The sequence below is a fragment of the Nocardia sp. NBC_01327 genome (genome assembly GCF_035958815.1).
Taxonomy (GTDB): Bacteria; Actinomycetota; Actinomycetes; order Mycobacteriales; family Mycobacteriaceae; genus Nocardia.
Genome location: NZ_CP108383.1, coordinates 8,036,139 through 8,093,809 on the forward strand (window position 1 = coordinate 8,036,139; position 57,671 = coordinate 8,093,809).

Consider the following 57,671-nt stretch of genomic DNA (forward strand, 5'->3'; position numbering starts at 1 on the left):
GACGACCACGGCGGCGGGAGCGGCGGCATCGATGACCACGGCGGCGGGAGCCGCGGCGCGCGGGCGGCGCAGGAAGACCATCCAGCAGACCGCCCCGCACAGCACATAGAAGGCCATGAACACCCAGAAGGCGGTGGTGGCGGACTGGGTGGAGGCGTAGGAGGAGCGCAGCACCAGGTTGATGCCGACACCGCCCAGCGCGCCGACGGCGCCGACGAACCCGATGAGCGCACCGGAGCTGTTCTGCGCCCAGGCCGCCCGGGTCGCCGAATCACCGGGCAGGCTACGGGATTTCGCCTCGAACACCGAAGGAATGAGCTTGGTGACCGCACCGTTGCCGAAACCGGAGATGATGAACAGCGCGGTGAAACCGATGATGAGCGCCACCAGCACGCCGCCCTTCGGGCTGCCGGCGCCGTCGCCCGCGGTGCTGGCAACGGCCACCACCGCGGCCGCCGCCGTCATGGCGGTGAAGGTGTACAGCGTGACCTTGCCGCCGCCGATGCGGTCGGCCCACTTACCGCCGTACGGACGGGCCAGCGAACCGAGCAGCGGTCCGATGAAAGCGATCTGCGCGGCATGCAGCGCGGCGGCGGCGGCACTCGCGCCGCCCGCTTTGAAGCTGATCTGCAGCACCTGGCCGAAGGCGAAGCTGTAGCCGATGAACGATCCGAAGGTGCCGATGTACAGGAACGCGATGGCCCACGACTGCGGCAGCCGCAGCGATTTGACCATGTAGGACAGGTCGGCCTTCTGGTTCCTGACATTGTCCATGTTCAGGGCCGCACCGAGCGCCGCGACCACGATCAGCGCCAGGTACACCAGGCAGACCGCCGAGGCATTGCCGTACGCGCTGCCGAGGGTCGCGATGACCACCAGGCCGACCACCTGAATAGCGGGCACGCCGATATTGCCGCCGCCCGCGTTCATCCCCAGCGCCCAGCCCTTGAGCCGCTGCGGATAGAAGACATTGATATTCGCCATCGACGAGGAGAAATTGCCGCCGCCCAGACCCGCGAAGGCCGCGATGATCAGGAACGTCGTATACGAGGTGCCCGGCTTGTTGATGAAGTACAGGGTCAGCAGCACCGGCGCCAGCAGCGCCAGCGCGCTCACAATGGTCCAGTTGCGACCGCCGAACTTCGCGGTGGCGACGGTGTACGGAATCCGCATGATGCCGCCGACCAGGGTGGGCACCGCGCCCAGAAAGAATTTGCCCGCCGTATCGATATGGAAGACGGCCGTGGGCATGAACAGCACCATGACCGACCAGATCGACCACACCGAGAATCCGACGTGCTCGGCGAAGACCGACCAGATCAGATTGCGGCGCGCGATGGTCTTACCACCGGCCTCCCAGGCATCGACATCCTCGGCGTCCCAGTGTTCGATGTCGCGATTGCGCGTCAGCAGCTGCACGGCCCCTCCTGAAATCTGAATGACCTCAAGGTAGGAAACCGGTATTGCCGTCATGCTTGCGCGCAATGACCGTCAAATCAACGGTTGCTCACGTTTACCCGAACCGTTCGGTGAGACGGTGAGACCTCACCGCCACACAATTCCGACTGTGCGAATTATGCCCAGGTGTCTTCGAGCATGCGCGGCTTGCACGCCAGCCAGGCGCCCGCGAGCAGCACCAGCACCGCGACCACCAGCAGCGCGAACGGCGCCAGCCAGCCGCCGGTCACCGAATGCAGTGCGCCGAACAGCACCGGACCCAGGCAGGCCACGGCGTAGCCGACACCCTGGGTGAAGCCCGACAGTGCGGCCGAGCCGGCGGAGGTGCGGGTGCGCAGATTGATCAGGGTCAGCGCCATGGGGAAGGTCGACGGGCCCAGGCCCAGCAGCAGCACCCACACCAGAGGCGCGGCCATCGGGGCGATCAGCAGTCCGGCGAAGCCCGCGAAGAAGAAGCCGGCACAGGCGATGACCACCGGGAACGGATTCGCCATGCGGCCCACCACAATCGGTGCGCTGAGCGCCGCGACCAGGCCGATGAGCGCGAAGATGCCGACCATGCTGCCGCCGAAGGAGGCGCTCGCACCGGCGTCGGAGAAGATCTTCGGCATCCACGTGAACATGGAGTACGTGATCAGCGAGGTCATGCCGAACATCAGGGCCATGCCCCAGGCCAGCGAGGACTTCCACACCCGGCCCGTGGATTCGACTGCGTCGGCGGGCATTTCGGTGCTGTCCGCGCGGGCGTGATCACGGCGGATGCGCAGGACGCCCAGCCACGGCAGCATGGCGATGAGCGGCAGAATCGCCCACAGCCCCAGCGAGATCCGCCAGCCGTGCGCCTGTGCGATCGGCACCGCCACCAGCGCCGGGATCACCGTGCCCAGCTGCACCATGACGATGTAGACCGAGCTCAGCAGTGCCAGGCGGTCGGAGAAGTAGCGTTTGACCAGCGGCGGGATCACCACATTGCCGATACCCATACCGGTCAGGGCCAGCGCCGAGAAGACCAGCAGTTCCCAGGTGTCGGGGACCACCGCGCGAATCGCGGATCCGGCGGCGGTCATGCCCATGGCGACCAGCGCCGTGGTCTCGAGGCCCAGCCGCCGGGAAAGAATGGGGGTGAGCAGCCCGGCAGCGGCGAACATGGCGGTCGGGATCATGCCGAAGACGCCGACAACCGCGGTGCCGTACCCGATATCCGTGCCGATCCGGTCGGCCAGCGGGGTGAATGCGGTGACCGCGATGCGCAGGGTGAGCGCGGACATGATGAGCGCGGCGAGTACCAGGAGCCGCCCCTCGACGAGGGAGCGCTTGCGGATCACCCGATCGACGGCGATCTCCTGCGGTCGGGCAGCAGAACGGCCCCCGGCGGGGGCCGTCTCGTCGTGCAGCGTCTCGGCACTCAGCGTCACAGTCACCACAAAATCATAGGATGACCCGATGATGTGATGCAACGAATGTGAGGCACGGTACGCTGACTCCCGTGCAACCAGTCCGACGCACCAGCCTCATCGCCCAGGTCACCGAGCAGCTGCGTGCCGAAATCCGTTCCGGCCGTTGGTCCGTCGGCTCGCGTATCCCCACCGAGCCGGAGCTGACCGAACTCACCGGCACCGGCCGCAATACCGTGCGCGAAGCCGTCCAGGCGCTCGTGCACGCGGGCATGCTCGAGCGCAGGCAGGGTTCCGGGACCTATGTGATCTCCACCTCAACGCTCGGCGGCACCCTCGCCGAATACTTCGCCGACGCCCAGCAGCGCGACATCCTCGAATTGCGGCAGGCCCTGGACACCACCGCCGCCGCCCTCGCCGCCCGGCGCCGCGACGCCGGCGATATCGCCGACCTGGAACGACTGCTCGAGGATCGCCGCGCGACCTGGGACGACAATTTCGACGCCGCCATCGAGGCGGATGTGCAGCTGCACCGCGCCATCGTGGTCGCCAGCCACAATGCGGTGTACCTCGAGTTCTACGACTCGCTGCTGCCCATCATCGAGGCCGTCATCCGCTCCCGCTCCGAAAAGGCGGGGGCGGCCTATCATGACGAACACGCCGAACTGGTGCGGGCCGTCATCGACGGCGACCCGGAAGGCGCTGCGCGCGCGGCCAATTGCTTCCTCAGCTCACTGATCGCCGAATTTCCGGACGCACGATAAATCCTCGGGGTAACCGGGAGGTCACCACGTGCGGCACCGGAAGGTGAGCCGGAATTACCTCTTTCGTCACCGGAAAACCCCTGTGCGTAACCAGTACTTCGTACGGTGAACGCGACCGCAGGGACCTTCTCCCGGAACACATTCCGGGAGAACCGATGAGGGCGGTCGGTAGTGCGAGAGGAACACTGCAGATGGCAACGGTAGAGGCGCCGGAGTCCACTTTCCGATATCAGCAACGAGGCCGGTGGATCGATCACTGGGAGCCGGACAATAATGAATTCTGGGAGAACGGCGGACAACAAACCGCCCGCAAGAATCTGATCTTCTCGGTATTCGCCGAAAATCTCGGGTTCAGCATCTGGGTACTGTGGGCCAGCGTCGTCACGGTGATGGGCTCGGCCGGATTCGACTTCCTCGCCGGACTCGGCAAGGGCAATCCCACCGCCGTGAGCAATGCGCTGCTGCTCACCTCCATGCCGACGCTTGTCGGTGCGGCACTGCGCATTCCGTACACCTTCGCCATTCCGCGCTTCGGCGGCCGCGCGTTCACGATCTTCAGCGCGGGCATGCTGCTGATCCCCACCCTCGGGCTGGTCTGGTTCATCAATGAGCCGCATACGCCCATGTGGGTGTTCGTGGTGCTGGCCGCGCTCGCCGGTGTCGGCGGCGGCAACTTCTCCTCGTCGATGGCGAATATCAACTTCTTCTACCCCGAGGGTAAGAAGGGCACCGCCCTGGGCATCAATGCCGCGGGCGGCAATCTCGGTGTGGCGCAGACACAGCTGTTCGTCCCACTGATCATCACCCTCGGCACGCAGATCATGGCCAAGGACGCGGGCGGTTACCGGTTCGGCATCACACTGTCGGTGCTGGTGTGGATTCCGTTCATCCTCATCGCCATGGTCGGTGCGCTGCGGTACATGGACTCGCTCTCCGGCGCGAAATCCGATGGGACGTCGTACAAACTGGCGCTCGTCAATCCGCACACCTGGGTGATGGCCGTGCTCTACGTCGGCACCTTCGGATCGTTCATCGGCTACTCCTTCGCCTTCCCGACGCTGCTCAAAGCCAATTTCCCGGATCTGGCCAAGATCGGCTGGATGGGGACGCTCGGCAATCTCGCCTTCCTGGGCGCGCTCGTCGGTTCCATGAGCCGGCCCTTCGGCGGCTGGGTCTCCGATAGGCTCAGCGGCGCGAAGATCACCCTCTACGTCTTCGCCGGAATGGCGGTCGCGACCCTGCTCATCATGGCGTCGCTGTCGGCGAAAAGCTTTCCGCTGTTCCTGATTTCGTTCCTGCTGCTGTTCGCGCTCTCCGGGGTCGGCAATGGTTCCACCTACCGGATGATCCCGATGATCTTCACCGCGGAGGCTCGTCGCCGCGCCTCGGAGACCGGGCAGGACATCAGCGCCGCGCTGACCTCCGCCAAGCGGCAGGCGGGTGCGGCCATCGGCGTCATCGGGGCGGTCGGGGCCGCGGGCGGCTGGGTGCTGCAGCAGGCCCTGCGACTCTCGGGCCTGCACTACGGCAATATGAATCCCGCCTTCTGGGGCTATGTTGTCGCGTATCTCGCCATGGGCGGGCTGACCTGGTGGTTCTACCTGCGCTCGTCGTTCGCCACCAGCCGCGCACCGTCGCTGGCGCACGCCAACGTGTAGCACTCCACCCGAAAACGACTGTCGCGCCGAGCAATTCGCTCGGCGCGACAGTCGTTTCGGCGCATTCGCCTACAGCAGCAGGCGGATTCGATCGGCGGTGCGGCCCAGACCCGGGAAGGCCTCCGGGGTCGAACGCGGGTGCAGGGCATGCACCGCGAGGCGGAACATGACCGCGCGCACCAGCATTTGCGGCCACTCGGGCAGACTCCCCCAGCGCTCCAGCAGTCCGTCGTCGGCGCCGCCCCACGACAGGGCGTCGACCACTATCACCGCCGCGGCCCAGGGCGCGGGCCGCCAGTACGGGGTGATGTCGGTGAGGCCGGGCGCGAGCCCGCCGCCGGCGAAGAGCACGGTGCCGAACAGATCGCCGTGCACCAGCTGCGGCGGTGTCGCCACCGGCTTGCGCAGAGTCGAGAGCTGAGTGATCAGGTGCAGGCTGCGGTCGCCGTCGGGTGAGGTGGCCGGCAGCATGCCGCCGACCTTGAGGCTGCGCAGCGGTACCGCCTCCCAGGCGGCGCGGTCGGCAGCGGCGAAAACATCCACATCGACCCACGGCGCCACCGGCGCCTGCGCCAGGAAGCGCGGGCGCTCCAGCTGCTGCGTCACCTTGTGCAGTCGCAGCGACAGCGACACCACCTCGTCGTGCCGGGGTTCCGGCACGCCGTCCAGATAGGTGTCACCGCGCCAGCCGGAGACGACATATCGGCCGTCGGTGGCGCGCACGGGCCGCGCCAGACGCAGCCCGTCGACCCGCAGCGTCTCGCGCACCTTCGCCGACCAGGCGGCACGCGCATGATCGGTCACCGGGCTCAGTACCACATCGCCGCACCGCCAGCCGCCGTCCCAGTTCCCCAGCGGAACCGGCGCGACTTCGCGCAACCCGAAGGTTGAGCGCACGTGCTCGGGAGGTTCCACAGCAGTCATGGTCACGCGCGTAACCTACCGCTCCTCCGCCTCTCCGCGCCTTAAGGCCAGACTCGTGTGCCGCGCCAGTTTCGTCGGCGGCCGGCGGTGAGGTGGACGACAATTTCGCCCGTACCCGGGGAGTTACCCCGAACTTACGAGATCAGTCGTCGCCTATTTCTTAAAACCTCCAGCGCAATACCGTCCGGAATCCTTTACGCGCTCGTGCGCGTCGCGCACTCTCAGTAGACCGGGAGGGAGGGGTCCACCTGGTTGGCCCAGGCGATGATGCCGCCTTGGAGGTGGGTGGCATCGGAGAAGCCCGCGTTCTTGAGCGCGGCAAGGGCTTCCGCGGAACGGATACCGGTCTTGCAGTGCAGCACGATCGGGCGGTTCTGCGGGAGTTCGGCCAGGGCCTCACCGGTGAGGATGCGGTCCTTGGGGATCAGGGTCGCGCCTTCGATGCGGACGATGTCCCATTCGACGGGCTCGCGCACGTCGATGATCGCCACATCCTTGCCCGCGTCGAGCATGTCCTTGAGCTCGCGGGCGGTGATGGTGGAACCGATGGCCGCCAGCTGACCCTCTTCCGACACCACGCCGCAGAAGGCGTCGTAGTCGATGAGTTCGGTGATCGGCTGCCGCTCGGGATCGCGGCGCAGCTTGATGGTCCGGTAGGTCATATCGAGTGCGTCGTAGACCATGAGCCGGCCCAGCAGCGGGTCACCGATACCGGTGAGCAGCTTGATCGCCTCGGTCACCATGATCGAGCCGATCGATGCGCACAGCACGCCCAGGACGCCGCCCTCGGCGCAGGACGGGACCATGCCCGGCGGCGGCGCTTCCGGGTACAGATCGCGGTAGTTGAGGCCGCGACCGTCCGGGGCGTCCTCCCAGAACACCGAGACCTGGCCCTCGAACCGGTAGATCGAACCCCACACATAGGGCTTGTGCGCGAGCACCGCGGCATCGTTGACCAGATAGCGGGTGGCGAAATTGTCGGTGCCGTCCACGATCAGGTCGTACTGCTCGAACAGCTCGATGGCGTTCTCGGGCTCGAGGCGAATCTTGTGCAACCGCACGGTGATTCCGGAATTGATCTCCAGAATCGAATCACGCGCGCTGTCGGCCTTGGAGCGGCCGATATCGGATTCGCCGTGAATGATCTGCCGCTGCAGATTGGAGGCGTCCACCTCGTCGAACTCGACGATGCCGAGCGTGCCCACACCGGCGGCCGCCAGATACAGCAGTGCCGGGGAACCGAGACCACCGGCGCCGATGACCAGCACCCGGGCATTCTTCAAACGTTTCTGACCGTCCACCCCGAGATCCGGAATGATCAGATGACGGCTGTAGCGGGCGACCTCGTCCTTGGTCAGCTCCGCGGCCGGCTCCACCAGGGGCGGCAGGGACTGATGCGATGCTGTCACGCTTGCGGACTCCTCCGTAGAATTCGCCGACTACTCGCGGCCACACGTGCAACACCGAGGACCGGACCGTTCTTCCCACCCTAGGTCGCACCCCCCGAGCCGATCCGCCCGGCCCGGCCGCGCCCATCCGGAAGCCGTGACCTGGAGGCCCGATCAGCCGGCCCAGTAGTTGCGGCGGCGATACCGCGGCGCGAACAGCAGCCGATCGAGAATCCACGGGACGTACACGGCCGCACCGGAGGGACCTTGCCGAATCTCTTCAGTTCTGGAACGCGGCAGCGTTTTCGGTGGCCCACTCCGCGAAGGTGCGGGCGGGGCGGCCCAGCAGGTGTGGCACGGTTTCGGTGGTCGGTCCCGGAGTGCGGGCGTAGTCGGCGAGGGAGCCGAGTAGGCGGGCCGGAACGTCCTCGGGCAGGCCCTGGGCGAGCATTGCGGCGCGCACCCGGTCGGGAGCGACCTCCGCGAAAGATACGTCCGCACTGAGGGTTTCGGACAGAATGCGGACCTTGTCGAGCTGGGACAGCGACTCGGGGCCGGTGAGCACGTAGGCACGGCCCGCATGGCCGGGTTCGGTCAGTGCCCGTACCGCGACGGCGGCGATATCGCGGTGGTGAATCGGGGAGGTGGTGGCGCCGGGGTATGCGCCGCGAACAATGCCTCCGGCCCGCACCTGCGGCGCCCAGGCCAGCGCATTGGCGTCGAAATCCGCGCAGCGCAACACGGTCCGGGCCAAGCCGGATTCCTCGGCGGCCCGTTCGGCTGCCCGGAATCCTTCGATGAAGCGTGGTTCTCCTACCGGGTACTGCACTGTCGCCGCGGAAATCACGACCACTCGGCGCGCGCCCGCCGCGGCGGCGGCCTTCAGCAGTTCGGCGGCGGCGTTTCCGGCGGCGCGTGGACTGAGCAGTACTGCTTCCACGTTTTTCCACACCGAATCCAGTGACCGCGGGTTCGACGGGTCTCCGGCCACGACCCGCGCCCTGGCGGACAGTCCGGCCGCTTCCGGGTTCCGGCTGACGGCCGTCACCTCGTGCCCTGCGTCGAGTAGGAGCTGTACCGCCGAGCGGCCGACGCTCCCTGTGGCTCCGATGATGACGATCATGATGAACTCCATATTCTATGTAATTCGTACTATATGGATAGTATGTCATATGAGTTTCAAAGTATCTAGTGACCTGGGTCACCGCCCCGAGCTGGTGAGCAATGGCGTGATCCAGCAGCAGAAACTACGTATGACGTAAGGTACGGAGGTCGTATTACTCGAGCAGGAGGGTTGGGCATGACCGCCACGCACGAGGAGGACGATCCCCGGCTGCGACGGCGCACCGTCACCGAGGTGAAGGGGCGCATGCGAGACCTGCGCAATAACCTCGCGCTGCTCAACCGTCAGGTGGCCGGCCGGCTGGAACTGCGGGACGTCGATATGGATTGCCTCGACACCGTCAGTGCCGCCGGGCCGATCAGCCCCACCGCGCTGGCGCGCGCGACCGGATTACATCCGGCAACCCTGACCGGGATTCTCGACCGGCTCGAACGCGGCGGCTGGATCGTGCGCGAGCGCGCGCAGCACGATCGGCGGGCCGTGGTGGTGCGGGCGCTGCCCGATCGTAATGGCGAGCTCTACCAACAGTTTTCGACCATGAACACCGCTGTCGACGAGATCTGCGCCGACTACACGACCGAACAGCTGCAGGTGGTGGCCGAGTTCCTGCGCCGTTCGGCCGTCGCGGGACGAGAGGCCCTGGAGCCCGGGGCCTAACCGCGCGGGTAGGGCCAGGGGTTGAAGCGGCATTTCTTGCCGTCCATGGGTACGACGCCCGCCGGGTCCAGGGTGGCGATGTCGTTATTGCGAGTGCCGAAGGTCTGCTGCATCATCACCGGGGCCAGGCCGCCGTCGGTCTCGCACGGCTGATGTTCGTGGTAGCCGATGGCGTGGCCGACCTCGTGGTTGATCTGGTACTGCCGGTAGGAGCCGACATCACCTTCGAAGGCCAGTGCGCCGCGCACCCAGCGCACCTCCGAGAGCACCACGCGGCCGAGATCGGTGTTGTAGCAGGAGGAGTCGATGGGGATTTCGAATCCGCAGGCCTTGCGCGTGGTGTCGCGCGAGGTGAGCGAGATGCGGAAATCCGGAGTGCCATTGTCGATGCGGCGGAAGCCGAAGCGCGAATCATGGGTCCAGCTCTTGGGATTCGAGAGCGTGGCATCGACCATATGGCCGATCGCGTCGTCGCCGCCGAGGCTCGAGGTGTCCACGCCGTCCTCGATCTCCACCGTGTAGGAGAAGACGTGCTCGGAGCCGGTGCCCACCTGAGCGGTGCTGCCGGGCACCACATGCCAAGCGCCCGTACCGGTATCGGTGTACGGGCCGCCGCCGGGCACCGCGCCGGTGGGCAGATCGGCGGCGAACTTGCCGTCGCCCTTGGGCGCACCGCCGATGATCCCGGCGGGCTTGTCGGTGTGATCGCTGAGCCGGCCGAAGCCGGGCAGATCGGCGACGCTGTCGGGGCCGCTGCGGAAGGCGTCCACTGCCACCAGCACCGTGATCGCCAGCAGCACCGGCAGCGCGTAGGCGCGCCAGCCGTAGGTGGAGACGAAGCGGCCGAGGCCGCTCTGCTTCTTGCCCTCGCGGTCCGGGCGCTCACGGGCGCGGGTGTCGTCGGGCGTCGAGGTCGGATCCCAGCTGGCCCGCAGCGGTTCGTGCGGGAGCGGCAGGCGGTCGCCGATGGTCGCCGGAAGTCCGGACGGCGCGGGCTGTCCGGACTGCGGTGCGTCGCTCTCGCCGTACAGGCCGAGCGGATCGTAAATCGGGCCGGTCGGTCTGCCTTTTCGTTTCGATGCACTCTTCGAGCCACCGGAAACCGCTGGGCGTGGCGCACCGGCTGCTACGGGTCGGCGTGAATCGCGCCCGCCGGAGTATCTGCCCCCATCGTCGGTCACGCTCATCAGACTCTCACAGAGCGCGCGGACACGGTCGGCTGCCGTCGCACGGACAGCGACAGATCTCACAAATCGGGACAAGTGCTTCACATTTGTGACCGGGCTCGCATAATCAACCCAGCACGCGCATCGGCCGGAGCAACGGTCATCACCGCGCGTATCGACAAATATCCGGTGCGGATCGCCAACATCCAGCACACCAATATTCGGAACCTGGATCAGCACGGACCCCTCGAGCGAGTATCGTTCGGGGGATACCCGGTGACATCCTTTCCGCCGGTAATCGACTGGGAGATCGGAAAATGACTGACCTCGTGGACCGGATGACCGCTCACCGCACGTCATCCGAGGCTACGGCGCCGACAAAGCGCGGCACCCGACTGCCCCGCGAGGCCCGTCGCGCACAGTTGCTGGCCGCTGCGGGTGAGGTTTTCGTCCTCCGCGGCTACCACGCCGCCGGCATGGACGAGATCTCGCAGTGTGCAGGCGTCAGCAAACCTGTGCTGTACCAGCACTTCTCGAGCAAACTCGAGCTGTATCTGGCCGTGCTGCAGAACTATGTCGACGCCCTGGTCTCGAGCGTGCGCCAGGCGCTGCGCTCCACCACCGAAAACCGGTTCCGCGTCCGCGCGGCCGTGCAGGCGTACTTCGACTTCGTCGATCACGAAACCCAGGGCTTCCGACTGGTATTCGAATCGGACCTCACCAATGAGCCGCAGGTGCAGCGGCGCGTGGAGCAGGCCACCGAGGCGTGTGTGGACGCGGTCTTCGACCTCGTCGCCCACGACTCCGGCCTGGACCCGTATCGCGCCCGCGTACTCGCGGTCGGCCTGGTGGGCGCCAGCCAGTTCAGTGCCCGCTACTGGCTGGAGGCCGATCGGCCGATCCCCAAGGACGAGGCCGTGGACACCACGGTCGCGCTCTGCTGGGGTGGCCTCTCGCACATCCCGCTGCACCCGATCGACTGAGCAGGCCCTCGAGGACATCGCCGGGCATACGGGGTCGTTCACCGGGCACACGTTCGCTCAGAGCGCAGGGCGGTCTCTGCCGCGCCCCCGTGCGGCTGCACTAGCCTTGGCGTGGACAGCACAGGACTCTAGGTTCGGAGGTTGGCCGTGGAGGTCAAGATCGGTATTTCGGATAGCCCACGTGAGCTGATCATCAATAGCTCGCAGACGCCCGCCGAGGTGGAGGCACTGGTTTCCGGTGCGCTGCAGGGCGAGAGTGGCGTCGTGGCGCTGACCGACGAGAAGGGCCGCAAGTTCCTGATCCAGGCCAACAAGGTCGCGTATGTCGAGATCGGTGCCGCGGCCGCCGGCCGGGTCGGCTTCGCCGCCGTCTGACGAGCACAAAGCAATTGCCCCGCTGATTTTCTCAGCGGGGCATTTCTTTTTCGCGGGGAGCGGGGCTAGCCCAGACCCAGGACGCGCATGCGCTCGGCGTGGCTGTCCTGCATGTGCTCGAAGAGCACGGCGATACCGTTCAGATCACCGGTCGCGGTGAGCACCAGTTCGGTCAGTTCGTCACGCTGCGCCATGACGTACTGCGCCTGGGTGATCGCCTCGCCGAGCAGGCGGCGACCCCACAGCGTGAGCCGGTCGCGCTCGGAGCGATTCTGCTCGACCGCGGTGCGCACCTCTTCGATGACGAATTCCGAATGGCTGGTCTCGGCCAGCACATCGCGCACCACGTCGGCGACCTCGGGAGCCAGAGCGCCGGCGATCTCGGTATAGAAGTCGGCGGCGATACCGTCACCGACATAGAACTTGACCATCGACTCCAACCAGGTGGAGGGGTCGGTGGAGGCGTGATAGGCGTCCAGGGCGCGGACGAACGGGGCCATGGCGTCGAATACCTCGGCGCCACGGGCGGCCAGCGCCAGTTCCAGCGTTTCGAAATGGCCCATTTCATTGGCGGCCATCTTGGCGACGGCGACCTTGCCGCGCAGTGAGGGCGAGAGTTTCGCCTCTTCGGCCAGACGATAGAAGGCGGAGATCTCACCGTAGGCGAGAACCGCGAAAAGGTCGGTGACTCCGGGGTGACTGGCGGCGACCCGGTCGTCGGCCGATTCCGACGCGGCGCCCAGCGCAGTAGACGAGTTTGCTCCCATGGCCCCCACCCTAGTCCGCGATCCTGAACGCCAATCACCCATCGGCGAGACATTGTGCGGCGTACCCTCGAAATATTCGGAAGGCCTTGCGCCACTTGCAATTTCATGATCATACCGGCCCCTTGTCGGCTCGGCGCCCGGGGTTACCGGTACGAAACCCTCCGGTGGGGAGAACTCCATGCCAACCGCAATTCAAAATCTGATCGTTCTGGGCGACAGCCTCTCGGATATCGGCATCAAACGCGAAGCGCCCAGCGGAATGTTCGCCCGCGCGGCCGGCATGATGCGCACCAATGAGGTCGGCCGCTACAGCGACGGCAAGAACTGGGCCGATTTCCTGGTCGAATGGATAGGCGGCGAATCGCTCATTCGCGAGGACCGGAAGACGACCGAGGAGGCGACCGCCCCGCATCGGACGCTGAGCGACAGCTCAGTGGTACTGGGCACGCACACCGGAAATCTCGCGCCGGTGCGCTATGCCAACTACGCGCAGGGCGGCGCCATCGCGGCCTCGGACTGGAAGCCGAAGGCCGGAGCGCTCGGATATCTGAAAGATCAAGTCGCCGAATACATCAAGGCGCGCCGGGCGCTGATGGCCCCCACCAAGGCGGTCATGGCCGGCACCGCGCAGGACCAATTCACCGGGCCGACGCTGCACATCATGTGGATCGGACTCAATGACCTCATTACCGCGGAGCGCCCCGTTCCGGACAATCTGTCCGGGCGGGTGGACAAACCCGGCACCGGTGTCGGGCCGCTGATCGAGGAGATCTACCAGCTGGTCAATTCCATCCCGAACTCGTTCCCGACGAATCCCGGCAACGAGCACTTCATTCTCATCGACCTGCCCAGCCCCCTGGTGTCGGTGCGCTTCCAGGACAAGGCCGCCGACAAAGGTGATGCCGCGGTGGAGAAGGCGGTGAAGAACGTCGCCAAGTTCAACGACGCGCTCGGCTATCTCGCGACGCACTGGCCACCGCCCGGCCCCGGCCTCCACGACGGACCCGGCGCGACACCCGGCAATATCTCGCTGGTGCGCATGTCCGATTGGATGCAGGTCGTCGCGGACGGTGCGACCACCTTCCAACTCACCCCGCTGGCACAGGAGCACGGGCCGGTGCCCTATCTGGGCATGCGCGATGACACTCCCCCGGCTCTGCGCCGCGCCCTCACCACCAGCGATCTCGCCCACCCCACGCAGGCGGTGTACGAACTCATCGCCCGGCAGATCACCGATGTGCTGGTCGCCAACTACACGCTCGGGAAATTGAACCGCCAGTCCTGGCCCGAAAAGCGGCCGTTTCCAACGGTTCCCGGTATCTGAAACCCGCACCTCACTAAGCGAGGTCGCGCAAGAACTTGTCCAGATAAGTCCAGGTGGTGTCGCGGGCCGAAAGCAGACCGAGGTGGGAACCGGGCGCGGTCTCGTAGCGCACCTGCGGTGATCCGGTCAGTGTGGTCAGGCCGTGCTCCACCGCCGCGGCCGGGGTGATCACATCGGTCGGGCCGCCGACGAGCAGCACCGGCACGGTGACATCGGCGAGGGCGATGGTGCGATCACCGAAATGCACTACGCCCTTGCCGATGTCGTTGTTCAACATGAACCGGCCCCACAGCTGGTTGTAGAACCGGCCCGGATATCCGGGCAGCGAATTCTGGAACCGGTCGATGGTCTCCATCCGCGCCAGCGTCGCGGTGTCGGTCAGATTGCTCGCAATGAAGAAGGGGCGCTTGAGTTCTCGGTCCCAGGCGGTGGCGCGGTAGGCGATGCGGGTCAGCTGCGCGGAGACGCCGCCGGTGGCGCGAATGGCGGCGGTGGCGGTGCGGCCGCCGTCCAGCCGGGCCAGCGCGCGCAGTTCCCGCACGCCGACCATGTGGTCGTAGCTCAGCGGGGCGCCGACGGCGGTGATGGAACGGATGGGCAGCGTCGGATCCGCGGCGGCGGTCAGCAGCGCCAGGACGCCGCCGATGGACCAGCCCACCAGATCGACCGCGCGCCCGCCGCGATCGGCCGATACCTGGCGGATGGACTCGGGCAGGATGTCGTCGATCCAGTCCTCGAAGCCCATGCGGCGGTCCTCGAAGGTGATCTCGCCGTAATCGACCAGGTAGGTGGCCCGGCCGGTATCGCGCAGGAAGCGCGCCATGCTCTGGTCGGGGCGCAGATCGAAGCAGAAGGCGGGTGCGGCCAGCGGCGGCACGAGCAGTACGGCCGGATCGTCGGCGCCCGCGCCGTCTGCGGCGGTACCGTCGTAGCGGCGCAGCTCCCGATGCGGTGCGACCGATACCACCGTCGACGGGGTGGGTTCGGGTGCACCGATGCCGGTGCCGAAGGTCAGGGCCCACGCGTTGCGCGCGGCGGTGCTCACGGTGTCTGCCAGGCTCACTCGCACAACTTCGCACATGGTGCTACAGCTTGTAACACCTATGTGAGCAATCCAACTGTCGACCAGGCGGGGTATGCTCGGTGCGCGGGCCAATTGCGGTGCGGCGCAATCCTTAACGCGGGTGCGAAGTTCTGCTGCGGGCGGCGGCGATATGCCGCAATCGCGCCTACCAGCGTTATACCGCTGCGCAATTGCGGTGGCGGAAAAAGGGGCGAAGACCGTATCACGCTACAATCTCCGCAGACAACGGAAATTTTCGCTCGAACGAGTTTGCCGGATACACCGTGAACCGGTGCTCGGGCGGCCGTAGTCCACGGAAAATGTGCGCGCACTCCGATCCGCAACATTGTCCGCCGCGCCAGGTCGATGCCAGTCCGAATCACACCGGATGGGTATCCCGCAGCGGCGACAGAAACCCGGATCAAGTGGTCGTCGCGGACCGACCGGTCCGCCCCACCTCGTGCGCGCGAGACGCGATAAAACGAGGAAGGCACGAACCCTGAGCAAGATCACCGTAGAGCAGGAGCCGGGCGTGGCAGACACGCTACTGACGGCGGAGCTCGACGAAACCCACACTGCCCCCACCTTCGCCGAACTGGGTGTCAACCCGCAGATCGTGCGCGCGCTGAGTGAAATGGGCATCGACCGCACCTTCGCCATCCAGGAACTCACCCTGCCGCTCGCGCTGGCCGGTGAGGACCTGATCGGTCAGGCCCGCACCGGTATGGGCAAGACCTTCGGCTTCGGCGTGCCGCTGCTGCACCGCATCGGCTCCGGAACCTCGGGCACCATTCCGCTCGACGGCACCCCGCGCGCGCTGATCATCGTGCCGACGCGTGAGCTGTGCATGCAGGTCACCTCCGATCTGGAGAACGCCAGCAAGTACGCCACCGCACCGGACGGCACCCCGCTGCGGGTGACCTCCATCTACGGCGGCCGCCCGTACGACACCCAGATTGCCGCGCTGCGCGCCGGCGTCGATGTGGTCGTCGGCACCCCGGGACGACTGCTGGACCTGGCCGAACAGCAGCATCTGATTCTGGGCAAGGTCCAGGTCCTGGTGCTGGACGAGGCCGACGAAATGCTCGACCTGGGCTTCCTGCCCGATATCGAGCGCATTCTCAATATGGTTCCGGACCAGCGGCAGACCATGCTGTTCTCGGCCACCATGCCGGGGCCGATCATCACCCTGGCGCGCACATTCCTCAACCGGCCCACCCACATTCGGGCCGAGGAGCCGCACGACTCGACGATCACCGACCGCATCACGCAGTTCGCCTACCGGGCGCACGCGCTCGACAAGAGTGAGCTCGTCGCCCGCATCCTGCAGGCCGAAACCCGCGGCGCCACCATGATTTTCGCCCGCACCAAGCGCACCGCGCAGAAGGTGGCCGACGATCTGGCCGAGCGCGGCTTCTCGGTCGGCGCGGTGCACGGCGACCTCGGGCAGATCGCCCGCGAGAAGGCGCTCAAGAAGTTCCGCGAGGGCAAGATCGACGTGCTCGTCGCCACCGATGTCGCCGCGCGCGGTATCGATATCGACGATGTCACGCACGTGATCAACTACCAGTGCCCCGAGGACGAGAAGACCTACGTGCACCGCATCGGCCGTACCGGCCGCGCGGGACGCAGCGGTGTGGCCGTCACCTTCGTCGACTGGGACGAGCTCAAGCGCTGGGCCTCCATCGACCAGGCGCTCAAGCTCGGCATGCCCGAGCCGGTGGAGACGTACTCCAGCTCCAAGCATCTGTTCGAGGAACTCGGCATTCCCGCCGGCACCACCGGAATCGTGCGCAAGCGCCCGGTCGTGCGGGAGGAGGACGCCGTGGTCGTGGAGCGCGAGAGCCGCGCACCGCGCAACCGCAATCGCAAGCGCACCCGTGGGGCGCGTGCCGGTGAGCCCGGCTTCGAGGTCAATAGCAGCGAGGCCGAATCGACTGCGTCCGAAGGCAATTCGGGCAATGCCGAGGGTTCCTCGGAGCGGCCGGGCCGTCGTCGCCGCCGTCGTGGACGCGGTGGCGCGGACAATGCCGCCGTGGCCGGTAATGGCGTCGTGACCGTCGCCGGAAACGGTGCGGCCCCGGCCGATGCCACCCAGGCAGTCGCCGGTTCCGGTCGTGCGGTCGCCGATTCCGGTCGTGCAGTCGCCGATTCCGCCCAGGCAGTCGCCAATGGCGCTGAGGCAGTGGCTGATTCCGGCGAGTCGGTCGCCCATGCCGCTCCGGCGTCGGACACCGACGCACCGAGGACCGAAGGTCGCCGCAGGCGCAATCGGCGCGGACGCGGACGCGGCCAGGCCGACAGCAATGGCGCGAGCAGCAACGGCTCGGGCAGCCATGCCGAGGTTTCGGACCATGCCGTCGCGGATTCCGGCAGCGCGGTTTCGGACCGCACCGCCGAGGTCCCAGCAGCCGCTGTCACCGAATCCAACAGCACGGCAATCGCTTTCAGCGATGCCGAGCAGAGCCCGGCAGCAGTCGCCGACTCCGCCGAGCCCGCAGCCCGCTCCGCTCGCAGCCGCACCCGCCGCCGGGGCTCGGACGAGACCGCGAACACCACGGGCAGCACCAACGGTTCGGTCCACGCGACCGCCGACTCGGTGACCACCGCCGTTCCGGCCGTCGCCAACGCTGTGGCCGAGGCCGCACCGGAGGCACCCGCCACCAACGGTTCGCCCGTCGCAGCCGAGGGCACTTCGGAACCCACGAAGCGCACTCGCACCCGGCGCACCAAGGCGACGACCGAAACCGGCAACGGCTCGGCCGACACCACCGGCGATGCGTCGACCACCGAGACCACAGTGAATTCAACTGCGGCCCCAGTGGATTCGGCCGAGACAATCGCACCGGCGAAGCGCACCCGTGGCACCGGCAAGACTGCGACTCCGGCAGGAAGCGATGAGGCTGTCGCCTCACACACCGCGACCACCGAACCGGCAGTCACCACCGATGTCGCAGGCGAAGCAGTCCAGAGCAGCGGACGTACTCGCGGACGTACCACCAAGGCTGCCGCCAGCGCGGCAGATGTTTCCGCGACGTCGGCCACGCCCGCTGTCAGCTCCCCTGCTGCGGCTGACGTGACCGCCGAAGTGGCTGCACCCGCCAGCTCCCCCGCTGCGGCTCGCCTGACCGCTAAAGTGGCTGCGCCTGCTGTCAGCTCCCCTGCTGCGGCTGACGTGACCGCTGAAGTGGCTGCGCCCGCCAGCTCCCCCGCTGCGGCTGAGGTGGCTGCTCCGGTGCAGCGTGCGGGCCGACGCCGGGCCAGTCGCCCGGCACTCGCCCCCGGCGATGTGGTTACCGATACCGCCGCTGCCGCACAGGGTTCCGCCGATGCTGTTGTCACGGCGGAAGCTGTGAGCGAGCCGGTCAAGAGCACGGGCAGGCGGCGCGCCAGCCGCCCGGCTCAGGCTCCCAGTGATGCCGCGAGCGGATCCACCACTGCCGCAAGCAGTTCCGTGGTCCCCGCCGCCACAGTCACTGACGGCGAACCCGCCCCGGCCAAGGGTCGCCGCCGGGCGACGGCGGCTCCGGCCGCTGCGGTCGACGGATCGGCCGCTGCCACAAACGGTTCCGTGGAACCCGCCACAGTCGTCGCCACCGGCGAGCCTGTCCCCGCCAAGGGTCGCCGGCGGGCGACGGCGGCTCCTGTCGCTGAATCTGCTGCTGCGGCACATGGTTCCGGTGAGCTCGGGGCTGCTGCGGTTGTGGAGAGTGTGGCTCCCAAGCGCGCTCGCCAGAGTGCGAAGGCAACTGCCGCGGATGTCGTGGACTCGAATTCGGTTGCGGCCGAACCTGCGAAGCGGGCGGGACGGGCCAAGACCGCGGTTGCGGCCGAGGTTTCCGAAGCTGCTGCGGTCGAGCCTGCCAAGGCCGCGACTCGTAAGAAGGCCGGAAAGGCCGCCGCCGAGGTTGTTGCGGCGGAGCCGGTGAAGGCCGCCGGAGGCAAGAAGGCAGGCAAGGCTGCGGCAGAGGTCGTGAGCGAAGCCGTGGCCGCCGAGCCGGTGAAGGCTGCCGGGCGCAAGCGGGCCACCAAGGCGGATGCTGTCGCTCAGGCGGATACCGTCGGCGAAGCTGCTGTCGCGCCTGCCAAGGCCGCCGGAGGCAAGAAGGCCGGGAAGGCTGCGGGGAATGCCGTGGCCGTGGCCGAGGCCGTTGCCGCCGAGCCGACGAAGGCTGCCGGGCGTAAGAAGGCCGCGAAGACTGCCGCGGCGGATGCGGGCACTCAGGTGGCTGCCGCCGCCGAAGCCGTTGTGGCCGAGCCGAAGGCGACCGCTCGGAAGCGTGCGGGCAAGGCTGCCACCGCCGAGGTCACGGCCGAGCCTGCCGCCGCGCCCGCCAAGGCGGCCGCAGGCAAGAAGGCCGGGAAGCCCGCGGTCGAGACCGCGGCCGTGACGGCGGAGCCGGTGAAGGCGAGCGCTCGCAAGAAGACCGGCAAGGCGGCGGCTGCGGTCGCCGACGCGGCGGTCGAGGCCGAACCGGTCAAGGTGAGCGCACGCAAGAAGGCCGGTAAGGCCGCTGCGGCCGACGTTGCCGCCGAGGCGGAGGCCGTCAAGGCTCCGGCGCGGAAGCGGGCGGCTCGCAAGGTCGCCACGGCGGATGTCGAGGCGGTGCATGCGGTGGCCGATTCGAGTGCTGCCGGCAACGGTTCGGGCGACGGTGAGACCGCTGCCAAGCGGCCGCGGCGGCGCAAGGCCGAGGTGAACGGCGAATCCTCCGGGGCCGCAACCGACACCGCTGTCGCCGCCTCGGCGTAGCGGCACGAATCGGCTAGTCTCGCTGTCGTGCTCGCACCAGAGCGGCGAACGCGCGCCGATATTCTGACCGCTGTCGCGATCGTCGCCCTGGTGGCGATCGCGACAGCGGTGGTCGGCTGGCGCAGCGATGTGCGCCACACCACATCGGTGACCACGAGCCAGACCCGCTCCGCACCACCCACTCCCGAGCAGCTCCCCAAGGGCGTGCGCGAACTGTGGCATGCACCGGATGCGGCGACCGCCCGCGCGATCGCCGTGGGCGGGGTCGCGGTCACCGCCGACGGCGGTGATGTGATCGGCCGCGATCCGCAGACCGGGCAGCAGGTGTGGAAGTACCACCGCGATATGCCGCTGTGCGCCATGGAATCCCAGTTCGGCACGGTCATCGCCACCTATCGGGACGACCGCGGCTGCAGCCAGACCACCATGCTCAATGCGGAGACCGGCGCACGGCTGGCCGCGCGGTCCAGCTATATGGACGAGGCGATCAAGCTGTCCGTGGACGGCACCTACGCCCTGGCGCAGGGCAGCGACCGGCTCGAGATGTGGCGTTCGGATCTGGTGCGCACGCTCGAATACGGCAAGGTCGACGCCCCGGTCAATCCGCGCACGCAACCGCGCACCGGCTGCGCCCTGCTCTCGGCGTCCTCGGCGCCGAGCCGCCTCGCGGTGCTGGAGCGCTGCCCGGGCGACGGTGCGGACCGGCTCACCATTCTCAATCCGGCGCCCAAGGACTCGACCACCCCCGAGGAATACGGCACACACGTGCTGACCGAGCCCGGCGGCGCGGTCGACGGTGCGCGCGTACTCGCGGTGTCCGACAGCCGAATCGCTGTCTACCTTCCCGGAACCGGCACCACCGCACCGCAATTGGCGATCTACGATGTATCGGGTAATTCCATTGCCACGCACCAGCTTTCCGCGCCGCTGTCGGACAAGGCTTCGGTCAGCCACCTGAGTTCCGCGTTCTTCATCTATACCGGCGAGAATCTGATCGCCCTGAATGCCACCACATTCGATCCGCTGTGGGGTGTGCAGCACGTACTCGGCACTCCCACACTGCTTTCCGGCCAGCTCCTGGTTCCGATTCCGGACGGCCTGGCCGCACTCGATCCCACCACCGGTGCGCAGACGAACCGGATCTCGGTGCAGCGCAGCGATTATCACAATGAACCCATTTCGCTGGCCGCCGTCGGCCCGACCATTCTCGAACAGCGCGGTACCGAGCTCTACGCGCTCGGCGTCGGATAGCCGCCCGCCACCACCGCCCGGCGCCGACTGCGCCGCGATCCTTTCTGTGCGCCGGTGCCGGAGTCTTTCCGTGCGCCGGTGCCGGAGTCGCGAGGATTGTCAGGCATGATCGAGTCGTGTCAGCACACGATTTTCGGCTCATATTGCTACGACATGGCGAAACGGAGTGGTCGGCGTCGCGCCAGCACACGGGGCGCACCGATATTCCGCTGACGCCCGCCGGGGAGGAACAGGCCCTCGCTGCCGGGAAATTGCTGGCCGGTCTGGACCTGCACGATCCACTGGTATTCAGCAGCCCGCGCCAACGTGCCACCCGCACCGCCGAATTGGCGGGTTTGACCGGGGTGCACATCGACAATGATCTGGCCGAGTGGGACTACGGCGAATACGAGGGCCTGACCACGCTGGAGATCCAGAAAATGGCGCCCGGCTGGACCATCTGGACCGGCGTCACCCCCGAGGGCGAGGACGCCGGACAGGTGCGCACGCGCGCGGATCGGGTCCTGGCCTCGGTGCTGCCGGAACTCGCGAATCGCGATGTGGTGCTGGTCGGGCACGGGCATTTCTCCCGCGTGCTGATCGCCCGCTGGGCGGAATTCGATGTGATCGAGGGCCGCAGGTTCTTCCTCTCGACCGCCGCGATCACCGTGCTCGGCTACGACTACGACGCGCGAACTGTGCTCGCGCACAACCTGACCGCACAGGTGGAAGGACCCCAGCGATGATCCGCCGCGCCACCCCTGCCGATATCCCCGCGCTGGTGGAGCTCGTCTACGACCTCGCCGACTACGAGAAGCTGCGCGAGGAGTGCACCCTCACCCCCGAGCAGCTCGAGACCGCCCTGTTCGGCCCGAACCCGGCCGTCTTCGCGCACGTCGCCGAGGGCCCGGGCGAGATGGGCGTGGCCGGCTGCGCCATCTGGTTCCTGAACTACAGCACCTGGACCGGCGTGCACGGCATCTACCTGGAGGATCTGTTCGTCAAGCCGGAGACGCGCGGGCTCGGACTCGGCCGCGATCTGCTCGCGGCGCTGGCGCGCGAGGCCGTCGAGCAGGGCTACAGCCGGGTCGACTGGTCGGTGCTGGACTGGAATACGCCGTCCATCGACTTCTACAGGGCCCTGGGCGCGGTCGCCCAGGACGAGTGGACCGGGTTCCGCCTGGCGGGCAGCGCACTGAGCCGCCTGGCCGCACACGCCGACGACTGACCCGATCCGGAACTCGGCCAGGCTCGAGCGTCCGCAAGCCGCTACGGAGCGTTCAGCACGCTTTACGCACCGTTCCCGGACGCTCGACCTACTCGGGGGGAAGGTCGTATCCGGCGGCCATCCACCGATTGGACGCGGGCGCGAACAGCAGCACCAGCCCGGCAATGGCGACCGCGGCGAACGGGACCGCGAGATCGAAGCGATCCGAGGTGACCATGAACCAGGAGACGCCGAGCAGCAGCAGCTGCGTGATCACCGCGATGGCCCGGCCCCAGCGACGACCGCGCCACAGCCCAAGACCCGCCGCCAGCACCGCGCCGCCGACGATCACCGCGTACCCCGCGGTGAGATAGCTGTTCTTGGCATTGTGCGCCGACCCGGTCACCCCCATGACGGCGAAGACGATCCCCGAGATCACAGCCGCCGCGCCCTGCACGGCCACCAGCACACCCGCCGCTCGGACCGTTGTCGGCGCCACCTCGGTTGTCGGCGCCACGTTCTGCTCGCCGGAGTTCTGCTCAGCCACGCGCCCAGCCTACGACGGCCTGTCGTTCTGCAGACCATCTGCACTCCCCCACGATTCGACAAGTCGCACTTCAAGTTCGCGGCCCGGCTCGGTGCAGGGCCGCGAACCCGCCGGAGCGAAGCGGAGGCAAGATAGACACCGTGCGAACGCTGCTGATCGTGAATCCGAATGCCACCTCGACCACTCCGGCGACTCGCGATTTGCTCGCTCACGCACTGGAAAGCCGCACGCAGCTGACTGTTGTGCACACCGAACGGCGGGGGCACGCCGCCGAGCTCGCGAGCTGGGCCGCGGACAATCGCATGGACCTGATCGTGGTGCACGGCGGCGACGGCACGGTGAACGAGACCATCAACGGCTTCCTGCCGCTGCCCGATGCGCCGCAGCGTGAATGGCTGCCGCGACTGGGCATCATTCCGGGTGGTTCGGCGAATGTGTTCGCGCGCTCGCTGGGCATCGAACAGGATCCGGTGACCGCCACCAATCAGCTCATCGATCTGCTGGCGGCAGAGACGGATCGGCGCATCGGGCTCGGCCTGGCCGACGACCGCTGGTTCACCTTCAGCGCCGGCGTGGGCCTGGACGCCGATGTGTGCGAGGCCATCGATGCCAAGCGCGCCAACGGGAAAGCCGCGACGCCCGCACGTTATCTGCGCACCACAGTCAGACAGTTCTTCAAGGCCGCGCGCAGTCTTCCCCAGGTGCGCTTGGAGATTCCGGGTCACGAACCGGTCACGGACGTGCACTACGCATTCGTGACCAACACCAGCCCGTGGACGTATCTGGACAACACGCCGGTCAGGACCAACCCGGCGACTACCTTCGAATCCGGTCTCGGGGTGTTTGCCATGCGCACCATGGGGATCGTGCCCACCCTGCTGATTGCCCGCCAGTTGCTGGCAACCGATGGAAACCCCAAGGGACACAAATTGTTTCGGGAAGACGACGTGCCCGCGGTACGTGTCGTGGCCACCGAACCCCTCGGGCTGCAAATCGATGGCGACTTCATTGGTCGGCGCAACATGGTGAATTTCACAGCCGCAACGGATATCCTCGATGTGGTCGCGCCGAAGCCCTAGACGGCTCGACACACCTGAGAAACCTTGCGGTTGCGCTGCGAAAACCCGCACGACCGAGTACAAATGGTTCGGCAGGCCCGCCTTGCAGGGGCCTTACAGCGTGAGCTTCCCCACGGTGCACTAGGTATCTATTGACATCTACGGTGTTCGTGAAAGCATTCACAAGCAACCGTGCGGAAACATTCGAGACGCACAAGTGAACGGACCACAAACCCGAGGGGCAGAGCCATGCGGCACGCCCTAGCAAAGGAGCAGAGGAATGGACTGGCGCCACAATGCCATCTGTCGCGACGAGGACCCTGAGCTGTTTTTCCCGGTGGGTAACAGTGGTCCTGCGCTCGCGCAGATTGCTGATGCCAAGCTGGTCTGCGCTCGCTGCCCCGTCACCGCCGATTGCCTGTCCTGGGCCCTGAAGTCCGGACAGGACGCTGGCGTGTGGGGTGGGATGAGCGAAGACGAACGTCGTGCACTGAAGCGTCGCAACGCTCGAACGCGTACCCGCACCGTCGTCTAATCAGCTAGACGACTGGCGCTACGGCCGATCAGCCTTACGGCCATAGCGCAATTCAGCCCTGCACCGCATGGTGCCGGGCTTCTGTGTGTATAAACCGACTCTGTGTTCGCTATTACAATTCCCACTCAACGAGATTCGCTATACCAGGAATGGCGTGAGGGCCCCACCGAAATGGCGAGACCCTCACAGTAATGGCAGGTCGCTGTATTCAGCGGGCCGAACGCCGGCCCAGGGGGACGCGCAGGACCGCGTCGGTGCCGATGTCCGCGCCGGGGTGCAGGCCGATCGAACCGCCGAGTTCGGCGGTGACCAAGGTGCGGACAATTTGCAGGCCCAGGCGGTCCGAGGCTTCCAGGCTGAAACCGTCGGGCAGGCCGCGGCCGTCATCGCTGATGATCACGTCCAGCCAGCGCGCGGAGCGCTCGGAACGGATGGTGACAGTACCGTTCTCGCCCGCGTCGAACGCATGCTCGATGGCGTTCTGCACCAATTCGGTGAGCACCATGACCAGGGGGGTTGCACGTTCGGCGGAGAAGACCCCCAGCGAGCCGGCGCGCCGGACCTTGATGCGCGCGGTGTGCACGGTGGCCACATCGGCCATTATCGGCAGCAGGCGGTCGACCACCTCGTCGAGATCGACCTCCTCGTCGACCGACATGGACAGCATTTCGTGAACCGACGCAATGGAAGTCACGCGGCGGACCGATTCGGTGAGCGCCAGTCTGGCCTCCTCGTTCTCGGTGCGGCGGGCCTGCAACCGCAGCAGCGCGGCGACCGTCTGCAGGTTGTTCTTCACCCGGTGGTGGATCTCACGGATGGTCGCGTCCTTGGACAGCAGTGCGCGGTCGCGGCGCTTCACCTCGGTGACATCGCGGACCAGCACCGCCGCCCCGCCGAGGTTGCCGTTCGGGCGCAGTACCAGGGTGCGCAGCAGGACGGTCGCCCCGCGCGCCTCGACTTCCATTCGGCGCCCGGCCTTTCCGGCCAGGGCGGCCTGGATATCGCCGACCACCTCCTGCGCGTCGAACGGATCGGTGATCAGCGATCGGGTGGTGAGCGCCAGATCCTGACCGACCAGATCGTTCTGTAAACCCATGCGGTGATAGGCCGAGAGCGCGTTCGGGCTGGCGTAGACCACGATGCCGTCGGTGTCCAGACGGATGAAACCGTCACCGGCCCTTGGGCTGGAGTGCGAACCGGTGCGATCCTCCAGCGTCGGCCAGGTGCCGTCATTGACCATCTGGCACAGGTCGTCGGAGGCCGCCATGTACGCGATCTCCAAGCTGGAGCGCATCTTTCGGCGCTGCACATCGGTATCGCGACCGAGAATGGCGATCACATCGTCGCCGACCCGCACCGGAATCGCCTCGCGAATCGCGTGCACCGGCTGCGGGTGATAGACGCCGGAGACCTCCGAATCGGTGTCCACCCGCACGATGTCATTCGAGACCAGGGCCTCGAAGATCTGCGGGTGCATCTCCTTGGTCGCCAGCGAACCGACCAGGTCCTCCGGGTGCACGGTGGGGGCGGTGGTGGGGCGGGCCTGTGCGACGCACACCACTTCGGCGCCGTCGGCTATCGGGCCGGTCCCCACCCAGAGCAGCAAATCCGCGAAGGACAGGTCGGCAAGCAATTGCCAATCCCCCACCACGCGTTGAAGATGATCGACGGCGGCACCCGGTAGGTCGGTGTGCTCAGCCAGTAGATCGCTCAGTGTCGACATTCAGCCACGCTCCTCTGATCCCAACTCGGGAGTATGTTCCCACGCCGAGGTAAGGATTCGTGCCGCGCGGTGAACCGCGGGAGGAGGAGTCGGCGCTGCCGACGCGAATCAGCCGATGCTGCCGGTCAGCTGATGACGGCGATCAGGTCGTCCTTCTGGATGACATCGCCGGGCTTGACGTTGATGGAGGCGACGGTGCCCTCGGCCTCGGCCAAGACCGGGATCTCCATCTTCATCGACTCGAGGATCACCAGGGTGTCACCCTCCTTCACCTGATCGCCCACATTCGCGACGATCTGGTAGACGGTGGACACCATCTCCGCGAGCACTTCCTCGGCCATGAGGCTCCTTGTTTCCGTTGACCCGTATCCGATGAAGGTACAGACAACCACACATGAAAGAATGCCATGAACAGAAGGGAGACTACCCATGGGTAAGCGTGGCCGTAAGAAGCGCAGCCGGAAGAAGAACGCAGCCAACCACGGCAAGCGTCCGAACGCCTGAGCTGAAGAACCTAGCTCCAAAAGCACTGAGCGGCATCACTTCTGAAGAAGTGTGCCGCTCATGCTTTTTCCGGGGAGCTGTTACTTGGGCTCGATCCGGGTTTCCACCTGAGTGAAGGTTGTCCGGATTTCCATGGTCAGCCGGGCGCGCAGGGAGTCGGGGGCGCGCTCGCCGCCGCATTTGCGGTTGAGCAGGGATTTCAGCTTCTCTTCGAGACCGTAGGCCTCGATACAGGGCGAGCAGCGGTTGATGTGCTCTTGCAGACGGGCCTTGATGGTCTCGTCGCATTCGTTGTCCAGGAGCAGCCACACGTCGGCGAGCACCGCCGTGCAGTCCATGTCCATCTCGTCGCTCACTGGGTGACCTCCTGACGCGTATCGCTGCCCCGGTTGAATCCGCGTTCCCGGGCCACGTCGGCGAGCAGGCCTTTGAGCTGCTTACGGCCGCGGTGCAGACGGGACATGACGGTTCCGATGGGGGTTCCCATGATCTCGGCGATTTCCTTGTAGGGGAAGCCCTCTACGTCGGCGTAATACACCGCCATCCGGAATTCCTCCGGTAGCTCCTGTAGCGCCCGCTTGATGTCGTCGTCGGGCAGAGCCTCGAGCGCCTCCATCTCGGCCGAGCGCAGACCCTGCGAGGTGTGCTCGGCGGTGGCGGCCAGCTGCCAGTCGCTGATCTCGTCGGTCGGATACTGCGCGGGCTGGCGCTGCTTCTTCCGATACGAGTTGATGTAGGTATTGGTGAGGATGCGGTACAGCCAGGCCCGCAGATTGGTGCCCTCGCGGAAGGACCGGAAGCCCTGGTACGCCTTGGCGAAGGTCTCCTGGACCAGATCCTCGGCATCGGCCGGGTTGCGGGTCATGCGCAGTGCCGCGCCGTAGAGCTGATCGAGCAGCGGCAGTGCGTCGCGCTCGAATCGGCGCGTCAATTCCTGGGGGGTCTCCGTGCTGCGCGCACGTTCCGTGCCGTCGTCGGTGCCGTTGTCGCCGGCCTGGATGGTCTCGGCAGTATCCGAGTCGTCATCGGGCAGGCGAACGACCATGTCGTCGTCGCTCGTCACGTTGTTCCCTTCGATCGCCGTAGCAGTTGAATCTACCGCGAGCGGGGTGAGCGCCGGGAAACCGGCAGGGTGCAGCGTCAAGCGCACCGGTCGTTCCTCGACCAGAACGGTCACCGACTCCTCCTTCGTGATGGGATACAACGCGCAACCGCAGGCTGTTCGGCTTTCGCGTAACGCGTATGGCGTGCAACAGGGCGAGTGGTCGTCGTGTTCCCAGCGGGGGTGAAAACCGGTGTCTCGACGGGTGTGGCGCTGTTTAGGGTGGGCGCATGGCAGCTTCGACCCCGGCGATCAAGGCACTCGTGCAGGCGAAAGTGGAGCACCTGGTGCACGCCTACCCGCACGATCCGCGCAGTGACTCCTACGGGGCGGAGGCCGTCGAGGCGCTCGCGGCGGAGCTCGGGGTGAGCGCGGAACAGATTTTCAAGACGCTGGTGATCGAGCTCGGTTCGGGCGGGCTCGCGGTGGCGGTGCTGCCGGTTCCGGCCAAGCTGTCGCTCAAGGCGGCGGCCGCGGCGCTGGGTGCGGGCAAGGCCGTGATGGCCGACAGGGCGAAGGCGGAACGCACGACCGGCTATGTGCTGGGCGGGATTTCACCGCTCGGGCAGAAGAAGCGGCTGCCGACCGTGATCGACGAATCCGCCCTCGGGTTCGATCGGATCCTGTGCAGCGCCGGGAAGCGCGGGCTGGAGATCGAGCTCGCTCCGGCCGAGTTGGTGCGGCTGACCAGCGCCGTCACTGCCGCGGTCGCAGTGAGCTGAGACACCCCGTCGAAAAATAACTTGCCAAGGAACAACTATCTCCACATACTTGCTGAGTACAACTAGTTGATTGCTACAAGCAGTTGATAGGCACAAGCAGTTGTTTGATGCAAGGAGGTGGACCCCGTGACCGATGACCAGGCGCAACCCAGTTGCCCCGTCACCGACGACGTGGCCGACACCGTCGCCACCCAGATCATTCGTTTGAACAGATTGCGGGACCGCGCCAATGCGCAGATCGCCGCCGCCACCAACGGCGAGGTCGAACCCGCCGCGTTCGCCATCCTCTTCAAGCTGATCCACAACGGGCCGATGCGTTCCGGAGCCCTCGCCGAGGCGCTCTACTCGGATGCCTCGACGATCAGCCGGCAGGCCGCGAACCTGGTGAAACGCGGTTATATCGAGCGCCGCGCCGATCCCGCCGACGGCCGGGTCAGCGTACTGGCCGTGACCGCCGAGGGGCGCGAGGTGGCCGCCGAGATCCGTTTACGGCGCAACGAGACACTGCGCGACATCATGGCCGACTGGACCCCCGGCGAGCAGGAATCGTTCGTCACCCTGCTGAGCAGGTTCGTCGACGGCTACGAGCACGCCCGCAGTCTCAAGATGGCTGCCCTGTACCCCAAGGGCACATCCAAAATTCTTCCGAAAATCGAGTCCCCAGAGAGTAATTCGTGACCACTACAGCAGAAGTGGAACCGCAGTCCACCGCCGGTTTCACCCACAAACAAATCATGGTCGTGCTCAGCGGCCTGCTGCTCGGCATGCTGCTCGGCGCGCTCGACCAGACCATCGTGTCGACGTCGATCCGCACCATTGCCGATGACCTGCAGGGCTATTCGATGCAGGCGTGGGTCACCACGGCGTATCTGATCACCGCGACCCTCTCCACTCCCCTGTACGGCAAGCTCTCGGATATGTACGGCCGCAAGCCGTTCTATCTGGCGGCCATCTCGATCTTCGTGGCCGGTTCGCTGCTGTGCGCCTTCGCCTCGTCCATGTACGAGCTGGCGGCCTTCCGGGCCTTCCAGGGTCTGGGCGCGGGCGGTCTGATGTCGCTGGCGCTGACCATCCTCGGCGATATGGTCGGGCCGCGGGAGCGGGCGCGCTACCAGGGGTACTTCCTGGCCGTGTTCGGTACCTCCAGCGTGGCCGGGCCGGTGCTGGGCGGCATCATCTCCGGTCAGAACGAGATCCTGGGGATCACCGGCTGGCGCTGGGTGTTCCTGGTGAACGTGCCGCTGGGCATCATCGCGCTGGCCGTCGTGTCCCGCGTACTGAAGCTGCCGAAGGTGCAGCGCTCCAAGGCGACCGTCGACTGGTTCGGCGTGCTCACCATGGCCATCGGACTGGTGCCACTGCTGGTGGTCGCCGAACAGGGCCGCATCTGGGGCTGGAGCAGCACGAACTCCATCATCTGCTACGTGATCGGCGCACTGGGCCTGATCGGATTCATCGCGGTGCAGGCCAAACTCGGTGATGCCGCACTGATTCCGCTGCGCATGTTCAAGAACTCGACCTTCGCACTCGGCGTGGCCATCTCGATCGTGGTGGGCTCGGCCATGTTCGGCGGTATGACCATGCTGCCGCAGTACCTGCAGGTGGTGCGCGGTTCCAGTCCGACGCTGGCCGGTATGCAGATGCTGCCGCTGGTGGTCGGCATGATGGCGGCCTCGATCTTCGCCGGTCAGACCATCTCTCGCACCGGGCGGTACAAGATCTTCCCGCCGCTGGGCGCGGGTCTGCTGGTGCTGGGTCTGTTCATGCTGCACTTCATCGGCGCGGACACCCCGCTGTACGTGGCCATGCTGTTCATGCTGATCGTCGGCCTCGGCCTGGGCAATCTGATGCAGCCGCTGACGCTGGCGATTCAGAACGCACTGCCGCCGCAGGATATGGGCGTGTCCACCGCGGCCGCGACCTTCTTCCGGCAGATCGGCGGCACGCTGGGTGTCGCGGTGTTCCTGTCGATCATGTTCTCGCAGATCGGGCCGAACATCAGCACCGAATTGCAGTCCGCCGCAACCACATCGTCGTATCAGCAGGCGATCGCGGAGGGCATGCAGAGCAGCAATCCGGCCGATCAGGCGCTGGCCAACGGTCTGGCGCACCACGACTCGGCCGCGGCGGCGAAGGTGCTCGACGACAGCTCGATCATCCAGAAGGTGAACCCGACGCTGGCGCATCCGCTCAAGGTCGGCTTCGCCAATGCCATGGACACCGTGTTCCTGGTGGCGGCCGCGGTCGCGCTCATCGCACTGATCCTGGTGATGTTCTGGAAGGAAGTGCCGCTGCGCACCTCCGGCGGTATCCAGGCCCGGCAGGAGAAGATCGAAGAGGCTGCGGCAGCAGCGATCGGCTAGCAATATGGGCACCTGACCAGTGCTCTTGACACGCACAGGGTGGGCCGCGATCCCCGGATCGCGGCCCATTCTGTGCGTTACTTGTCTCAGTAGGTTTTGTCTTGTTTGTACGTTTCCCCCTCTCGCCAGGTTCGCCCGACCCGAGGATGTGATGCGTTTTATGTCTCCCCATCAGCGAATTCGAACCAGCGTCGTAGCCGTTTCCGGCGTACTGCTCGTAGCGCTGGCGTCCGGCCCGCTGACCGCGGCCACCGCGACGGCCGCCCCCATCGTCGTCGCGCCCCAGAATCCGAACTACCCGCTCGGGCCGGACCCGGCGGCGCCCGGGGCGCCCGGAGCGCAGGCGCCGCAGAAGGACGAGAAGCCCGAGAAGGCCGGCAAACTCGGCGGCACCATGACGACGAAGATCATCGATCTGGCCACCGGCGCATTCAAGTGCGGGCTGAATATCGCCCTGCCGTCGGTGAAATGCGATCTCTGACAGATTGATTCACGCAGGCCGGTCAGATCAGGCTGATCTGACCGGCTTGTTCGTCCACCCTGTCCAGCAGTTCCGGGCCGTTGTTGCGGACGCTGTTGACCAGCAGGGGCACCGGGCGGATCAGGATGTCCGAGACATCCTCGGGGCGCGGGGTTTCCAGCAGTTCTTCGGGGGCCGGGTGGTCCGGGTCGAGCCAGGCGTCCCAGTGCGCGCGGGGCATGGGCAGTGGCATGCGGTCGTGCACCTTCGTCAGATCACCGACCGCATCGGTGGTCAGGATGGTGCAGGACAGCAGCGGTTTCGCCTCGTCGCCCAGACTGCGGTCGCGCCAGACCGACCAGAGGCCGGCCATGTACAGGCGCTCACCGTCGGCCCTGGACATGAAGAACGGCTGTTTGACGGCCTTGCCGGATCCGCCCGGTTCTGTCACCCACTCGTACCAGCCGTCCATCGGTACCAGGCAGCGGCGCTTCTTCACCGCATCGCGGAAGGACGCGGTGGTGGCGGCCTTGTCGGCGCGGGCATTGAACAGCGGTTTGCCCTTGGCCGGGATGCCGGGTTCGGCGGCCTTGCTCCAGGGCGGGATCAGACCCCAGCGCATGGCCCGGATACGCAGGGTCGCCGGGTCCTGCGGGTGGTCGCGGTCGTGCCGCTCCACCACCGTGAGCACCTGATTCGTGGGCGCCACGTTGTAGTTGGGGTCGAAGCCCTTGCCGGTGTCGGCACCCGTCTCGTCGAGAGCGTCGAGTTCGACGGCCAGCGTGGCGGGATTCGTCGTTGTCGCGTACCTACCGCACATGTGGACCATGCTGCCACCGGACACCGACGGATTCGAGTCTTCCCACACCTTTGAAACAGTCGCGAGTAAAGTGAGGGCAATTGACTTCACTTGGAACGTATGAGACGTTCGTCGCATCACACTCTCGTAAAGGGATCGCTGCCAATCATGTCTGTTACCGACACCGCCCCGATCGATCAGGACGCCGTGCTGACCTCCGTCAACCCCGCCACCGGCGAGGTCCTCGCCACTTACAAGATCGATGACGAGGCCGCGGTGCACGCCGCCGTCGCCAAGGCCCGCACCGCCGCCGCCACCTGGGGTGCGCTGAGCTACGCCGAGCGCAAGCGGCATCTGCTGCGCTGGAACAGCAGGCTGGTCGCCACCTCCGACGAACTCTGCGCGCTCATCCACGCCGAGAACGGCAAACCGCTCGACGACGCCTACCTCGAGCTGATGCTGGTGCTCGAGCACATCAAGTGGGCGGCCTCCAATGCGGAGAAGGTACTCAAGCCCAAGAAGGTCTCCCCGGGCGCGCTCATGTCGAACTTCTCCGCGCATGTGGAGCAGCGCCCGCTCGGCGTGGTCGGCATCATCGGGCCGTGGAACTACCCGATCTACACCCCCAACGGTTCCATCGCCTACGCGCTGGCCGCCGGCAATACGGTCGTGTTCAAGCCGAGCGAATTCTCCACGGGCATCGGCAATTTCGTCGCCGCCGCCTTCGCCGAGGCGAATCCGGACCTGCCGGACGGGGTTTTCACCGCCATCAACGGCTTCGGCGCCACCGGCGCCGCGCTGGTGCGCGCGGGCGTGAACAAGCTGGCCTTCACCGGGTCCACCGCGACCGGTAAGAAGATCATGGCCTCTGCGGCCGATTCGCTCACCCCGGTACTGCTGGAGTGCGGCGGCAAGGATGCGGTGATCGTGGCCGCCGATGCCGATATCAAGGCCGCGGCCGACGCGGTCGCATGGGGCGCCACCTCCAATTCCGGGCAGACCTGCGCCGGCGTGGAGCGGGTGTACGTCGACAAGTCGATCGCCGAACCGTTCATCGCCGAGGTCAAGCGCATCCTGACCGATATCAAGCCGGGCTCGGACGACAAGGCCTCCTACGGGCCGATGACCATGCCCAGCCAGATCGATATCGTGCGGCGGCATATCGACGACGCGCTGAAGAACGGCGGCAAGGCCGTGCTCGGCGGGCCCGAATCCATCAAGGGTCCGTTCATCGAGCCGGTCATCCTGGTCGACACCGACGAATCCTCGGATGCGGTGTGCGAGGAGACCTTCGGGCCGACCGTCACCATTCGCACCGTCAACGGCATCGACGAAGCGGTGGAGCTGACCAATAGGAGCAAGTACGGGCTGGGGTCGGCGGTGTACTCGGCCAAGCACGGGCTGGAGATCGCGCGCCGCCTGAATGTCGGCTGCACATCGGTGAATTCGGTGCTCAGCTACGCCGCCATCTCCGGACTGCCGTTCGGCGGCGTCGGCGATTCCGGTATCGGGCGCATCCACGGCGCGCCGGGGCTGCTGGAATTCTCGCGGCCGCATTCGATCGCGGTGCAGCGCTTCACGATTCCGGGTATGGCATTGCTGTCGTACTCGCGGACTGACAGCACCATGAAGCTGCTGCGCAAGATCGTGCCGTTCCTGCACGGGCGTAATAAGTAGAGAGTTCCCCACTCCGGGGGGTGAAAGGTGTTTCAGGGGCTCTGCCCCTGAAACCTTGAATCGCAGTGCGGCTTCGCGCTCGAAACGGCTTTCGATGCCGGTTTCCCTTGGGGGAACCGGCATTCGGCGTTTCAGGGAGTCGGCGGCAGGGCCGGGGGGACGAAGAATTCTTCGAGGGGCGTGGGGCCGGTGTAGCGGCGGCAGTTGCAGCTCGCCCACTCCTTGAGGCCGTGGCCGTTCTTGCGGAAGGTTTCGCCGTGGCAGCGGCTGCTCTCGCGCTCGTGCACGGCGAGGTCGTGGCCGCAGCCGCAGAGGGCGGTGGCCGGTGCGAGTTGCCCGGGCTGCTTACCGGAGCGGGAACCGAAGCGGCCGAGCACCCAGCCACCGCCGACCAGTGCGGCGCCGAGCGTGAGGCTGAAGGGATCGATCACCCCGCCAGTATACGTACCCATATACGTATATGGCTAGTCTGACGGGCAATCCAGGGCCCGGAACCACCGGTACGGCGGGAAAATCGCGGAATTCCCGTGCCCGCACCGGACGAAAGGGGCGGGGAGCCCCGCAGGACGTCGATCGTTTGGGAAGATGGACCTGTGACTTTCTGGCCCGCGCCCCATGTCCGAACTCCCGTGCACGCGACCGTGACCCTGCCCGGGTCCAAATCCATTACCAACCGGGCGCTGATCCTCGCCGCACTGGCGGATCGGCCGTCCACCCTCACCGGTGCGCTGCGCAGCCGCGACACCAACCTCATGATCGACGCGCTGCGGGCCATGGGCGTGGGCATCGAGGGTGATGCCGACACCCTCACCGTCACCCCGCCCGACGAGTTCACCAGCGCCATGGTGGATTGCGGGCTCGCGGGCACCATCATGCGATTCCTGCCGTCCGTCGCCGCCCTGGCCACCGGCGATGTCGCCTTCGACGGCGACGAGCAGGCGCGGGTGCGGCCGCTGAACACCATTCTGGACGCACTGCGCAGCCTCGGCGTCGATATCGACGGCGACGCACTGCCTTTCGTGGTGCACGGGACGGGCGCACTGCGCGGCGGGCCGGTCACCATCGACGCCTCCGGATCGTCACAGTTCGTGTCCGGGCTGCTGCTGTCGGCGGCGCGGTTCGAACAGGGCGTCACCGTGAATCACGATGGGGCGCGGCTGCCTTCGATGCCGCATATCGAGATGACCGTGCAGATGCTGCGCCAGGCCGATGTGCAGGTGGAGGCCCCCTCCGATCCCCGCAAGGCGCAGACCTGGACGGTATCGCCCGGGCCGATCCGCGCCGTGGACTGGGAGGTGGAGCCGGATCTGTCCAATGCCACCCCGTTCCTGGCGGCGGCGGCCGTCACCGGCGGCACGGTGACCATTCCGCACTGGCCGCGCTACACCACGCAGCCGGGCGATGTGATCCGCGAGATCCTGGTGCGCATGGGCGCGGAATGCCGCAGCTTCGAGAATGTGCTCACCGTGCACGGGCCGCAGCGCCTGGCCGGCATCGATATCGACCTGCACGATGTGGGCGAACTGACCCCGACCGTCGCAGCCCTTGCGGCCCTTGCGGATTCGCCGTCCCGCCTGCGCGGGATCGCGCACCTGCGCGGGCACGAGACCGATCGGCTCGCGGCGCTGGCCGCCGAGATCAACCGGCTCGGCGGCAATGTCACCGAGACCGAGGACGGGCTGATCATCACGCCGGCGCCGCTGTCGGGCGGGCAGTGGCACTCCTACGCCGATCACCGCATGGCCACCGCCGGAGCGATTATCGGTCTCGTGGTGCCGGGCGTGGAGATCGAGGACATCGGCACCACCGCCAAGACGCTCCCGAATTTCGTTGGGCTGTGGGAGAACATGCTCAGCGAATCGGAGGCAGGGAACTGAAGCGCCGCGAGTACGACGAGTCCGACGTCCGGATCCGTCCGGGCAAGACCTCGCGTCCCCGCACCAAAACCCGTCCGCAGCATCTGGATGCGGAAGCCGCCATGGTCGTCTCGGTCGACCGGGGCCGGTGGGGTTGTGTTCTCGACGACGATCCGGAACACCGGATCGTCGCCATGCGCGCCCGCGAATTGGGCCGCACCCCGATCGTGGTCGGCGATCAGGTGGATCTGGTCGGCGATCTGTCCGGGAAGCCGGACAGCCTGGCGCGCATCGTCCGGGTCGCGGAACGGCGAACTGTCCTGCGCCGCACCGCCGATGACACCGATCCGTTCGAACGCATTGTCGTCGCCAATGCCGGGCAGCTGTTCATCGTGGTCGCCCTGGCGGATCCGCCGCCGCGCACCGGTTTCGTGGAGCGCGCCATGGTGGCCGCGTATGTCGGTGGGCTGCAACCGATTCTGTGCCTGACCAAACATGATCTCGCCGCGGAATCCGAATTCGCCGCCACCTTCGAGGATTTGGACCTCACCATTGTGTACGGCGGGGTCGACGATCCGCTCGAACCGGTGCTGGAGCTGTTGAACGGCCGCCTCACCGCGCTCATCGGGCACTCCGGTGTCGGCAAGTCGACTTTGGTGAATCGCCTTGTCCCCGATGCCGATCGGGCCGTCGGCGTGGTCTCCGGGGTGGGCAAGGGGCGGCACACCTCCACCCAGTCCGTGGCCCTGCCCCTGGTGGAGGGCGGCTGGGTCGTGGACACCCCCGGTGTCCGCTCCTTCGGGCTGGCGCACATCACGCCCGACGATGTCATCGGCGCCTTCTCCGATCTCGCCGACGCCATCGAGGACTGCCCGCGCGGCTGCACGCATCTCGGCCCGCCCGCCGATCCCGAATGCGCCCTCGACAATCTGCCGGGTAAGCAGGCGCGGGTGGCGGCCATCCGACTACTGCTCAATGCGCTCAATACCAACGACCCCTGGTTCAAAGGCGGCCAGACCACCACCATCTGAGTTCGGCCGCAGCCAGCATCTCTCGTAGCCCACTGAAATCTCTCGCAGCCCACTGAAATTCCCCACCCCCTAGGGAGTTCCATGATCTCGAGCAATGCCGATACCGCACTGACAGAACTGATGCTGCACGCCGCCCACATCGGGCAGCAGGTGACCCGCATCAGAGGGCAGGGCGCAGCCGCACAGGGGCAGGTGCGCGCCGAGGTCGATGTCGACGGCACACTCACCGGGCTGTCCATCGACGATTCGCTGCAGGGCACGGCGATGCGGGATCTCGCGCGCCTGGTGGTGCAGGCGCAGCAGGCCGCGTGCGCCCAGGCCGGCCAGAGCGCCGCCGCGCTGCGGCGCACATTCACCGACAATCCGTATGCCGCTGCGCTGCTGCACCAGAGCGCGGCTGCGGGAATGCGCGCCGAGCAGTCGAAAACTCCACGCGCACAACGTCCTTACGCGGCCGAGCCCTACGACGAACCGCTGCCACCGGGCACGGTCGGTCCCAGCGACTGGCTGGACGACTGGGATCTCCCGCAGCGGGCCTGGTGATCATGCGACTACGTCGAAAGTCACGGCCCGTCCGGCGGGGCGGGGAGCATGCGCGCTGGAATCCGCTGCCCGCGCTCGGGCGGGCCATTGCCGCACGCCCGATCGTCATGCGCATGTCACCGGCGATCCTCGCGCTCGACCGGACCGTCCGGCGAATCACCCGCGGGCGCAAGGGCGTTCTCGATCTGGCCGGGCTGCCCTCCCTGGAGCTGACCGTCCTCGGCCGCCGCACCGGACTGCCGCGCACCGTATCCCTGCTCTACGTCCCCGATCCGGACAACCGGAAAGTGTTCCTGCTCATCGGTTCCAATTGGGGACGCCCGGAACACCCCGCCTGGTCGGCCAATCTGAAGGCCGCCGACCAGGCCGAATTACACGTCGACGGTGAGCGATTCACCGTCGGGGTCCGCTGGCTCACCGGCGCCGACCGCGATCACGCCTGGCAGCACGCGATCACGTTCTGGCGCGGCTACGCCATGGAGCAGCGCCTGGCCGGGGATCGGACGTTCCGGCTGTTCGAACTGACCAGAGTCTGAGCGGCGTCCCGGCCGCACGGGGTGCGGGGGTTCCCGGGCGTGGTTTAGCCTGCCGAGGTGGAAGACCATGAGCGGGGCGAGTACTCGCCGCTCCTCGATGAGGATTTGGGGCCGGGTGCGCCGGTGACACCCGAGGTGCGAATCGGGCGCAATGACGACAGCCGCGAGTTGCCCGGATGCGTGCGCTGCGGGAGGCCCGCCGCCCTGTATCTGCGCGCGGTGTGGCTTTCGGCGCGCGCCGTGCTCGGTGGCGATATCGATGTCGACAAGCTCATTCGAGTGGACGCGTGCGGAAGTTGCGCCGGCAGTGTGGCGGGGATGATTCTCGTCAACTCGGATCCGCGCTACTGGGGCGAATCGATGCGGCTGGACTGACGGCTCAGTGCTGCCGGCTGATCCGCAGGCCGTTGTCGAAGTCGATATCGGCGAGTTCGGCTCTGCCGCCGAGGCCGAGCTTGCCGAAGGTCCGCGACAGATGATGACCGACGGTGCGCGGGCTGACGAACAGTTCGACACCGATCTCACGATTGGTCAGACCCTGCGCGGCCAGGCGGGCGACGCGCAACTCCTGCGCGGTCAGCACCGAACCGGGACCCGTCCCGAGCGCGGGTGTGGGCGCGCGGCCGGTGAGATCCAGCTCCTGCTGCGCGCTCACGATCCACGGCACCGCGCCCATGCGCTCGAAAGACTCCAGGGCGGTGCGCAATTGCTCGGCGGCATCACCGCGGCGGCGGGCCCGGCGCAACCACTTGCCGTAGAGCAGCCGGGTGCGGGCGTGGTTCAGATCGTGCCGGGTGCGGCGCACCGCCAGCGCGCGGCGGAAGTAGTGGTCGGCCCGCTCGTCCTCGCTCAGCAGCGCCCGGCAGGTGTAGGCCGCGGCCATCGCCCAGTCCGCCCGGGAACGCATCGCCCAGGCGCGGATCGTCTCGTAGTACTCCGCCGCTTCGCCGACCCGGCCGATCCGGCAGGCGGCCTCGACCATATCGGGGGCCGCGAGCCGGGCGTAGGTCGGATGCCGGGCATCGTGCCCGGGCTGCGCCAGCGCCCGCAGCCGCAGATACGCCGTCTCCGGATCACCATTGCTCAAGGCATCGAAGCCGAGATGCCAGTAGGACGAGGCGATGAGCGCATGCGCCCGATGCGGGCGCGCCAGCGCCAGCGCGCGCTCGATGCTGTCACCGACAATGTCGGAATCACCGCGCAGCGCAGCGATTTTCGCATTGAGGTTCCAGCAGTGCGCGAGCACATTGTCGGTCCCGACCGATCGGGCCAATTCGAACGCGTCCGCCAGCGTCGCCTCCGCGGCCGGTAGGCGGCCGTTCGCGAACTGCACGATCGCCAGCTGCGGCAGCATGAAGACCGCGGCCGCGCGGGCGCCGGCATCCCGCAATTGTGTTGTCGCCCGGGTGAAGGGCTCGAGCGCCCGATCCGCCAGCCCCCAGAGCAGAACCAGTGGGGCGGGCGGCAACTGGCAGATGCTCAGCGCCGGACCGGGCCCGAAATCGGCCGTATCGAAATGCATCGGCATCGATACGGCGTCCTCGTGACCGGCGGCCCAGCGCGCCTGCGCGGCCAGCGCCCGCAGTTCACCGGCGGTCCGGACATCGACCACATCGGCATCGTGCAGCAGCATGGCATTGGCTCGTTCCGGTTCACCCGCAACAAATTCCAGGAGTCCGGCCAATCCGCCGCCGGCGACGGCGGCCCGCTCGGTGCCGATCCGCTCCACGGCCCGATCCAGGAGCCGGCGCGCGGACTCGATATCCCCGCCCGCCCACGCCAGCCGGGCGGCGGCCGCCATGCGCGCACCCGCGTCGACGGGATCGGGGGTGATCGCGGCGGCCCGGCGCAGCATGGCGGCGGCCGCCAGCGATCCGTCGCGGGTGCGCTCGGCGCGGGCGGTCAGGGTCGCCGCCAGCTGTTCGTCGGCCGGATCCGTCGCGGCCGCCTGATGCCAGGCGCGCTGATCGAGATCCTCGGGTCCGGTCAGCACCGCCGCGAGCGCCAGATGCACCGACCGGCGCTGCGCCGGGGTCGCGGCGTCGTACACGGCCATGCACAGCAGGCGATTACGCATATCGACCCGGCCGTCGCCGACCACCAGCACCCCGGCCGATTCCACCTGCTCCCAGGCGCTCACCAGGTGCGCACCGCCGAGGTGGGCACCGCCCGTATGCCAGAGGGTGGCCGCCGCGGCCAGCACCACGCGCAGCACACCGCGGTCCTCGGCCGCCACCAGCCGCAGCAGCGTCCGCACCGCATCGGGCAGTGCGGCGATCCGATCCTGATAGGCGGCGGCCAATCGCGGGCCCAGCGTCACGGGCCCGGCCGCGATACCGGCGAATTCCTCTGCCTGGACCGGCAATTCACGCAGGGCCAGCGGATTGCCGCCCGCCACCCGCAGCACCCGCGCCGTCCGCAACGCCCCGAGCACACCCCAGCGCTGTTCGAGCAGCCGGCGGGCGGCGGCATCGGACAATCCGCCGATCGGCAGGGCGGGCAGCCGGTCCCAGCCGGTCCGCGCGGGATCACCGGACAGGGCGCACAGCAGCACCACCGGCGAGGTGATCAGCCGGCGCATCGCGAACTGCAGGGCCCGGGTGGTCGCGGCATCCACCAGATGCGCGTCACCGACAACGAGCAGGACCGGCTGTTCCCCGGCGAGAGCCGAGAAGAGCGTGACCAGTGCGGCGCCGATGAGGAATCCGTCGACGGGATCGCTACGGCTTTCGAACGCCTGCGCCAGCGCCTCGGCCTGCGGTGCGGGCAGTGCGGTCAGGCGATCGGCCAGCGGCAGCAGCAGCTCGTGCAGTGCCGCGAAATTCAGCTCCGATTCGGCGGGGTCGCCCTCACATCCGTGTACACGGAAATCCGTTGCCTTGGCGATGGTGTCGCGCAGTAGCGCCGATTTACCCGCACCCGGTTCCCCGTGCAACACAATGGCCGAACCGCGACCGGAGCGAGCCATAGCGAGCATTCGGCCCAATTGGACCTGTTCTTGTTCTCGCCCGTAGAGCCCCTCGATCTCGCGCACAATGCACATTACATCAGCTAACAGGCCGCAACCAAATCAAGAATCCGGCCGTGCCGAATATCACCGGGCAATCACACATCAATAACAGACCGAGCGGGAAAGCCTGACCGATACGGTGACCGATTCAACGGCCGATGCCACCTACGCCCGTGCTGACTAGCATCCCCACCAGCAGTAAGAGCGGCCGAGTCGGGGCGGCTCCTACAGGAGGGCCAGTAGTCACGCGCGGGAGCAGGGGAACCCCCATCACTCGCCGATAGTCCATCGGCATCATCACGAATATGCCCGCAAGCGGAGTCACGCGCATCTATTGCGCGGGGCGAATTTATGCTGCGCACAATTCGAATTATAAAAACTCAGCAAATCACTGGAACGCGAATTGATTTGCCGTCTCAGAACGTCACGTGATAAGTATTCCGAGTCAGCGAATTTCACCGCTGACTTGTTTCATCACAAGGAGAATCAATGCGCAAGATGCGTGTGCTGGGTGTCGCCGTTGCCGCCACCGGTCTGCTGTTCGCCGGTACCGGTATCGCGATGGCCGATACCACCACCCCGCCGGCCACCACCGACCCGGCGACCCCGACCTCGCCGACCGGTTCGGCCTCCGGCTCCGCCAACCTGGTCACCGGCCTGGTGAAGCTGCTGACCAGCGGCAGCGGCACCACCACCCCGCCGGCCGCCCAGTAGGCAACGCTCGCTTCGGTCCTGCGGGGCGGACAGCTCGGGAAGATGCCAGGAAGGGGTTGGCATCTTTTCAGCCATGGGAACCGAAGCGCCCCCGGTGATTTCGCCGGGCGGTGAATGACAGCGGTCCAACTCGGACTGTGCAGGGCTTCCAGCTGGCGCTGGGGAAAACGAAGACGCCCCGGGTGATATCACCCGGGGCGTCTTCTGCTGTCTCAGGCCGGATCAGCGGCGGCGCTTGGACTTCGGCGCCTTGTCCTGCTTGGACTGGCCGCGAGCGGCCTCACGACGCTCGCGGCGGGTGCCGGAATCGCCGTTGCCGTACTCGTCCTCATCGCTGTGGGCGACCGCGCGGCCGTCCTCATCCGGACCCGAGTAGCTCAGCGCGCGGGGCGCCGAATCGCCGATGCCCTTGGCGCGCAACGCCGCCGGTGCGCCATTGGCGGCCGGGGCGGCCTCCTCGGTGGGCAGCGGGCGATTGCCGACGGGCGACTGCAGACCGGCTCCGACCGACACGCCGGCGGGCTGCGGCTGCTGCACCTCGACCTGCAGGTTGAACAGGAAGCCGACCGACTCCTCCTTCAGGCCCTCCAGCATGGCGGCGAACATGTCGAAGCCCTCACGCTGGTACTCGACCAGCGGGTCGCGCTGGGCCATGGCACGCAGGCCGATGCCCTCCTTGAGGTAATCCATCTCGTAGAGGTGCTCACGCCACTTGCGGTCCAGCACCGACAGCAGGATCTGGCGTTCCAGATTGCGCATGCTGCCTTCGCCCGCGAGCGAATCGATCTCGTTCTCGCGGTTCTCGTAGGAGCTGTGCGCATCCTCCAGGACGGCCTCGAGCAGATCCTCGCGGGAGAGCTCGCCGACGTCGCCGCCCGCGGTCTCGCCGGTCAGTTCCTTGTAATCGATGCCGATGGGGTACAGCGTCTTCAACGCGGACCACAGCTTGGCGAGATCCCAGTCCTCCACATAGCCCTCGGCGGTGGCGCCGTTGACGTAGGCGGTGATCACATCGGTGATCATCTCCTGGACCTGACCCTCCATATCCTCACCGTTGAGGATGCGGGCACGCTCGGCATAGATCACCGTGCGCTGCTGGTTCATGACCTCGTCGTACTTGAGGACGTTCTTGCGGATCTCGAAGTTCTGCTGCTCGACCTGGGTCTGCGCGGACTTGATCGCACGCGAGACCATCTTGGCCTCGATCGGCACATCGTCGGGCAGGTTCAGGCGGGTCATGATCGACTCGAGGGCCGCGCCGTTGAAGCGCCGCATGAGCTCATCGCCCAGCGACAGGTAGAAGCGGGACTCGCCCGGGTCGCCCTGACGGCCGGAACGACCGCGCAGCTGATTGTCGATACGCCGCGACTCGTGCCGCTCGGTGCCCAGCACGTACAGGCCGCCGGCCTCGATCACCGTCTCGGCGTCTTCCGCGGTCTGCTCCTTGACACGCTCGAGCGCGGGCAGCCAGGCCGCCTCGTACTCCTCGGGAGTCTCGACCGGGTCCAGGCCCTGACGGCGCAGCAGGATGTCGGCGATGATGTCGGCATTGCCGCCGAGCACGATATCGGTACCACGACCGGCCATATTGGTAGCGACGGTGACCGCGCCGGGCCGACCGGCCTCGGCGATGATCTGCGCTTCCTGCTCGTGGAACTTGGCGTTCAGCACCGAATGCGGGATACCGCGCTTGGTGAGCTGCTTGGACAGATACTCCGAGCGCTCGACCGAGGTGGTGCCGATCAGTACCGGCTGGCCCTTCTCGTGCCGCTCGGAGATATCGTCGGCGACCGCGGAGTACTTGGCCTCTTCGGTCTTGTAGATGAGGTCGGACTGGTCGACGCGGACCATTTCCCGGTTGGTCGGGATCGGCACCACGCCCAGGCCGTAGGTCTGGTGCAGCTCGGCCGCCTCGGTCTCGGCGGTACCGGTCATACCGGACAGCTTGTCGTAGAGGCGGAAGTAGTTCTGCAGCGTGATGGTCGCCAGCGTCTGGTTCTCCGGCTGGATCTCCACGCCCTCTTTGGCCTCGATGGCCTGGTGCATGCCCTCGTTGTAGCGGCGCCCCACCAGGATTCGGCCGGTGAACTCGTCGACGATGATGACCTCACCGTCGCGGACGATGTAGTCCTTGTCCTTGTTGTACAACTCCTTGGCCTTGATGGAGTTGTTCAGGTAACTGACCAGGGGCGAGTTCGCGGCCTCGTACAGGTTGTCGATGCCGAGCTGATCCTCGACGAATTCGACGCCCGCCTCGTGCACGCCGATGGTGCGCTTCTTGATATCGACCTCGTAGTGCAGGTCCTTCTTCAGCAGCGGGGAGATGCGCGCGAACTCCGCGTACCACTTCGAGGAGGCGTCCGCCGGGCCCGAGATGATGAGCGGCGTCCGCGCCTCGTCGATGAGGATCGAGTCGACCTCGTCGACGATGGCGAAGCTGTGCCCGCGCTGCACCAGATCGTCCAGCGAATGGGTCATATTGTCGCGCAGGTAGTCGAAGCCGAACTCGTTGTTCGTGCCGTAGGTGATATCCGCGTGGTAGGCCACCTTGCGCTGGGCCGGGGTCATACCGCCGAGGATCACGTCGACCTCGAGGCCGAGGAAGCGGTGCACCCGGCCCATCCACTCGGAGTCGCGCTTGGCGAGGTAGTCGTTGACGGTGACCACGTGCACGCCGTCGCCGCCGATGGCATTGAGGTAGGCGGGCAGCACACAGGTCAGGGTCTTGCCCTCACCGGTCTTCATCTCGGACACATTGCCGATGTGCAGGGCGGCGCCACCCATGATCTGCACCTTGTAGTGCTTCTGGTTGAGCACTCGCCAGGACGCTTCCCGGGCGGTCGCGAAGGCCTCGAGGAGCAGCTCGTCGAGGGATTCCCCGTCGGCGTAGCGCTCCCGCAATTCAGCGGTCTTGGCTTGCAACTCGGAGTCGGACAGCGCCGTGAACTCCTCGTCCAGGGCGATGACTTCATCCGCCAGGTTCGCAAGGCGCTTGACCGTGCGACCTTCACCAATCCGTAGCAACCTCGAAAGCGACAGCGCAGGCACGGGTCTTTTCAGTCCTCTGGTCGGTGGTCTTCGGTACGCCCCCCTAGGCGGGAAAGCAGTGCGCGTAGGACGCGCGCACTGCCATGGTAATGCGCGTATCTGAGGAGGGGCCGTGTGGACGTGTCCCAAACTGCCGGGGCCACCGGGCCGCCAGAGCGATGTGAAGGCAGATAAACACCGATTGCTTTGTCGCGGAACTTGTTTCGGGGGGCTGGCGTACGATGTACGAAGGTCTGGGGTGCGGAGGCTTGCGCCCACATCCCAGCCGGGGGCCGTCGACGACGACGCGAGCACACGGGCAGTGGCGCCCGGATCGTTCCCCCAGGTCATCGGATTGCGATAGCTTGCCACTCAACCGGCGCGCGCCGCCGATGTCTCGGCGGGGGGACACCATTGCGGACGCAGGCAGGGATTCTCAGGGAGTAGCGGGCAGCGTGATCACGAGACTGACGCCGCAGGACACAGCGTTCTACCGGCTCGAATCGAGCAGCAACCCGATGCATATCGGTTCCCTCGCCATTCTGCGCAATTCGGTTCCATCCGGAAATTCCGGCCATCCGCCGCTCGATTACGACGGTCTGGTGTCACTGGTGGAATCGCGATTGCCGATGGTGCCGCTCTATCGGCGCAAAGTACGCGAAATCCCGTTCACGCTGGGCCGCCCGGTGTGGGTGGACGATGCGCATTTCGACATCACCTATCACGTCCGCCGGTCCGCGCTGCCGGAACCGGGCACCGACGAACAGCTGCTCGACCTGGTCGCGCGGCTGGCCTCGCGCCCGCTCGACCCCACCCGGCCGCTCTGGGAGATGTACCTCGTCGAGGGTCTCTCGCAGGGCCGTTCGGCGCTGTTCACCAAAACGCATTCGGCGCTGGTGGACGGTGATTCCGCCCTGGAAATCGGACATGTGATCCTGGACACCTCCGCCGCGCCCCGCGAGGTCGCCGACGACGCCTGGATCGCGCATCGCGAACCCGCCGATCTGGAACTGTTCATCGGCGCGGTGCTGCATCTGGCCACCCAGCCGCGCGAGGCCCTCGAGGTCATGCGCCATCACGGCGCCGAGGCGTTCGCGGTGGTCGACGCCACCGGCAAGGCCGTGCAGAAGATGGTGTCCATGCTGCGGACGGCGGCGCTGGGCGCACCGGACAGCCCGTTGAACACCCGCACCTCCCGCAATCGCCGGGTGGAGGTGGTGCGCACCGATCTGGAGGACTACCGCAAGATCCGCAAGCGGTTCGACTGCTCCACCAATGACGTCATCCTCGCCGTGGTCACCGGCGCGCTGCGCAATTGGCTGCTCTCGCGCGGCCAGGTGCTCACCGAGGCCGATGCGCTGCGGGCGGTCGTGCCCATGTCGGTGTACGCCGACGGGGCGGCGGCGAAACCGGCGGGCGAGGTGACCTCACTACTGGTGGATCTGCCGGTGGGCGAACCGAATCCGGTGATCAGGCTCTCGCACATCAAGCACGCCACCGAGGCGCACTCCCGGCATCAGCTGGGCGTGCAGGCCCGGACGCTCGTGCATATGGCCGGTTTCGCTCCGGCGAGCCTGCATGCCATGAGCGTGCGGTCGGCGAGTACTTTTGCAGAGCACACGTTCAATCTGGTGATCACCAACGCGCCGGGTCCGCAGCAGCCCATGTACATCGGCGGCGCGCGGATGCTGGAGATGTACCCGGTGTCGCCACTGCTGCGCTTTCAGGCTTTGAGTATCGGGCTCACCTCCTATGACGGGCGGGTCTTCTACGGACTCACCGCCGACCGCGACGCAATGGCCGATATCGCGGTGCTGACCGCTTCGGTGCACGAGTCGATGGAGGAGATGCTCGGTGCCTGCGTCCAGTGAGTCGTCCGGCGTGTCGAAGAAACTGCGGGTGTATGTCCCGGCCACCGTGCCGATGCTGCGCGACCTGGTCGCGGACCGGGAGATCCGGGTCATCAACGACACCGCCTTCGCGGTGACTCCGGCGCTGCGCGAGGCGTACGCCTCCGGCGACGACGACGAACTGGCCGAGGTCGCCATGGGCGAAGCCGCCCGCGCCTCGCTGCGACTACTGGCCGAGGATCAGGCCGCGGCCGACAATGACGGCGATTCGGCCGACGATTCCGATGCGGCGCCCGCGCGCGGTCCCATCTTCCGGCGCGCGGTCATCGCCGCCGATGTGGACGATGCCACGCTGCGGCCCGATCTGGACGATGCCGTGGTGCGGCTGTCGAGTGCCATCCCCTACGACCGCATCGCCTCGGTGCACGTGGATCTGGCCGAGGCCGAACCCGAGGTCGCCAAGGCCGTGGATGTCATCGACGCCGCCGATATGGGCGATCCGGATGCCGAATTCGTGCTCGGCGATGCCGAGGACCACCAGTTGGCGTGGTACGCGGCCCAGGAACTGCCGTTCCTGCTCGACCTGCTGTAACCCGCCGGAGCTCCCCGCCGAAAACATGCTCTGATGACGGATTGTTGTCGCCGACGGCACCGTAACCTACGATGCCGTAACCTTGCTGTGACACCGTGCGGCGAGCAACTACGGCAAGCCGCACGACGCGAGCACCCGGGCAGCGACGACGCTGTGCCACGGAGCCTGTGACCCACTGACGGGTCGCGCATGAAGACACTGCGCCACGAGCGCACGACGAACAGGAACGTCCGGAAAATGGCATCGAAGACTGGGGGATTCTCCGTGCGGGGACTCCGGGAATGGCTGGAGGCGCCCGTCGCCGAAGGCGCGACCGCGGGACGCACCAAGCTGAACGCCCTGCGCGGCGCGGCGGCGCGGATCACCACTCCCCTGCTGCCGGACGATTATCTGCACCTGGTGAATCCGCTGTGGTCGGCGCGCGAACTGCGCGGCCGGATCGTGGCGGTGCGCAAGGAGACCTCGGATTCGGTCACGCTGGTGATCAAGCCGGGCTGGGGTTTCGACTTCAAATTCTCCCCGGGGCAGTACATCGGCATCGGCGTACTGGTCGAGGGTCGCTGGCACTGGCGGTCGTATTCGCTGACCTGCCCGCCGGATTGGACCGATCCCGAACACAAGGCCAAGCGGCTCATCTCCATTGCGGTGAAGGCCATGCCGGAGGGTTTCCTCTCCAGCCATCTGGTCAACGGCGTCGCGGTGGGCAGTGTGGTGCGCCTGGCCGCACCGCAGGGCGGCTTCGTGCTCCCCGAGCCGCCGCCGGCGAAGGTGCTGTTCCTGACCGCGGGCTCGGGCATCACTCCGGTGATGGCCATGCTGCGCACGATGGACCGGCGCGGTGTGGTGCCGGATGTGGTGCATGTGCACTCCTCGCGCACCGCCGACGATGTCATGTTCGGCAATGAACTGCGCGAATTGCACGACAAGCACCCGAGTTTCACCGCGGACCTGCACTTCACCGGCGAGCACGGCAAGTTCGCACTGGCCGAGCTGGACGAGCGGGTGCCGGACTGGCGCGAGCGCGATACCTGGGCCTGCGGCCCGATCGGCATGCTCGACGAGATCGAAAAGCATTGGGCGGCGGCCGGAATCCCGGATCAGCTGCATGTGGAGCGCTTCGAGATCGAGCGTTCGGCCACCGGCGAGGGCGGCACCGTCACCTTCGCGCGCGCGGGCCGCAGCCTCGAGGTCGACGGCGCCACCACGCTGTTGCAGGCCGGTGAAAGTGCGGGCGTGCAGATGCCTTTCGGCTGCCGAATGGGCATTTGCCAGACCTGTGTGGTCACCGTCACAGAGGGCCATGTACGCGATCTTCGCAACGGCAATGAGCGCCGTGCGGGCGACAAAGTGCAGACCTGTATCTCGGCGGCGGCGGGCGATTGCACGCTCGATGTATGAAGCGCGTATGAACAACGAATCGTGCGGCCCCCTGTTTCCGAAGAGCCGCTACCCTCGATAGCAGTCGAGCCTGACCGCGGCCCCGATCGGGGCCGCGAATCCGCCACTGTGGCGTGTGGGCGTTCAACCACGGAAGGATCGCCGGTGGCTATCACCGACATCAAGGCGTTCGCCCATCTCACCGAGGCGGATATCGAGACCCTGGGTCAGGAGCTCGACACCATTCGACGCGACGTGGAGCTTTCCCTCGGGGAACGCGACGCGAAGTACATCCGCCGCGTCATCCGCGCCCAGCGCGTGCTGGAGGCGGCGGGCCGCGCCACGCTGTTCGGCAGCCGCAATCGCTGGGCCTGGCTCGCGGGCACCGGCCTGCTCTCGGTCGCCAAGATCATCGAGAACATGGAGCTCGGGCACAACATCAGCCACGGGCAATGGGATTGGATGAACGATCCGGAGATCCACTCCACCAGTTGGGAGTGGGATATGACGGGTGCGTCGTCCCAGTGGAAGCGGGCGCACAACTACTCGCACCACACCTATACCAACATCCTCGATATGGACGAGGATCTGGGCTTCGGCATTCTGCGCATGACGCGCGACGAGGAATGGAAGCCCATCAATCTGGCGCAGCCGTTCGCGAATCTGGTGCTGGCGGCCCTGTTCGAGTGGGGCATCGCGCTGCACGATCTCGATGCCGCCAAGAGCCAGCTGGGAATTCCGAAGGACCAGTGGTTCTCCGCGCCGACCAAGGATTTCCTGCGCAAGGCGGGCAAGCAGGTCGTCAAGGATTTCGTGATCTATCCGGCGCTCACCGGTCCGGCGTGGAAGTCGACGCTGAAGGCGAATGCGTCGGCCAACCTGATTCGCAATCTGTGGGCGTACGCGGTGATCTTCTGCGGTCACTTCCCGGACGGCGCACAGAAATTCACCGAAGAGCAGTTCGAGAACGAGACGCAGGGCGAGTGGTACCTGCGGCAGATGCTGGGCAGCGCCAATTTCGAGGCGGGCCCGGCCATGGCGTTGATGAGCGGCAATCTCAGCTTCCAGATCGAGCATCATCTGTTCCCGGACATTCCGAGCAATCGGTACGCCCAGGTGTCGGTGAAGGTGAAGGAGCTGTGCGATAAGTACGATCTGCCGTACACCACCGGATCGATCGGTAAGCAATACCTGTTGGCGTTCCGCACGATTCACAAGCTGGCACTGCCGGATCAATTCCTGAAGCGCACCTCCGACGATGCGCCGGAGACCTCTTCCGAACGCAAGTTCGCGGGCGTCACCCTGCCCGCAATGCCGTCATTGCCCGCCGGCAGTGAATGGCTGGCCGAGCACAATTGGGCGGGTGTGGACCCGGTGACGGGTGAGCGGCGCGGGCTGCGTTCGGCGCTGCAGGAGGCAAAGGTGGCGCTCAAGGAGAAGGCGCTGCACGAGAAGGCCGTACTGCGCGAGGCCAAGGCGTCGCTCCAGGAAAAGGCAAGGCAGGAAAAGGATTTGCTGCAGACGAAGGCGGGCCGCGAGCGTCGGTTGTCGCGCATTCTGCGGCGTAATCGCTAGCAGATGCACATGTCGAACGCAATGCGGCGTTCGACACGTTACGGATTCAACTGTTGGAAACCTACGGAGCCGTAACCTTCGGTACAGTAACCTGCATGGCGATCTCGGATGTCAAGGAATACGCACACCTCACCCCGGAGGATGTCGAGGCTATCGGCGCGGAGCTGGATGCCATCCGCCGCGAAATCGAATCTTCCCGGGGTGACAGCGATGCCCGCTACATCCGAAATGTGATTCGTTTACAGCGCGGCCTCGAAATCACCGGCCGCGGAGCGCTTTTCTTCAGTCTGTTCCCGCCCGCCTGGTTCGCGGGCGCGGCACTGCTCGGCACGGCCAAGATCATCGAGAATATGGAGATCGGCCACAACGTCATGCACGGGCAGTGGGACTGGATGAACGATCCGGAAATCCACTCCACCCAGTGGGAATGGGATAACGCGGGCCCGTCCGAGCACTGGAAGATCACGCACAACTTCCTGCACCACAAGTACACCAATGTGCTCGGTATGGATGACGATATCGGCTACGGCCTGCTGCGCGTCACCCGCGATCAGCGCTGGAGCCCGTTCTACCTCGGCCAGCCGCTGTACAACCTGCTGCTGCAGAGCTTCTTCGAATACGGCGTCGCCATCCAGCATTTGGAGCTCGGCAAGATCGCCAAGAAGAAGTGGGCCAAGGACAGCCCCGAATGGAAGCAGTTCGAGGCGGACCGCACGCTGGTGCTCAAGAAGATCGGCAAGCAGGCGGGCAAGGATTACCTGCTGTTCCCGCTGCTCACCGGTCCGGCCTTCTTCGGCACGCTGACCGCGAACCTGACCGCCAATGTGATCCGCAATGTGTGGACCAATGCGATCATCTTCTGCGGCCATTTCCCCGACGGCGCCGAGAAGTTCACCAAGGGCGATGTGCTCAATGAAACCCAGGGTGAGTGGTACCTGCGGCAGATGCTGGGCAGCGCCAATATCTCCGGCGGCAAGCTGCTGCACTTCATGAGCGGCAATCTCAGCCACCAGATCGAGCACCACCTGTTCCCGGATCTGCCGTCCAACCGGCTGAAGGACATCGCGGTGCGGGTGCGGGCCATGTGCGACAAGTACGACCTGCCGTACACCACCGGTTCGCTGCCGGTGCAGTACTTCAAGTCGTGGCGCACCATCATGAAGCTGTCGCTGCCCAATAAGTACCTGAGCCGCAGCACCGACGACGCTCCGGAAACCAAGTCCGAGAAGGCCTTCGGCGGCCAGGCCAGCATCGATCCGGCCACCGGCGCCCGCCGCGGTCTGCGCACCGCCCTCAAGGAGGGCCGTCGCCGCATCACCCGCCAGCCCGCCCTCGTCGGCTGAGCCACTGAACCACCCGAAGCGCCCCCGCTGAATTCAGCGGGGGCGCTTCGGCGTACCGGGCCGCATCGAATTTCGAATTCGGAGTCGCCCCGTCACCCCGGCATACTTCTGGCCGGGATCCACCGGAAACTGCTGGAGCGCACCCGGCATGGATCCCGGCCAGATGCGCGCCGGTATGACAGAGAGTGGCCGCGCTGGGATGACGGGGAGTGCGCTCGCCGGATGCCGGGAGTCAACACCGCCTCGATAGGGCGGGCTGCCAGGTAGGGCTGCGGCGGGGCCTGGTTCACTGGACGCCGTGTGTGCTGAAGGTCCGATCGCCCCTGATGAATGTCTGAGCGTCTACGACGCCATCCGCCTGCGCCGCGATGTGCGCGCGGAGTTCACCGGAGAGGTCGTGGACGACACCACGCTGTTGCGGATTCTCGACGCCGCGCATCGGGCGCCCAGCGTCGGCAATTCGATGCCGTGGGATTTCATCGTCATTCGTGATCCGGCCATGCTGTCGAAGTTCGCCGATCATGTCGCCGGCAAGCGCCGCGAATTCCAGGAGGCGCTGCCTTCGGACCGCTCCGAGACCTTCACTCCGATCAAGATCGAGGGCATTACCGAATCCGGCACCGGGATTGTGGTCACCCACAATCAGGCGCGCGGCGGCACCCATGTGCTGGGCCGTGCGACGGTTCCCGAAACCGGCATCTACTCCACCATTCTGGCGATACAGAACCTCTGGCTGGCCGCCACCGCCGAGGGCGTGGGCGTCGGCTGGGTGAGTTTCTACGACACCCCGGTTCTCGCCGATCTGCTCGATCTGCCCGACCACATCAAACCGGTCGCCTGGCTCTGTGTCGGCCCCGTCGACGAATTCCAGCAGATCCCCGATCTGGAACGCTTCGGCTGGCGCACCCGCCGCCCCCTCGAAGCCGCTGTCCACTGGGAGCGCTTCACCCCGGCCGAATCCGCCGAATAGCCTAAACCCCCGCGCCCGCACGGGCATTCGGGGGTTTCGAGTGCGAGGCCGCATGCTCGCCACACGCGGTGACCGAGAATCAGTGCGCGCCTGCGGCATAGGCCGAGCCCGCGCCCACCGCGGCGCCGATGCCCGCACCGATCGCCGCGCCACCCGCTGCGCCGATCGCGACCGGGATGGCTTCACCGGCGGCGAAACCGAGCGCGCCACCGGCGACCGTGCCGACGGGAACGCCCGCGGCTTCACCGAGGGCCGCACCGACTCCGGCGCCGACACCGACTCCTGCCGCGCCACCGACAATGGCTCCGGCGACGACGCCCGCGGGGCCCGTGGGGATGCCCGCGATGCCACCGGCGACCACGCCGGGGAGCGCTCCGGCAACACCACCGACGACGGTGCCCGCGGCCGGGCCGACAACGGCTCCGGCTGCGGCGCCCACGGGAGCGCCGATCGCGGCGCCGACCACACCGGCCGGGAGTCCGACGACGCCACCGGCGACGCCGCCCGCGACCGCACCGGCACCCGCGCCGATGAGCGCGCCGGTACCGGCGGCCGCGCCCATGCTGTTCAGGGTCTGGACCGGAATACCGGTGGTGGGATCACGCGGAATGTCGCTGATCGCGGCGGCGGGCTGCGGCTGGTCGGCGGTCGCGGCATTCGCGGTGCCGGCGCCCGCGAGGATCACGCCGGCGGCGACGGGAAGAGCGATGACACTGGTGTAGAGAGCCTTGCTGATACGCACGTCCATCAATCCTTCTGCATCCGAGGGTGGTCGTCGTCTTTGGAGGGTGACCACCTGGTCAATTGATCAGTTTCAACTCAGAAACTATTGAAATACCGCTTGACCAGCCATGATGTGGACCACAAAGCCTTCCGACTCACCGATTCGGATAATTGCGTCACGCAACACAATCCGCCCGGAAGTGATCCGGGGCATAACCGCCCGATCAGCGTGCGAGGACCGGTGCGGCAGACCGAGTAGCGGTCGGTTGGGCAACGAGTTCGGCGGCCGGGGTTTCGCGGAGGCGGCTGGTCAAAGCCAGGGCGAGCGCTGCCAGGACCGCAGCGGCGATGAAGACGATGTCGATGCCCGAGGTGAAGGCGTTCAGCGCCTGCTGGTGAGCCGCCGAGGTCAGGGTGCCGAGGGCCGACATGCTCACGCCGGGGTCATCGGCGGCGAAGCAGGTATTGAGCAGCGATCCGGCGGCGGCCGCACCGACCGCACCGCCGAGCGACTGGAAGAAGCGGATGCCGGTGGTGGCCACGCCGAGCTGGTGACGCGGGACGGCACTCTGCACGACGGTGATGAGCTTGCCCAGCAGCTGGCCGAATCCGAGCCCCAGTACCACCAGTTCGCCGCGAATAAGCCAGAGCGAGGTGTGGTCGCCGGTGGTCGCCAGCCCCGCCAAAGCGATTGTCAGGAAAGCGGTTCCGATGATCATCGAGGTGCGGGTGGCGAAACCGAGCTTGTCGCCGAGCAGACCGGACACCATCAGTCCAGCGGCCATGAAGGCCAGGTATACACCGGCATCGGTGGCGCTGATGCCCCGGGCGATCTGCAGATAGACCATCAGATTGATCATGGCGCCGGTCATGACGATGCCGATCAGGCCCTGAATGACGTAGCCGAGCCGCACGGCCCGCAGGCGGAACAGCGCCAGCGGCAGGATCGGGTGCGCCGCGGTGGCCTGCCGCCAGAGGAACAGGGCCAGGCACAGGACCGATGCCGCAAGCAGTTCGATGATCACCGGCGAGGTCCAGCTGTACTGCGTGCCACCCCATTCGCAGGCCATCAGCAGGGCGCCGGCGAATCCGGCGACCAGTGCTGCGCCGAGCAGATCGAGCGAGGTCTTGGCGGTGTGAACAGGAAGGCGCACAGCCCAGAGCAGACCGGCGACGATCGCCAGGCCGAGCGGCAGATTGATATAGAAGATCCAGCGCCAGTTGCCACTGTCGGCGAACAGCCCGCCCACCAGCGGCCCGATGGCCATACCGAATCCGGCCATCAGCCCGGCCATCGCGCCGGGGCCCTTGCCCTTGCCGCCGCCCATGACATGGAACATCAGCACCATGGTGACGCTCATCAGTCCGCCCGCGCCGACGCCCTGCAGCATCCGGAAGGCGATCAGTTCGGTCATGGTGGTGGCCGCGCCGCAGAGCGCGGAACCGGCCATGAAGACGGTGAGCGCGGCGATGAGCACCCGCTTCGGCCCGAACAGATCGCAGAGACGGCCGTAGAGCGGCAGCATCACCGTCGCGGCCAGGGTGAATCCGGCGACCAGCCAGGTCACCTGGTTGATGCCGTTGATCGGATCGAGGTCTCGGACGATCGGGACGATGGCCGCGGAGACGATATTTCCGTCCAGGATCGCCAGGATCATCGTCAGCAGGCAGAGGATCTTGGCGATGCCGGTCTGCAAGGGAGACATGGGCTTTGCCGTATCGGCAGGTGCGGTGTTCGTGCTCATGGCCAGAACGATAAGCCCGATTTGTTGACCGGGTCAATACTTTATCCAGGATCAATTTTCATCCTGGTATAGTTCCGCCCATGACCGAGGAACTCAGCCTGCGGGAGCGCAAGAAGATCGATACCGCGCGGGCACTCTGGCGGGCCGCCATGGCCTTGTTCGTGGAGCGCGGCTTCGACAATGTCTCCGTCGCGGAGATCGCCGCCGCGGTGAACGTGTCGAAGATGACGGTGTTCAACTACTTCGGCACCAAGGAGGACCTGGTCCTCACTCCGATGGAGGAGCATGTCGGCGAGCCCGCCGCCGTCGTGCGGGAGCGGGCCGTCGGCGAATCGGCCGTGGCCGCGGTGCGCCGCCAATTCCGTTCAGGGCTGACGGCTTTCGATCCGGCGACCGGCCTCAGCAATATGGCCGGCATCGTCGACGTACAGCGCCTGGTCCGCGCGACGCCGGCACTGGCCCAGCGCGTGGCCACCTTCCGGGAGCGGTCGGAGGATCTGCTCGCCACCGAACTCATCACGCAGACCGGCGATCCGGGTCTCACCCCCCGACTCGCGGCGGCGCAAATCATCGCCGTCCGGCACACGCTGATCGCCGAGAACAACCGGCGCATGCTGGCAGGAGCCGACCCGAAGTCCGTACTGCCCGACGCGCTCGCCCACGCCGAGCACGCCTTCGACCTACTCGAACGCGGACTGGGCGATTACTGCACGCGCACAGCCCCACCCGCATAAGACACACCCGTAGCGCACCCGGGCACGGTCACACCCTGCCGGGCACCCGGGCATGACCACACCCTGCCGGGCACCCGGGCGTGGCCACACCCGTATCGGGCATCCGGGGGGTGGCCGCACCCACGCAGGCGCGGGTGCGGCGAGCTCGAGCGGCGCGATTTTCACCGCTGCGGGGCGGAGGGAAAAACGGCCCGCAGCATGCTGATTCGCATGCTGCGGGCCGAAAAAACCTGGTAGGGGGCTAGACGCGTTCGAGGACTGCGGAGGCGCCGATGCCGCCCGCGGCGCAGATGCCGAGGAGGGCGGTGGACTTGCCGGTGCGTGCGAGTTCGTTCGCCATGGTGGTGACCATGCGGGCGCCGGTCGCGCCGAAGGGGTGGCCGAGGGAGACCGAGCCGCCGTGCACATTCAAGGTGGCGGGGTCGATTTCGCCGACGGCCGTGTCGCGGTCGAGGCGGGTCTTGGCCCATTCGTCGCTGGCCAGGGCCGAGACGACGGACAGGGTCTGGGCGGCGAAGGCCTCGTGGATATCGACGAAATCGATATCCGCCAGGGACAATCCGGCCTTGTCCAGGGCGCGCGGCATGGAGATGGCGGGGCCGATGAGGACCTGATCGCGCGGGTCCACGCTGACGAAACTCCAGGAGCGGAAGGCCGCCAGGGGCTCGAAGCCGAGGGCGCGGGCCTTCTCCTCGCTCATGAGCAGGACCGCGGAGCCGCCGTCGGTGAGCGGGCTGGCATTGCCCGCGGTGACGGTGCCGCCCTTGGCGAAAACCGGTGCGAGCGTGGACAGTTTCCCGACGCTGGTGCCGGGGCGAACCAGACCGTCGCGATCGACGACCTTGCCCTCGGGGGTGGTCACCGACAGCACTTCGCTGTCGAATCGCCCGGATTCGATGGCCGCGGCGGCGCGGTGATGCGAGCGGGCGGCGAACTCGTCCTGTGCGGCGCGCGAAATGCCGTGGATGCGCGCCATTTTCTCGGCGGATTCACCCATGACCTCGCCGGTGGTCCGCTCCTCGATCTTCGGGCGGCGCGGCACCAGATCGATGAACGGCGCCAATTGCGCTGCGGCCGAAAGGTAGTCCTTCGCCTTCGGCTTCCCCAGCGCCAGCGGCGCGGCGGCGTGCACGATCTTCTGCGGCAGCTTCACCTCGGCATTGCTGGTGGAGTCGCTGCCCCCGGCGATCATGATGTCGTATTCGCCGCGCTCGATGGCCGCGACGGCGGAGGTGATGGCCTGCAAACCGGACGCGCAGGCGCGAGTGACGGTGTAACCCTCACAGCCCGGGTCCAATTGGAGATCCAGCGCGATCTCACGCGCGATATTCGGTGCGCCACTGGGCAGAATCACCCCGCCCCACACGATGGCCTGCACCTCCCCCTTCGGCAGCCCGGTCCGCTCGAGCAGTCCGCGCACGGCGGTATCGGCGAGGTCGATGGAATCCATCCGCGTGTAATCACCGAACGCCCGCACGAACGGGGTCCGCACACCGGACACGATGACAGCACGGCGAGCACCACTGGTAGCCACGCTAGACCGCCTCCCCGAAACTTTGGCGGGCCACTGAGAGCCCCGAAACCTGCGTTGCCGACCGGCGGTCGCCGACCTGGCCGAGTTCTGGGGGTACCCCAGGAGTTACCCGAATACTCACGAAATCAGTTGTATCTGATACGAGATGTAACAGCAAGCGACCTACGGCCACCGCCGCCATGACACAGGGCGACCGGGGCTCTGGTAAAGCCCCGGTCGAGAGGATGTTCTAGCGAATAGCCACTTTATGCGAGACGGATGATGCCGTAGTCGAAGGCGTGGCGACGGTAGACGACCGACGGTCGGTCGGTCTCCTTGTCCTGGAACAGGAAGAAATCGTGACCGACGAGCTCCATCTGGTAGAGGGCGTCGTCGATCGTCATGGGGATGGCGGGATGGGTCTTGGTACGGACGACATGACCAGGTCCGGCGGTTTCGCCGTCCTGTTCCTCGCCCGCGTGATCATGTGCGCCGGACGACCCGTTCGGTGACATGAACAGCGAATCGTCGATCAGCCCGGCCGTCGCTTCGGACACCGAGATCGGTGTCTTGTCCCCATGATGTACGCGACGACGGTCCTTGAGCCGGCGCAACCGGCTCTCCAGCCTCTCGACCGCCAGCTCCAGGGCGGCGTAGAAGCTGTCCGCGCAGGCTTCGGCCCGGACGACCGGACCCTTGCCGCGAGCGGTGATCTCGATCCGCTGGCAGTTCTTGCGTTGACGACGGTTGCGTTCGTGTGTGAGTTCCACATCGAACAGATAGATGGTGGGATCGAAGCGCTCCAGGC

General features: G+C 66.7%; 51 protein-coding genes and 1 pseudogene (2 of these 52 cut by a window edge). 31 read left to right on the forward strand and 21 right to left on the reverse strand.

The window, feature by feature from the left end; translation table 11 throughout:
• Both OG326_RS37155 and OG326_RS37160 read right to left on the reverse strand, forming a co-directional pair.
• Positions 1–1,419 carry the 5' portion of an MFS transporter gene (locus tag OG326_RS37155; protein WP_327141791.1) on the reverse strand. Its footprint begins 75 nt before the window's first position, so 1,419 of the gene's 1,494 nt are visible here — the first part of the coding sequence; the start codon lies at positions 1,417–1,419; its stop codon lies off the left edge, out of view.
• A 155-nt stretch (positions 1,420–1,574) separates the two neighbouring features.
• Positions 1,575–2,726, reverse strand: coding sequence for an MFS transporter (locus OG326_RS37160; protein WP_327146695.1), 1,152 nt, complete (start codon positions 2,724–2,726; stop codon positions 1,575–1,577).
• A 218-nt stretch (positions 2,727–2,944) separates the two neighbouring features.
• Here OG326_RS37160 and OG326_RS37165 point away from each other — a divergent pair, with 218 nt between their 5' ends.
• On the forward strand, positions 2,945–3,616 hold the full coding sequence (locus tag OG326_RS37165; RefSeq protein WP_327141792.1) for a FadR/GntR family transcriptional regulator: 672 nt from the start codon (positions 2,945–2,947) through the stop codon (positions 3,614–3,616).
• A 191-nt stretch (positions 3,617–3,807) separates the two neighbouring features.
• Positions 3,808–5,274 (forward strand): MFS transporter, encoded by a 1,467-nt coding sequence (locus OG326_RS37170; RefSeq protein ID WP_327141793.1) that lies wholly within the window; start codon positions 3,808–3,810, stop codon positions 5,272–5,274.
• Positions 5,275–5,343: 69 nt separating this feature from the next.
• On the opposite strand, the gene OG326_RS37175 is transcribed toward OG326_RS37170, so the two are convergent.
• The 3 genes from OG326_RS37175 to OG326_RS37185 form a co-directional block, all read right to left on the reverse strand.
• Positions 5,344–6,198: a TIGR02569 family protein gene (locus OG326_RS37175; RefSeq protein ID WP_327146696.1), complete on the reverse strand. Its 855-nt coding sequence runs from the start codon at positions 6,196–6,198 to the stop codon at positions 5,344–5,346.
• A 221-nt stretch (positions 6,199–6,419) separates the two neighbouring features.
• Entirely contained in the window at positions 6,420–7,607 is a 1,188-nt protein-coding gene (gene moeZ / locus OG326_RS37180; RefSeq protein WP_327141794.1) for an adenylyltransferase/sulfurtransferase MoeZ, read from the reverse strand.
• Between the two features lie 259 nt (positions 7,608–7,866).
• Positions 7,867–8,709 carry an NAD(P)H-binding protein gene (locus tag OG326_RS37185; RefSeq protein ID WP_327141795.1) on the reverse strand — a complete coding sequence of 281 codons (843 nt, stop codon included), beginning with the start codon at positions 8,707–8,709 and terminating at the stop codon, positions 7,867–7,869.
• A gap of 177 nt (positions 8,710–8,886) precedes the next feature.
• Between OG326_RS37185 and OG326_RS37190 the strand changes: the two genes are divergently transcribed.
• Positions 8,887–9,366, forward strand: coding sequence for a MarR family winged helix-turn-helix transcriptional regulator (locus tag OG326_RS37190; protein ID WP_327141796.1), 480 nt, complete (start codon positions 8,887–8,889; stop codon positions 9,364–9,366).
• Here OG326_RS37190 and OG326_RS37195 read toward each other — a convergent pair.
• Positions 9,363–10,553 (reverse strand): DUF3152 domain-containing protein, encoded by a 1,191-nt coding sequence (locus OG326_RS37195; RefSeq protein ID WP_327141797.1) that lies wholly within the window; start codon positions 10,551–10,553, stop codon positions 9,363–9,365. The two genes, OG326_RS37190 and OG326_RS37195, sit on opposite strands and share 4 nt — an antisense overlap.
• 296 nt (positions 10,554–10,849) lie before the next feature.
• Here OG326_RS37195 and OG326_RS37200 point away from each other — a divergent pair, with 296 nt between their 5' ends.
• Positions 10,850–11,515 carry a TetR/AcrR family transcriptional regulator gene (locus tag OG326_RS37200; RefSeq protein WP_297612854.1) on the forward strand — a complete coding sequence of 222 codons (666 nt, stop codon included), beginning with the start codon at positions 10,850–10,852 and terminating at the stop codon, positions 11,513–11,515.
• A gap of 147 nt (positions 11,516–11,662) precedes the next feature.
• Positions 11,663–11,890, forward strand: coding sequence for a DUF3107 domain-containing protein (locus OG326_RS37205; RefSeq protein WP_327141798.1), 228 nt, complete (start codon positions 11,663–11,665; stop codon positions 11,888–11,890).
• Positions 11,891–11,955: 65 nt separating this feature from the next.
• Here the strand turns inward: OG326_RS37205 and OG326_RS37210 are convergent, their stop codons facing one another.
• A complete protein-coding gene (locus OG326_RS37210; protein ID WP_297612848.1) occupies positions 11,956–12,657 on the reverse strand; it encodes a ferritin-like fold-containing protein in 702 nt (233 codons plus the stop codon).
• Positions 12,658–12,835: 178 nt separating this feature from the next.
• Between OG326_RS37210 and OG326_RS37215 the strand changes: the two genes are divergently transcribed.
• Positions 12,836–13,981, forward strand: coding sequence for an SGNH/GDSL hydrolase family protein (locus tag OG326_RS37215; protein ID WP_327141799.1), 1,146 nt, complete (start codon positions 12,836–12,838; stop codon positions 13,979–13,981).
• Between the two features lie 13 nt (positions 13,982–13,994).
• Here OG326_RS37215 and OG326_RS37220 read toward each other — a convergent pair whose 3' ends face one another.
• Positions 13,995–15,044 (reverse strand): alpha/beta fold hydrolase, encoded by a 1,050-nt coding sequence (locus OG326_RS37220; RefSeq protein ID WP_327141800.1) that lies wholly within the window; start codon positions 15,042–15,044, stop codon positions 13,995–13,997.
• A gap of 532 nt (positions 15,045–15,576) precedes the next feature.
• Here OG326_RS37220 and OG326_RS37225 point away from each other — a divergent pair.
• From OG326_RS37225 to OG326_RS37240, 4 genes and pseudogenes are all read left to right on the forward strand, one after another.
• A pseudogene (locus OG326_RS37225) lies at positions 15,577–16,936 on the forward strand (DEAD/DEAH box helicase); the annotation flags it as partial.
• Positions 16,937–19,824: 2,888 nt separating this feature from the next.
• Positions 19,825–21,048: an Rv3212 family protein gene (locus OG326_RS37230; protein ID WP_327141801.1), complete on the forward strand. Its 1,224-nt coding sequence runs from the start codon at positions 19,825–19,827 to the stop codon at positions 21,046–21,048.
• 116 nt (positions 21,049–21,164) lie between these two features.
• Positions 21,165–21,773 carry an acid phosphatase gene (locus OG326_RS37235; protein WP_327141802.1) on the forward strand — a complete coding sequence of 203 codons (609 nt, stop codon included), beginning with the start codon at positions 21,165–21,167 and terminating at the stop codon, positions 21,771–21,773.
• Positions 21,770–22,255 (forward strand): GNAT family N-acetyltransferase, encoded by a 486-nt coding sequence (locus OG326_RS37240; RefSeq protein WP_327141803.1) that lies wholly within the window; start codon positions 21,770–21,772, stop codon positions 22,253–22,255. Before OG326_RS37235 ends, OG326_RS37240 begins: the two co-directional genes overlap by 4 nt.
• A gap of 88 nt (positions 22,256–22,343) precedes the next feature.
• On the opposite strand, the gene OG326_RS37245 is transcribed toward OG326_RS37240, so the two are convergent.
• A complete protein-coding gene (locus OG326_RS37245) occupies positions 22,344–22,781 on the reverse strand; it encodes a hypothetical protein (protein WP_327141804.1) in 438 nt (145 codons plus the stop codon).
• Between the two features lie 140 nt (positions 22,782–22,921).
• Here OG326_RS37245 and OG326_RS37250 point away from each other — a divergent pair, with 140 nt between their 5' ends.
• Positions 22,922–23,860 carry a diacylglycerol/lipid kinase family protein gene (locus OG326_RS37250; RefSeq protein WP_327141805.1) on the forward strand — a complete coding sequence of 313 codons (939 nt, stop codon included), beginning with the start codon at positions 22,922–22,924 and terminating at the stop codon, positions 23,858–23,860.
• A 259-nt stretch (positions 23,861–24,119) separates the two neighbouring features.
• A complete protein-coding gene (locus OG326_RS37255; protein WP_067659745.1) occupies positions 24,120–24,374 on the forward strand; it encodes a WhiB family transcriptional regulator in 255 nt (84 codons plus the stop codon).
• 208 nt (positions 24,375–24,582) lie between these two features.
• On the opposite strand, the gene OG326_RS37260 is transcribed toward OG326_RS37255, so the two are convergent.
• Both OG326_RS37260 and OG326_RS37265 read right to left on the reverse strand, forming a co-directional pair.
• On the reverse strand, positions 24,583–26,097 hold the full coding sequence (locus OG326_RS37260; protein ID WP_327141806.1) for a sensor histidine kinase: 1,515 nt from the start codon (positions 26,095–26,097) through the stop codon (positions 24,583–24,585).
• A 125-nt stretch (positions 26,098–26,222) separates the two neighbouring features.
• Positions 26,223–26,438: a biotin/lipoyl-binding carrier protein gene (locus OG326_RS37265; RefSeq protein ID WP_327141807.1), complete on the reverse strand. Its 216-nt coding sequence runs from the start codon at positions 26,436–26,438 to the stop codon at positions 26,223–26,225.
• Positions 26,439–26,526: 88 nt separating this feature from the next.
• Here OG326_RS37265 and OG326_RS43115 point away from each other — a divergent pair, with 88 nt between their 5' ends.
• Positions 26,527–26,601 (forward strand): 50S ribosomal protein bL37, encoded by a 75-nt coding sequence (locus OG326_RS43115; RefSeq protein ID WP_371865352.1) that lies wholly within the window; start codon positions 26,527–26,529, stop codon positions 26,599–26,601.
• Positions 26,602–26,681: 80 nt separating this feature from the next.
• Here the strand turns inward: OG326_RS43115 and rsrA are convergent, their stop codons facing one another.
• Positions 26,682–26,945, reverse strand: coding sequence for a mycothiol system anti-sigma-R factor (rsrA, locus tag OG326_RS37270; RefSeq protein WP_327146697.1), 264 nt, complete (start codon positions 26,943–26,945; stop codon positions 26,682–26,684).
• Between the two features lie 8 nt (positions 26,946–26,953).
• Positions 26,954–27,646 carry a sigma-70 family RNA polymerase sigma factor gene (locus OG326_RS37275; protein ID WP_297612929.1) on the reverse strand — a complete coding sequence of 231 codons (693 nt, stop codon included), beginning with the start codon at positions 27,644–27,646 and terminating at the stop codon, positions 26,954–26,956.
• A 287-nt stretch (positions 27,647–27,933) separates the two neighbouring features.
• Between OG326_RS37275 and ybaK the strand changes: the two genes are divergently transcribed.
• The 4 genes from ybaK (at position 27,934) to OG326_RS37295 (ending at position 31,269) form a co-directional block, all read left to right on the forward strand.
• Positions 27,934–28,425, forward strand: coding sequence for a Cys-tRNA(Pro) deacylase (gene ybaK / locus OG326_RS37280; protein WP_327141809.1), 492 nt, complete (start codon positions 27,934–27,936; stop codon positions 28,423–28,425).
• Positions 28,426–28,551: 126 nt separating this feature from the next.
• Entirely contained in the window at positions 28,552–29,103 is a 552-nt protein-coding gene (locus OG326_RS37285; RefSeq protein ID WP_327141810.1) for a MarR family winged helix-turn-helix transcriptional regulator, read from the forward strand.
• Positions 29,104–29,159: 56 nt separating this feature from the next.
• The gene (locus OG326_RS37290; protein ID WP_327146698.1) at positions 29,160–30,788 is read left to right on the forward strand and encodes an MDR family MFS transporter; all 1,629 of its coding nucleotides are present in this window, start codon (positions 29,160–29,162) and stop codon (positions 30,786–30,788) included.
• Between the two features lie 160 nt (positions 30,789–30,948).
• The gene (locus OG326_RS37295; RefSeq protein ID WP_327141811.1) at positions 30,949–31,269 is read left to right on the forward strand and encodes a hypothetical protein; all 321 of its coding nucleotides are present in this window, start codon (positions 30,949–30,951) and stop codon (positions 31,267–31,269) included.
• Positions 31,270–31,291: 22 nt separating this feature from the next.
• Here OG326_RS37295 and OG326_RS37300 read toward each other — a convergent pair whose 3' ends face one another.
• Positions 31,292–32,068: an SOS response-associated peptidase gene (locus OG326_RS37300; RefSeq protein ID WP_327146699.1), complete on the reverse strand. Its 777-nt coding sequence runs from the start codon at positions 32,066–32,068 to the stop codon at positions 31,292–31,294.
• Positions 32,069–32,215: 147 nt separating this feature from the next.
• Between OG326_RS37300 and OG326_RS37305 the strand changes: the two genes are divergently transcribed.
• Entirely contained in the window at positions 32,216–33,724 is a 1,509-nt protein-coding gene (locus OG326_RS37305) for an aldehyde dehydrogenase family protein (protein WP_327141812.1), read from the forward strand.
• Between the two features lie 131 nt (positions 33,725–33,855).
• Here the strand turns inward: OG326_RS37305 and OG326_RS37310 are convergent, their stop codons facing one another.
• On the reverse strand, positions 33,856–34,155 hold the full coding sequence (locus OG326_RS37310) for a hypothetical protein (RefSeq protein WP_327141813.1): 300 nt from the start codon (positions 34,153–34,155) through the stop codon (positions 33,856–33,858).
• Positions 34,156–34,317: 162 nt separating this feature from the next.
• Here OG326_RS37310 and aroA point away from each other — a divergent pair, with 162 nt between their 5' ends.
• The 5 genes from aroA to OG326_RS37335 all read left to right on the forward strand — a co-directional run bounded on the left by aroA (position 34,318) and on the right by OG326_RS37335 (position 38,065).
• Positions 34,318–35,601 (forward strand): 3-phosphoshikimate 1-carboxyvinyltransferase, encoded by a 1,284-nt coding sequence (aroA, locus tag OG326_RS37315; protein ID WP_327141814.1) that lies wholly within the window; start codon positions 34,318–34,320, stop codon positions 35,599–35,601.
• Positions 35,562–36,611 (forward strand): ribosome small subunit-dependent GTPase A, encoded by a 1,050-nt coding sequence (rsgA, locus tag OG326_RS37320; protein ID WP_327141815.1) that lies wholly within the window; start codon positions 35,562–35,564, stop codon positions 36,609–36,611. Before aroA ends, rsgA begins: the two co-directional genes overlap by 40 nt.
• Positions 36,612–36,692: 81 nt before the next feature.
• On the forward strand, positions 36,693–37,154 hold the full coding sequence (locus OG326_RS37325) for a YbaB/EbfC family nucleoid-associated protein (RefSeq protein ID WP_327141816.1): 462 nt from the start codon (positions 36,693–36,695) through the stop codon (positions 37,152–37,154).
• 2 nt (positions 37,155–37,156) lie between these two features.
• Entirely contained in the window at positions 37,157–37,690 is a 534-nt protein-coding gene (locus OG326_RS37330; RefSeq protein ID WP_327141817.1) for a nitroreductase family deazaflavin-dependent oxidoreductase, read from the forward strand.
• A gap of 57 nt (positions 37,691–37,747) precedes the next feature.
• Positions 37,748–38,065, forward strand: coding sequence for a hypothetical protein (locus OG326_RS37335; protein ID WP_327141818.1), 318 nt, complete (start codon positions 37,748–37,750; stop codon positions 38,063–38,065).
• 4 nt (positions 38,066–38,069) lie between these two features.
• Here OG326_RS37335 and OG326_RS37340 read toward each other — a convergent pair whose 3' ends face one another.
• A complete protein-coding gene (locus OG326_RS37340) occupies positions 38,070–40,724 on the reverse strand; it encodes a helix-turn-helix transcriptional regulator (protein ID WP_327141819.1) in 2,655 nt (884 codons plus the stop codon).
• Between the two features lie 465 nt (positions 40,725–41,189).
• Between OG326_RS37340 and OG326_RS37345 the strand changes: the two genes are divergently transcribed.
• The gene (locus tag OG326_RS37345; protein WP_327141820.1) at positions 41,190–41,414 is read left to right on the forward strand and encodes a hypothetical protein; all 225 of its coding nucleotides are present in this window, start codon (positions 41,190–41,192) and stop codon (positions 41,412–41,414) included.
• Between the two features lie 222 nt (positions 41,415–41,636).
• Here OG326_RS37345 and secA read toward each other — a convergent pair whose 3' ends face one another.
• Positions 41,637–44,462 carry a preprotein translocase subunit SecA gene (secA, locus tag OG326_RS37350; protein WP_327141821.1) on the reverse strand — a complete coding sequence of 942 codons (2,826 nt, stop codon included), beginning with the start codon at positions 44,460–44,462 and terminating at the stop codon, positions 41,637–41,639.
• A gap of 434 nt (positions 44,463–44,896) precedes the next feature.
• Between secA and OG326_RS37355 the strand changes: the two genes are divergently transcribed.
• From OG326_RS37355 to bluB, 6 genes are all read left to right on the forward strand, one after another.
• Positions 44,897–46,312: a WS/DGAT/MGAT family O-acyltransferase gene (locus OG326_RS37355; protein WP_327141822.1), complete on the forward strand. Its 1,416-nt coding sequence runs from the start codon at positions 44,897–44,899 to the stop codon at positions 46,310–46,312.
• A gap of 22 nt (positions 46,313–46,334) precedes the next feature.
• Positions 46,335–46,883: a DUF6912 family protein gene (locus OG326_RS37360; RefSeq protein ID WP_442791084.1), complete on the forward strand. Its 549-nt coding sequence runs from the start codon at positions 46,335–46,337 to the stop codon at positions 46,881–46,883.
• A gap of 237 nt (positions 46,884–47,120) precedes the next feature.
• Entirely contained in the window at positions 47,121–48,281 is a 1,161-nt protein-coding gene (locus OG326_RS37365; protein WP_327141823.1) for a ferredoxin reductase, read from the forward strand.
• Positions 48,282–48,425: 144 nt separating this feature from the next.
• Positions 48,426–49,835 (forward strand): fatty acid desaturase family protein, encoded by a 1,410-nt coding sequence (locus OG326_RS37370; protein ID WP_327141824.1) that lies wholly within the window; start codon positions 48,426–48,428, stop codon positions 49,833–49,835.
• A gap of 95 nt (positions 49,836–49,930) precedes the next feature.
• Positions 49,931–51,178 (forward strand): fatty acid desaturase family protein, encoded by a 1,248-nt coding sequence (locus OG326_RS37375; RefSeq protein ID WP_327141825.1) that lies wholly within the window; start codon positions 49,931–49,933, stop codon positions 51,176–51,178.
• Between the two features lie 334 nt (positions 51,179–51,512).
• Complete coding sequence (bluB, locus tag OG326_RS37380) at positions 51,513–52,148, forward strand: 5,6-dimethylbenzimidazole synthase (protein ID WP_327146701.1); 636 nt, start codon at positions 51,513–51,515, stop codon at positions 52,146–52,148.
• Positions 52,149–52,227: 79 nt separating this feature from the next.
• Here bluB and OG326_RS37385 read toward each other — a convergent pair whose 3' ends face one another.
• Entirely contained in the window at positions 52,228–52,890 is a 663-nt protein-coding gene (locus OG326_RS37385; RefSeq protein WP_327141826.1) for a hypothetical protein, read from the reverse strand.
• A gap of 205 nt (positions 52,891–53,095) precedes the next feature.
• Positions 53,096–54,616: an MFS transporter gene (locus OG326_RS37390; protein WP_327141827.1), complete on the reverse strand. Its 1,521-nt coding sequence runs from the start codon at positions 54,614–54,616 to the stop codon at positions 53,096–53,098.
• Between the two features lie 80 nt (positions 54,617–54,696).
• Between OG326_RS37390 and OG326_RS37395 the strand changes: the two genes are divergently transcribed.
• Positions 54,697–55,350: a TetR/AcrR family transcriptional regulator gene (locus OG326_RS37395; protein ID WP_327141828.1), complete on the forward strand. Its 654-nt coding sequence runs from the start codon at positions 54,697–54,699 to the stop codon at positions 55,348–55,350.
• A 241-nt stretch (positions 55,351–55,591) separates the two neighbouring features.
• Here the strand turns inward: OG326_RS37395 and OG326_RS37400 are convergent, their stop codons facing one another.
• Both OG326_RS37400 and hpf read right to left on the reverse strand, forming a co-directional pair.
• On the reverse strand, positions 55,592–56,884 hold the full coding sequence (locus tag OG326_RS37400) for an acetyl-CoA C-acyltransferase (protein WP_327141829.1): 1,293 nt from the start codon (positions 56,882–56,884) through the stop codon (positions 55,592–55,594).
• Between the two features lie 245 nt (positions 56,885–57,129).
• Positions 57,130–57,671: the 3' portion of a ribosome hibernation-promoting factor, HPF/YfiA family gene (gene hpf, locus OG326_RS37405; RefSeq protein ID WP_442791085.1), read on the reverse strand. 139 nt of this gene lie beyond the right edge of the window; only the last 542 of its 681 coding nucleotides appear in the window; its start codon lies off the right edge, out of view; it ends in the stop codon at positions 57,130–57,132.

Bases quoted from the DNA above. Each gene is read 5' to 3' on its own strand.
- OG326_RS37330 (WP_327141817.1), top strand. From the start codon at position 37,157: ATGCGACTACGTCGAAAGTCACGGCCCGTCCGGCGGGGCGGGGAGCAT.
- OG326_RS37390 (WP_327141827.1), bottom strand. From the start codon at position 54,616: ATGAGCACGAACACCGCACCTGCCGATACGGCAAAGCCCATGTCTCCC.
- OG326_RS37395 (WP_327141828.1), top strand. From the start codon at position 54,697: ATGACCGAGGAACTCAGCCTGCGGGAGCGCAAGAAGATCGATACCGCG.
- OG326_RS37365 (WP_327141823.1), top strand. From the start codon at position 47,121: ATGGCATCGAAGACTGGGGGATTCTCCGTGCGGGGACTCCGGGAATGG.
- OG326_RS37185 (WP_327141795.1), bottom strand. From the start codon at position 8,709: ATGATCGTCATCATCGGAGCCACAGGGAGCGTCGGCCGCTCGGCGGTA.
- OG326_RS37325 (WP_327141816.1), top strand. From the start codon at position 36,693: ATGATCTCGAGCAATGCCGATACCGCACTGACAGAACTGATGCTGCAC.
- OG326_RS37210 (WP_297612848.1), bottom strand. From the start codon at position 12,657: ATGGGAGCAAACTCGTCTACTGCGCTGGGCGCCGCGTCGGAATCGGCC.
- OG326_RS37290 (WP_327146698.1), top strand. From the start codon at position 29,160: ATGGTCGTGCTCAGCGGCCTGCTGCTCGGCATGCTGCTCGGCGCGCTC.
- OG326_RS37305 (WP_327141812.1), top strand. From the start codon at position 32,216: ATGTCTGTTACCGACACCGCCCCGATCGATCAGGACGCCGTGCTGACC.
- OG326_RS37175 (WP_327146696.1), bottom strand. From the start codon at position 6,198: ATGACTGCTGTGGAACCTCCCGAGCACGTGCGCTCAACCTTCGGGTTG.
- OG326_RS37195 (WP_327141797.1), bottom strand. From the start codon at position 10,553: ATGAGCGTGACCGACGATGGGGGCAGATACTCCGGCGGGCGCGATTCA.
- ybaK (WP_327141809.1), top strand. From the start codon at position 27,934: ATGGCAGCTTCGACCCCGGCGATCAAGGCACTCGTGCAGGCGAAAGTG.
- rsrA (WP_327146697.1), bottom strand. From the start codon at position 26,945: ATGGACATGGACTGCACGGCGGTGCTCGCCGACGTGTGGCTGCTCCTG.
- OG326_RS37300 (WP_327146699.1), bottom strand. From the start codon at position 32,068: ATGTGCGGTAGGTACGCGACAACGACGAATCCCGCCACGCTGGCCGTC.
- OG326_RS37260 (WP_327141806.1), bottom strand. From the start codon at position 26,097: ATGTCGACACTGAGCGATCTACTGGCTGAGCACACCGACCTACCGGGT.
- OG326_RS37240 (WP_327141803.1), top strand. From the start codon at position 21,770: ATGATCCGCCGCGCCACCCCTGCCGATATCCCCGCGCTGGTGGAGCTC.
- OG326_RS37265 (WP_327141807.1), bottom strand. From the start codon at position 26,438: ATGGCCGAGGAAGTGCTCGCGGAGATGGTGTCCACCGTCTACCAGATC.
- OG326_RS37200 (WP_297612854.1), top strand. From the start codon at position 10,850: ATGACTGACCTCGTGGACCGGATGACCGCTCACCGCACGTCATCCGAG.
- OG326_RS37255 (WP_067659745.1), top strand. From the start codon at position 24,120: ATGGACTGGCGCCACAATGCCATCTGTCGCGACGAGGACCCTGAGCTG.
- OG326_RS37375 (WP_327141825.1), top strand. From the start codon at position 49,931: ATGGCGATCTCGGATGTCAAGGAATACGCACACCTCACCCCGGAGGAT.
- OG326_RS37275 (WP_297612929.1), bottom strand. From the start codon at position 27,646: ATGGTCGTTCGCCTGCCCGATGACGACTCGGATACTGCCGAGACCATC.
- OG326_RS37345 (WP_327141820.1), top strand. From the start codon at position 41,190: ATGCGCAAGATGCGTGTGCTGGGTGTCGCCGTTGCCGCCACCGGTCTG.
- OG326_RS37160 (WP_327146695.1), bottom strand. From the start codon at position 2,726: ATGTCCGCGCTCACCCTGCGCATCGCGGTCACCGCATTCACCCCGCTG.
- OG326_RS37295 (WP_327141811.1), top strand. From the start codon at position 30,949: ATGTCTCCCCATCAGCGAATTCGAACCAGCGTCGTAGCCGTTTCCGGC.
- OG326_RS37170 (WP_327141793.1), top strand. From the start codon at position 3,808: ATGGCAACGGTAGAGGCGCCGGAGTCCACTTTCCGATATCAGCAACGA.
- OG326_RS37215 (WP_327141799.1), top strand. From the start codon at position 12,836: ATGCCAACCGCAATTCAAAATCTGATCGTTCTGGGCGACAGCCTCTCG.
- OG326_RS37190 (WP_327141796.1), top strand. From the start codon at position 8,887: ATGACCGCCACGCACGAGGAGGACGATCCCCGGCTGCGACGGCGCACC.